Raw genomic sequence first — 57671 nt, 5'->3', positions numbered from 1 at the left:
GTCATTACGCGTACAACGCCATGTAGACAATGCCCTTGAGTTAGCCAAATGGCTGGAAGCACAACCGCAGGTACAAAAAGTGAATTACCCGGGCTTGACTTCATCACCATATCATGCATTAGCAAAAAAATATTTAAAGAATGGTTTTGGTGGAGTATTGTCTTTTGAGATAAAAGGCGATAAAGAAAATGCATCCCATTTTATTGATAGCCTGCAGTTAACAAGTCACCTGGCTAATGTGGGTGATGCTAAGACATTAATTATTCAACCAGCAGCAACTACTCATCAACAGCTTAGCGACGAACAGCAATTGGCTGCCGGTGTTACACCGAGTTTATTGCGTGTATCGGTTGGGATTGAGCATATAGATGATATTAAGGCCGATTTTGAGCAGGCCTTTGTTAAAATAGAGGAATTAACAACAGAGTTAATATAGTTTTTTTAGTGATAATAGCGTTGTTGCCGGATGCGGTTGCTTATTAAAGCAGCTGCACCTGTAACGGCAAACAGAAACATGAATACACAGATATTTAAAACTTCACAAACATTTGAGTTTGAATCGGGGCAAAAAGTACAAAACCTTGAAATAGGTTTTCACACCTACGGTAAGCTAAATGCCAATAAAGATAATGTAGTTTGGGTTTGCCACGCGCTTACTGCTAACTCGGATGTATTGGATTGGTGGAAAGGTCTTTTTGGTACCAATGACTACTTCAATCCGGAAGAGCATTTCATCGTTTGTGCCAATATTTTAGGTTCGCCTTATGGCACTACTAATCCATTAAGTGAAAACCCTGTAACCGGGCAACCGTATTATTTGGCTTATCCTCAATATACCGTACGCGATATTGTTAATGGCCACCGTTTATTGGCCGAACATCTTAAAATAAACGATATTGAAATATTGATTGGTGGCTCTTTGGGTGGTCAGCAAGCTATGGAATGGGGTATTATTGAACCGGACCGCATTAAAAACCTGATTCTGATTGCTACCAATGCCCGCCATTCTCCTTGGGGAATCGCCTTTAATGAATCTCAGCGTTTAGCTTTAACAGCCGACCGCACATTTTACTCCAACACTCCTGATGGTGGACAAAAGGGTTTGAAAGCTGCGCGCAGCATAGCGCTTCTATCCTACCGTGGTTATAAAACTTATACTGTAAGTCAGCAGGACGATGATGATAACATTAGCGATGATCACCGTGCATCATCCTACCAAAATTACCAGGGCCAAAAACTGGTGAACAGGTTTAACGCTTACAGCTATTGGTATTTAAGCAAAGCCATGGATTCGCACAATGTAGGTCGCAATCGTAAAGGCGTTGAAAAAGCACTTAGCCTCATCAAAGCAAAAACGTTGGTAATCGGTATTAAATCTGACGTATTATTCCCAGTTGAAGAGCAACAATACTTGTTTAGGCATATCCCTAAATCAGCCTTTGCCGAATTGGATTCTTTTTACGGGCATGATGGATTTTTAATTGAAACAGAAGCATTAACAAATATTATCACCTCCTTTTTTAAAACAGACGTTAAAGGAAAAATTATAGAACTGCAAAGAATAGCGTAATGAGTAAAAAATTAAATATAGGTTTATTTGGATTTGGTGTAGTTGGCCAGGGATTGAATGACATTATCAGAACAAAAAACCTTAATCTGGAAATAGTTAAAATCGCCATCAAAAATCCGGACAAAAAACGTTCATTGTCGGCTGAGTTATTTACTACCGACAGAGACGAAATATTAAACAACCCGGAAATAAATACCATTGTTGAGCTGATCAATGATACCGAAGCCGCGTTCGAGATTGTATCCCGCGCATTAAGCTCAGGTAAAAACGTAGTATCAGCCAGCAAAAAAATGATAGCCTTGCATTTAGAGGAATTGATTGCCTTGCAAGAAGAGTATGGTACATCTTTGTTATATGAAGGCGCGGTTTGCGGTAGTATTCCCATCATCCGTAACCTGGAAGAATATTATGATAACGAATTACTGCATTCAATAAGCGGTATATTCAACGGATCATCCAATTATATCCTTTCTAAAGGATTTTTAGAGAATATGGATTATGATACCGCGTTAAAACAAGCCCAAGACCTTGGCTTTGCTGAAACCGACCCTACCATGGATGTTGGTGGTTATGATGCTAAATTTAAACTGGTAATAGCCGCTTCACACGCTTATGGCGTAATTGTTAACCCTGAAGAGATCCTGAATATTGGTATCCAAACTCTTGCAGCAAGCGATATACAATACGCCCGCGAGAAAAATTTGAAAATAAAACTGGTTCCTGTTGCTAAGGAGTTAGATGATCGTCATATTGCTATGTTCGTTCTACCAAAATTCGTGAACGAAACCGAGTTTTTATATAATGTAGAGTACGAATACAACGGCGTAACAGTACAAGCCGCATTTGCCGATCAGCAATTCTTCTTCGGTAAAGGCGCGGGAGGCCACCCAACAGGTTCAGCTGTATTATCTGATATCGCAGCCCTGCGTTACGACTATCAATACGAATACAAAAAAGCCAAAGCCAAAAAAGATCTAGCCTTCACCAATAATATCGAACTAAACATCTATTTACGTTATGAAGATGAAGATTTGGTAGAAGCGCTTCAATTTAAACACATACAGGAGCGCTATTATTCTGATAGCTACAAATTTGTTATCGGAAAGATCAATCTTCAAAGTTTGATCGATAATCAGCACCGCATTGCAAATAACAAAGCATTTGTGGCATTTGCCGATCAATTAGCTGGAGTTACTTTGGCCGAAGAAGTTAAGTTTGCTGCTGAAGTACTTAACTAGAATAATACCTTGTCATTCTGAGTAGCAACGAAGAATGACAATTAAGAATAATAAAATGTCATTGCGAGGAACGAAGCAATCGCACGGAAGGCAAGCGAATATGTAAAGTTCGCGATTGCTTCGTTCCTCGCAATGACATTGATTGTTAAACAACTTTTCATCAGCTCATAAAGTCCATTGTTTTTTTAATTATTTGTCATAAAAATCAGGAACGTTACCATTTTGATTTTTAATTTCAGATATTTAAAGCCTATGCGGGTATCTGAAAATTTGTTAAAATGGGCTATGCGAATTTACCCGCCGCTATTTTTCCAGCGTATCTGGGTTAAAAAGTTTGATAAAGACTTTCGTGGTGTCGAGATAGTGATCAGGAAAAGTATCTGGAACAGGAACTATAATAACTCCATTTTTGGTGGGACAATTTTCGCTGCTGCCGATGCCTTCTACCCCATCCTGTTTTATAAAATATTCACCAATAAAGGTTACAAACTGCGCGCCTGGTCAAAATCACTGGAGATTCAATATATAAAACCTGGATTCACCGATTTGTATTATACTATATCAATTACAGATGACCAGATAGCAGAGGCTGAAGAAATATTAAATACGGTTGGGAAATACTCGATCTCTCACCCCATCTTGATTTTTGATAAAAATGGCGTTAATGTAGCTTCGGTTATGAACGAGGTGTACATGCGCAATTTAGATTTTATGGAGACTAACAATGCACACAATAATTAACGACGAAACGCTTATAAAAAAGGGCTACAAAATAAGTACAGATCAGGAATTGCTAGATTTAGATTTGATTCATGATTATTTATGCAATGAATCATACTGGTCTAAAGGAATAACCAAAGAAAAGGTACAACGCTCAATAGAAAATTCCATGTGCTTTGGTGTTTATAAAGATGGTAAACAAGTTGGGCTGGCACGTGTTGTTACCGACAAAGCCATATTCGCTTATTTATGCGATGTATTTATATTGGATGAATACCGGGGGCATGGATTGTCAAAATGGCTATTGCAAACCATTTTGGCGCATCCCGAACTGCAAGGATTAAAACGATGGACTTTAGCTACGCTTGATGCGCATAGCTTGTATAAACAGTTTGGATTTGCTCCCCTAGGCAATCCCGACAGATGGATGGATATTTTTACACCTATAAAAAACGATTGAGAGGAAATCAGGGAAAATGAATATTAAGAGGCTGATTTTTGAAGGTGAAGGGGTATCGCTCGACTTTAAAAAAACCATTTCCAGCTGCGAAAAGATCGCACGCACTATGTCGTCATATGCTAACAACAAAGGCGGTCGCCTATTAATTGGTGTAGCTGATGACGGCACTATCAAAGGCGTAAAATCCGAGGACGAAGAACGCTATATGATCACCAAAGCGGCGCACATGTTTTGCAAACCTGCCCTGGAACCAACCTTTGAAGAAGTTTACGTAGATGACAAACTGGTTTTGGTTGTTACCATTGATGAAAGCAACCTGAAACCCCATTATGCCCTGGCCGAAGACGGCAAATGGTGGGTATACGTGCGTGTAAAGGATAAAAGTGTATTGGCAAGTAAAATTGTGGTTGATGTACTTAAACGTTCAGCAAATGAAAACGGTGTGTTGATTGAATATTCAGCCAACGAAAAAAACTTGCTGGAGTACCTGGAGAAAAGCAACAGGATAACCGTAAGGGAATTTTGTGAACTATTAAAACTCACCCGCAAACGCGCGCAGCGAATTTTAGTTGATCTGATCCTCTCGGGCGTTATCCGTATCCATACTACTGAAAAAGAAGAATACTATACAGCGGTATAACTAAGCCATCCCGGCCAAAAAATCTACCTTTGCCTTACTGACCACATGAAAGCCGTATACAAAAAATACAAACACCACTATCGTGATAATCTTAAACTAGCAACGCCAGTAATGATATCACAGCTCGGGCATACGCTTGTTCAGGCTTCGGATAGTGTGATTGTAGGGCATTTTGCCGGTACGGTTTGTTTGGCAGCGGTATCGTTAGTTAATAGCATTTTTGTTATACCGATGATTATCGGCTTGGGCATATCCTATGGCGTTACCCCACTCATCGCGCAAAATAATGGCCGTAAAGATTATGCTGAATGCGGTCGATTGCTTTCAAATAGCTTATTCATCAACCTCATTTGTGGGGCTATACTTTTCGGTGTTTTATTTTTAGGTTCGATATATGCCTTAAATCATTTGCATCAATCGCCGGAGGTGGTCGAGCAGGCAAAACCATTTTTAACCTTGCTAGGGTTGTCACTTATCCCAATGTTAATCTTCAACACCTTTAAGCAGTTTGCCGAAGGTTTGGGATTCACTAAGCAAGCCATGGTGATCTCTGTAATTGGAAATATCCTCAATATCTGCGTCGGCATTATTCTTGTAAAAGGGTTATTTGGCATTAAACCCATGGGCGTTCGTGGTGTTGGTTACAGCACTTTAATTGACCGTTGTTTAATGGCTATAGTAATGAGCGCTTATGTATTCCGCTCAGAAAACTTCAAAGTGTACTTAAAAACCTTTGCCATTAAAAACATTAACTATTTGCGCAGCATCCAAATTTTACGCATCGGTACACCCATCGCATTACAATACACTTTTGAACTAAGCGCCTTCAGCGGAGCAGCCATTATGATCGGCAGCATCAGCCTCGTACAACAAGCCGCCCACCAGGTCGCCATTAATCTGGCCTCCATGACTTATATGATCTCAAGTGGAATAGCCGCTGCTGCCACGATAAAAACCGGCAATTATTTTGGTGTAAAAGATCATAAAGGATTAAGATCATCTGCTATATCAAATTATCACATTGTGATTGCATTTATGGTATTTACCGCATTGCTATTTAGCTTAGGCAGCCCTTACTTGCCTTATATTTATACTACAGATAAAGCAGTTATAATTGTTGCATCACAGCTACTTATCATCGCAGCGGTATTTCAGATATTCGATGGAACGCAGGTTGTCGGCCTTGGGATTCTACGTGGCATGGGCGATGTAAACATTCCTACCATTAGTACATTTTTAGCTTATTGGGTAGTTGGTTTACCTGTCGGTTATTACTTAGGGATAGAATTAAGCTGGGGGGTTAAAGGTATTTGGTACGGCTTGGTTTTGGGGTTGATGGTATCCTCTGCGCTAATGTTTTTCCGTTTCCAATCCATCAGTCGTCGGCATGAAGTAAAAGCAACAAGCTAAAAATAAAGCTGGTTGGCCACACGATAAGTATTGCAATGCGCCTCCACAATATCTTTGATCTTGGGTGAATAACCACCACCCATACTTACCTGTACCGGTATGTTGTGTTTTATGCATTGTTCAAAAACAAACTGATCGCGCATCTTGCATTCTTCGCGGGTTAAACCAAGCTTACCCAATTTATCAGATGCAAGCACATCCACCCCTGATAAATAAAATATAAAGTCAGGCTTTTGTTGGGCGATGAGTTTTGGCAATGCATCATACAAAAGAGTCAGATAATCATCTCCGTTTATGCCATCTGTCAAAGGAATATCCAGATCAGATTTCTCTTTCCTAAAAGGGAAATTATTCGCAGCATGCATCGAAAACGTAAACACTCCGGGCTCATTTTCAAAGATCTCTGCAGTGCCATTACCCTGATGTACATCTAAATCAATAATTAATATAGACGTAGCTAATCCTTTATTTAACAAATAATTAGTTGCCATAGCCTGGTCATTCAACATACAGAAACCCTCGCCCCAATTGGAGCCCGCATGATGCGTACCTCCTGCTACATTAAAAGCGATACCATTCTCAAACGCGAAGCGGCAACCATCGATAGTTCCCTGTCCAATCCGCACTTCGCGTTCCACCAAACGGGCAGATAGTGGGAAACCTATACGACGTTGTTCTCTGGCCGGTAACGTCAAATCACGCAATTGTTGCCAGTAAGCGGCATCGTGCGTCCACAAAATTATTTCTTCCGATATTGGTTTTGGAGAAAATAAGTTCTCTTTAGTAATGAGCCCTTCATGCAACAATTGTTCAGGTATCAGCTCATATTTCAGCATCGGGAAACGATGTCCTTCAGGCAAAGGATGAGCATATATCGGATCGAAAGCAATTTGAAGCATAAATAAAGCCCTACAATCAAATATTTTCCACAGAACCAACAAGCAATTGCCCGGCATAAAAAACATCCGTAAATGAGCTATAAAGCGGCACAGGGCTCAAGCGAATTACATTAGGCTCCCGCCAATCACCGATAACACCATTTTGGGTTAGATAATTGAAAATCCCTTTAGCATCACCTGCGCAAACCACGGAAAGTTGACCACCGCGCTTACCAGGTTCTTTTGGTGTGATAATCTTAAACAACTCTTTACCTTTTTTAAGATTGATCTCATTTATTAGAAACTCCAGGTAACCCGTTAACACCTCGCTCTTCGCTCTTAACACTGACACCCCTCCGGCTTCTTCAAATATATCCAGCGAAGCCTTGTGCAGCGCCATTAGCATAATGGGCGGCGTACTCACCTGCCATCCTTCCGCGCCCGGTTCAGCTTCAAAGCCAGGGGCCATTAAAAATTGTTTATCCTTACGGTATCCCCACCAACCCGCAAAACGATTATGATCCTCGTTAAAATGTTTCTCATGTACAAATATCCCACTTATGCCGCCGGGGCCTGAATTCATGTATTTATAAGAACACCAGCAGGCAAAATCAACACCCCAATCATGCAACTTCAATGGCACATTACCGGCAGCATGCGCTAAATCAAATCCTGCGATAACGCCAACGTCATGTGCAGCCTTAGTGATTGCCTCTATATCAAAAAACTGCCCGGTGTAATAATTAATCCCGCTGAATAATACCAAAGCCAATTCATCCGCATTATTCTTTATCGCGTCAAGTATATCCTCCGTGCGTAAAGTATATTCTCCGCTGCGCGGAAAGATCTCAATAATGGCATCTTTAGGGTCAAAGCCATGAAACCTAACCTGACTATCCAAAGCATATTGATCGGATGGAAAAGCGCCACCTTCTATTAATATTTTATATCGTTTAGTAGTTGGTTTATAAAAGCTTACCATCAGTAAATGAAGATTTACTGTAAGTGAATTCATTACACTAACTTCCTTCTCATGTGCACCCACAATAGCCGAAAGTATCGGTGTAAGCTTCTTATGATAACTCAACCATGGGTCATTACCTTCAAACCATCCCTCTACACCTAATTTCTGCCAATTAGTAAGTTGATCACTCAGGTAATCTTTCGCTGCAACAGGCTGCAATCCCAAAGAATTACCGCATAAATAAATAGCATCCCTACCATTGTACTGTGGGATAAGAAATTTATTTCTGAATGCTTTTAACGTATCCTGTTCATCAAGCTGCTGGGCGAAATCTAGTCTATTTTGGTACTGCATAACGCAATATTACTATTTATTAGGTTTACTTACATAGGGATTACCCTTAACATAAAAGCGATATGGCAACAAAGCATCCACGCCTGCATAATCAACACCGACACGTGGCACAGCGGCAATTTCCGCATCAGTAAATGTTAATCCCCTGTCTTCAATCCACAAAGTATCACTTTGTAAGCTAATAGCATTTATTGCGCGTGAAATCCCTAAAGCCTTAGCCACCGATCCCGGACCTTTGGTGATGTTTGGTTTTAGCGCGACCATATTGCGTCGATATAACATGGCCTCTATCCCTTCGATTGGTTGTATAGCGCGGATTAGAATTGCATGTGGTTGCCCCTCTACAGATGTAACTATATTAAACATTTCGTGAATGCCATAACACAGATAAACATAAGCAACACCGCCCTGCATAAACATGGTTTTAGTGCGTGGTGTTATTCGGTTACCATAGGAATGCGAAGCTTTGTCAATTATACCATTATAAGCTTCTGTTTCAATAATATACCCACCAGTAGTTACACCATCAATGTAAGTAAGTAAATAAATACTTACCTAAGAGGTTTTTAGACAGATGAACAACATCCGTATTTAAATAAAATGATTCCGGTAATTTCACTTTTTAAGAATTGGTTTTAACCATTTATTTACTTGTTTGGCTTTGTCAAATATCATGATATGTGAGCCGCCTTTTACAATAGTGGCGTCCCTGATATTTTTAACCGGGAATACACGATCCTTGTCGCCATGTATATGGTAAACATTTGGCGGTATGGTCAAATTATCCCATTTCAACACAGCTCCCATCGCCCATTTCATGAATTTTGGAGAATTTTTGGAAAGCATATCATTAAAAAGCCAGGCATCACTATCCTTTAAATGCCCAAACAGGGGCTTTATCAAAAAGCCCAATTTATTTAACACTCTGCCAGGTAAGAATTTATAAATTGGTAATATCCTAAACACCGAAAAGTAACCCGGAGCTTCCCTAACTGTTTTGATACTAGAAATGAGTATAGCCTTTTTGAGGTTAACTTTTTTGGCGATCTCTATCGCAAGCATACCGCCCAGCGAAGTACCGATCACAATAGAACTTGGCCTTATATCATATTGATAAATAATCTTTTGCGCATAATTTGATAAAGTATCTGTTTCATGTGGTTCTATCCAATCAACCGGCACTACTTCATCATCTTCGGGTATATCAACGTTATTATAAAGCCGCGTATCAGCTCCCAGGCCTGAGATCAGAAAGACTTTACTCATGCCAAATTAACCAGCGTAACAAGCTGCTCCAGAAAGTTTTTATCAGTCTCATCAAAGTGCGCCAAATGCTCGCTATCTACATCCAAAACTCCTGCAACCTCACCATTATGAAATAACGGCACAACTATTTCTGATCTCGACAATGAGCTGCAAGCAATATGCCCTGGAAATTCATCCACATCAGCCACTATAAGCGTACTTGCTTGCTCCCAGCCCCCCCCGCATACACCTTTACCCTTTTTAATGCGCGTACAGGCTACAGGCCCCTGAAAAGGCCCTAGAACCAATTCGTCATTTTTTACCATGTAAAACCCAACCCAAAACCAGTTAAATTGTTCTTTTAGCGCTGCGCTGATATTTGCAAGGTTGGCAATTAAATCTTCCTCCCCGCTTATCAAGGCCTCTATTTGAGGGATTAATGATTGATACTGGGTCGCTTTGTCTGTTGTTTGTATGATGGTTAAATCCTCTGCCATGATGCAAAAATAAGTATGAACTATTACATTTAAATAAGACAAATATCATATTTAATGTTTTAATTAGTCGCGATGATTGTTAGTCTTACTATAGTTCGCTACCGTAAATCCTTAATACCTTTTGCTTTATTGGCTATGGCTGTGCATCGCCTACCCTTAACGCTTAACAGAAAATGTACTTTTTGGAAACTATTGGGCAGCGGCCGCAACGGCACTTTTGACTTGCAACCCGATTGGCAGCAATGGGGCCTATTAGCTGTATGGGACAACCGGGGGGCATTTGATGAGTTTTATAATAAATCATTCATTCATAGCTGGTGGAATGCCTTCACCACTGAAAAATGGACGATATTATGTGAACCATTACAAAGCCATGGCAAATGGGATAGTAAAGACCCCTTTGGCAAACCCGATACTAAAGTAATTAACGGCCCGGTAGCGGTGCTCACCCGAGCAACTATTAGACTTAACAAAATAAAAAGTTTTTGGGCCAATGTTGATAGCGTGGCTAATATTATGGCTGACGCGCCGGGATTCATCACCTCATTTGGTATTGGCGAAGCTCCTGTATATCGACAGGCTACATTTTCTATATGGAAAAGCATTGATGATGTAAAAGCTTTTGCCTACACATCAAAAGAGCACGCCGAAGTCATCAAAAAAACAAGAAACGAAAATTGGTATAGTGAAGAGCTTTTCGCAAGATTTAAAATTGTGAATAGCCTTGGCACAATAAATGGTAAAAATCCCCTAAAGGGAATAGAATTATAAATTATGAGAATTATTGCAGAATTACCCCATCCGGACTTTAAGATTTCAATCCTTAACATGAACCAGAAATTCATTATTAAGATTGAGAAGGGGAGCATTGAACAGAGTTACAAAATACCGGAGATGGATTTAACCGACGGCGTAAATAGTGTATTTGAAATACTTGACGAAACATTTTTAAAAGCCGTATCGCTTCGTTTTGAAGAAATGAAGAAAGATTTTAAAGAAACATACTTCAGGTATAACTATTAGATGATATAATTCACACAAATTGCTGTACAAAAGTAATTTAAGTATCAAAACAGAATTTAATTTGGAGGCAATTAACGATTGTCTTGTTAAATTTAACCATTGGTAAATATATTCCTAAAATGTTTACAACCTTTATTCAGCAAATCATTTAATCCATCTGATTTACTTTACTTTATAATTCATAAAAAATTATATTTGGTTAACTTATAGAACATATTTCAGGAGGTTTTTAATTATTAAACAGTAACCCACTTAAAAAAACACTATTTTTAAAATTGTAAAATATACACTTATGATTAGCAGCAAACAGTTTTACAATTTACATACTACCCAGGGTATGAAATTGATCAACATCAGAAACATTGCATGTATTGAAGAAGTAAACACATACCCACAGATCACCCTGAATGTAAAACGTGCAGATGGGAATTACATTGAATTTATTACCAGCGATGTGTATGATAAATTAGTAGAAAGCATTTTGAAAATGGACGCTGAATTGTAGAGATTTTTAAATAGGAAGTAAATCACAATACCAAAACCCGGATATTTTAACCCGGTCACTTCCTGCGCAATCGTCACCCGCTTTGCTGGGGGCTTTGTACTCTTTAAATATCTTTTCGCCGGTTTTATATTTTATTTCTTCTTTGAATATCGGCCCCTTAAAGGCATAGGTATGAAACTCTCCGTTTTCACCGCACACATCTACTGCTGCAGGTAGATCATTTATAAGCTGCTGGGTAATCTCCTGCCCTGCCAGTCCACCCAATTCTTCCCGGGTGCAGGCTATAACTGTACCAAATCCTAAATGTAAAAACTCATCAATTAATTCTCGAGTATCACGTTTCCATAGAGGATAAATCCCTTTCATATTTACTTCAGCTAGTCGGGCATCCCTATAATTTCGTAAATCCTCCAAAAAAATATCGCCGAATATAGAATGCGTAATTCCCTCCGCACCCAATCGGCTTAAATGACCACGCATTACGTCATTATATTCTGTCATACCCGGCATTTCAGGCAAACGAATTTGATATAGAGGGATTCCGATACTCTGTGCTTGTTTAATCAGCAACTCCGTCCTGACACCATGCATCGAAATTCTATCCACGGCATCATTTATGGTAGTTACAAGATATTTGATATCCAATTCAGGATTTTTCAGGCAATGATATAACGCCAAAGCGCTATCCTTGCCACCACTCCAATTAAATATACACTTGACTTTATCAGACATTACTATTATTTAATACTTATTCAACATTAATTCTTCTACCAGGTCTGGGATACCAATTGTAGCCTTAGTCTGTATCTCAACCACATTCGTTAACCGGCGTACAGCAGGTATATTAGGATCAACGATATACTTTTTAACCCCTGATCTTACATAATGAATAAGCCCAGCAGCTGGATAAACCGCTAATGATGTACCGCTCAAAATAAACAACTCCGCATCAGCGCAAATTTTAGCGGCGTATTCTATCATCGGTACATCCTCGCCAAACCAAACAACATGTGCTCTTAACGGCGATCCTAACTCGCAAACCTCATTCATTTTTAATTCCCATCCCTCAATCGGGTAAGTTAATTCCGGGTTTATACTGGATTGCGATCTAGTAATAATACCATGAAGATGAACAACATTAGTTGACCCTGCCCTTTCATGCAGATCATCTATATTTTGCGTAATGATGGTTACATTGAATTGTTCTTCCAGCTTTGCTAAAGCATAATGAGCTGCATTGGGCTGCGCCGCTAATACATCCTTCCGGCGCATATTATAGAAATCCTGCACCAATTGCGGATTGCGTTGCCAGGCTTGTGGTGTGGCTACATCTTCAATATTATAACCCTCCCACAAGCCATCGCTATCTCTAAACGTTTTTAAGCCGCTCTCAGCGCTTATTCCCGCACCTGTCAGTATAACTATCCTTTTCATTATTTAGTACTATATCATTAAATCTACCCCATAAAAAAAGCGATGTGAATCTCACATCGCTTTAATCAAAAAAGTATTTAAATTAAACAGCGAGTTGTTTTTTACTGCGTAGTATGGTATACTTGCTTTGAGCGAACTCAAACCCACCAAATAATACCGCGCAATAAAATACATCTGCAAGCAACATATTTTTCTCAAACGGTATAGCCGCAACCAATGATTGCCCATATCCCGACAGGTTATGCGCATAAAAAGTACCATATATCCATGGCAAATCAATAATTAGCCAATGCACGCAAACCGAAACAAGTGAGGCTATAGCTACATTAGTTACATTTACCTTTTTAATTAGTGTACCGATAAACACCATAAGCGCAAAAGTTAAATAAACCCAGGCCGAACCGCTGTACCAGAACACTAATTTCGAGGTATATAGATAGTTAATACCAATATCGCTTATAAACAACGTTAACAATACTACCAAGTAAGCTTTCCACTTATCAGTAAAGTAAGCCCCGCCAAACAAGGCAACTGCACCAACCGGGGTAAAATTACTTAAGGTTTTGTACTCATAACTCACAAACCGCAAGGCAATTGCGGCCAGTATCATTAAAACGAGTACAATATTACGTGCGTTTATTTTTTGTTGTGACATAATTTAATCTGTATCGTAAAATTAAGAATTTTTATATCAAATCTTAAAATTACTTATTTACTAATATAATGCTCCCCGGATTGATACCTGTAGTTAAGCTATACTCTTTCTTACCTGTTTTGTCAAAGGCGTATATCAAGCCGTTTGATGAATAGTTTTTGGCATCCGTTACAAATACTTCACCACTTAAGGGGTCGGTAGCTATAGCGAAAGGAGCTACAAACGTTGTTCCATCGGATATAAAGTTTGTAGTAGTTGCTGTGAATGTTTTAACATTGAAAATTTTAATGGTACCATCGCCATCAATATAAAAAGCATTATTACCATTAATTGCAAATGGGCCACCGGTGTAACTATTATTTCTTGATGTAACTGCATCTGTACCACTGTTAATAATAGTTAATGACGCGTTTGAACTACCATAAACACCATAAGCCGCAACATAAACATTCCCATAGCTATCTACACTTACCGCATAAGGATCAGGCCCTACAGTTATTGTTTTAGTAACTGTTGAGGTAGAAAGGTTAATAACCGATACGGTACTATCAACAGCCGGATAATTTAAACCACCACTATTAGCTACGTATAGTTTCCCATTTGCTACCGCCAATTGCTCTGGGTCGTTTCCTACCGGAATATATTTACTTACAGTATAAGTTATGGTATCCATTACAGCCACAGTACCATTGTACAAAGAGATATAAGCGTTGCCATTATAAAAAGCTATACTACGAGGTTCTTTTGACGTGCTATCTTTATCTCCATTTAAAAACTTCACTTGTTTAATAGATTTTGCAGTTTTGGCATTCAATACCTCTACCGTTCCTGATTTATCAACAGTAATGTACATTTTAGATCCATAAATTTCCACGTCATTCGCAGTATTACCTAAACTACGACCATTAACTGATGAAAAAATATCAGGTGTTAAGGTTTTTGTTGTGTAATCATAATAGGTAAGCGCACTAAGTTGGCTCGAGTATCCTTGATCAAGTATATAAATGCCAGCCCTTTGAGCGGTTGGTGTAGTCTGATTATTTACAATTTTATCTTTGTGGCAAGATGTTATTGCGGTTAAAAGCGCTATTGAGCCGAGTAAATAACTGAGTTGAATTGATTTCATATTGATTTATTATTAAATGGTGATTTGAAATGTGAATCTGAACGATCGCCCTGGCATTGGGAAACCGTTAACAATGACGTAGTTTTTATTATATAGATTGTTTACCTCTACAGAAGCCAAAACCGGAATTGAATTAAGCTTGAAATTATAAGCCGCTGAAGCATAGCTCACCGAATATCCGGGTAAATAATATTGCGGGTCGTTATCGCTTTCAGAGTAACGGTGCGAAGCCAATATCTGGTTATAATAAACGCCAAATTGCTTATACATAATACCCGCATTTAAAGCCAATGTATTTTTAGGTGTATATGGTATCTGCTCCAGGTAATAAGAATCCGTCGGATCGGTAATATCTATCGCGTTTTGATAGGTATAGTTTGCACTCAATGTCGCTTTCCAATTATAAAATGGCTTAAACTGGCTTTTCAGCACCACATCCAGCCCTCTGATGTCAACCTTGCCTAAATTAACAACTGATGGGGTTTCAGGCGAACGTGCTGGTATATAGATAATCTTGTTTTTTACATTGTTATAGTACGCATCGGCGCTTACGGTCAGGTATTCCAGCACACCATCGGTAGTTTTGGTATAAGCTATACCCGCATCATACTGCGAGGTATATTCAGGCTTCAAAGGTCGAGGCGCTATGGCATAATAATATTGTTCGGAAAATGTAGGATTACGGAATGTGCTTTTATAAAATGCCCTGAACTCGAGCTCTTTTGTGGTGAGTGGATGATAACTTGCAATGACAGTGGGTGTATAAGCCGATTTTGACGAAGCAGCGGTACCGGATTTCACACGATCATCAATATAAGTGTTTAATATATTCCCCTGGAATAACCATCTGCCTAGTGATAAATTGGTAGCTAATACATTAAATAAGCTCAGCCTTGTTGGAAAAGCGTAATTATAGGCGTTTGATTGAAGATTGCTAAGGTCAGCATCAGAAGAATAAGACAATTTCCAGTTTGGCAAAATGTGATAAGCAATAGCCGCCGATTGATAGGCCTCACGCTGCATGTAATTCTCATTGATCATGCCTGTTGCATTATATATCCCTCCGGTATCGGTATAACGAACGAAGCTTTGCGACAATTTGGTATTCAGCAATAATTCAAAGCTATTTTTGGCTATATGATGATACCCGGATTGAATAATATAATCTCTATTATATAACCGTTGTGTGGAGGGTGCAGCATAAAGCACAACAGCTGATGGCAGCCCTCTATTAGAATTGTAAAAATTGAACTGCAGATTAAATTTATCACTATCCGACTTTGCCCAGTACAACTCAGCATCTATCTGTTGTGTGTGCACATCTGTATTTTTCCGGGTAGCTAAGGTATCTGAGCCGTCAGCATTTTCCTTGTATTTGTATTGCCCATTAGCATTTTCATCATAACCATTTATAATAAACGACCAGTATTTATTTATGCGCTGCTGCCATTGCAGATACGGGTTAACCAAACCAAATGATCCGCCTTTGACCCCGGCGACAATTTTAAATGGCTTCTCAAAACTTAATTTAGGTTGGATTGTTTGTATGGATAGCACATTCGCCGCCGCAAAAGCCCTTGCTGTTTGGCAGATATCCAGCGGCTGCGCGTTAAATAACGTTATTTGCTGAATATTGATCAGATTAAATTTACTTAGATCGATCTCGCCGTTTTGAGCATCGTTCATCTGAACACCATTATATAACACCTCTACATTATCAGCACCCAAACTGCGTACAGATACGGTTTGCATGCCACCTATGCCCCCATAATCCTGAATGTTTACACCGGCGAAATTCCGGATGGCATCAGCAACAGTAAAAGCGCTATACTTAACAAAATCGGAATTGGTAACTGTTTGAGATGGGGTTACCGTTTGTATTTGCGGCACCACTGGCGAAGATACTTTTACTTCTTTAAGCTTTTTAACAGTATCCAACTGTGCAAATACATGATAAGGCATCAACCCCAAAACAAAAAACGGCACATAGCATCTCGATTTGCGCCATAAATGCCTATAATCGTATTGTAGCGTTTTTTGCATGTTGATTGAATTTACAACAAACAGGAAATGGTTGAAATGAAAACACTTTAGAAGAGCATTCACATCCAAGCTTCAATCCCCGAAAGCTGTGAACAATTATAATGCCTTGGCAGGTCTTCTGACTTGCTCCCCTCTGCCCGGTCTTCCCTACCTAATACTGTGGGTAAGTGACCAATTGAATGAACGTTGGTTATAGAGCTTACAGCTGCGGGACAGTTATGGATTTACACCATATTCCCTTTTAATTCTTTATAATAAATTTATAAAGAAACCTAAAGCGATGCAAATGTAATAATTACAGATAGGAATTATTAGTAAAATCTCACAAAATGATATAAAACAAAAAAGGCCTGCATAAATGCAAGCCTTTCTAATATCTGTTATGCTATATTATTTTACAGCGTCAACAACTGCTTTAAAAGCATCAGGATGATTCATTGCTAAATCAGCTAATACTTTACGGTTTAAACCAATTTCACTTTTAATTAATTTACCCATTAATTGTGAGTAAGAAATTCCGTGTTGGCGTGCACCTGCGTTGATACGTTGTATCCATAAAGCCCTGAATTCTCTTTTCTTGGTCTTACGGTCACGGTAAGCATACTGTAAACCTTTTTCTACTGTGTTTTTAGCAACGGTATAAACCTTGCTTCTTGAACCCCAATAACCTTTGGCGAGGTTCATGATCTTTTTCCGGCGTCTTCTCGACGCGACTGCGTTAACTGAACGTGGCATTTCGTGTTGTTTTTGGTAGTGAGTGCCGTTTAAAGGACTTTAATACTCTAATACCTGGTTAAAAAATTTGTTTAATTACTTCCCGATACAAAGCATACGTTTAACATTACCCATATCAGCATTAGAAACTAAGCTTGTGTGAGTAAGGTTACGCTTGCGTTTAGTCGACATCTTAGTTAAGATGTGACTTTTGTATGCGTTCTTTCTTGCAATTTTACCGGTTCCAGTAAGCTTAAAACGCTTTTTTGCACTGGAATTGGTTTTCATTTTTGGCATATCCGTTATTTATTTGTGTTTTATATCTACGTTTTCGCAACGTATTATCTTTAATCAGACTTAGGAGTTCAAGAGTTGTTTTACCTAATCTCTAGCCTCCAGTCTCTAATCTCTATTTCTTAGCTGCTTTTGGGGCTACGGTTAAAAACATCCGTTTTCCTTCAAGCTTTGGCAGTTGTTCAACTTTACCTACTTCTTCTAATGCCTGTGCAAAACGCAGCAATAATATCTCGCCTTGTTCTTTGTAAACAATTGCACGGCCTTTAAAGTGTACATAAGCCCTTACCTTTTCGCCAGATTCCAAAAACTTTTGCGCATGCTTTAATTTAAATTCAAAGTCATGGTCATCAGTATTCGGCCCAAACCTTATTTCTTTAATAACGGTTTGCTTGGCATTGCTTTTTATTTCTTTTAGCTTCTTCTTTTGTTCGTAAACAAACTTATTATAGTCTGTTACTTTACAAACAGGAGGAACAGCATTAGGCGAAATCTCTACAAGGTCCAGTTCCTGCTCCTGTGCAATGGCTAACGCATCACGCAGTGAAAAAACACCCTGCTCCACATTATCACCAACAAGGCGAACTTCAGGAGCTTTTATAAATTGATTAATGTTGTGTTCAGCTTCTTTCTTCTTGAAAGGAAGCCTTGGTCCTCTATTGAAAGGTTTGTTTAATGCCAAGTTATACTGTTATTTCTTTAATTATTTGTTTCTTAAATTCTTCTATGCTCATACTTCCCAAATCTCCCTGACCGTGTTTGCGTACAGAAACCATCCCTTCGGCAGCCTCTTTTTCGCCCACAATCAGCATATATGGGATCTTTTTAACTTCAGCGTCACGTATCTTTCGACCGATTTTCTCATCCCTGAAATCAATAAGCCCGCAAATATCCGAATCTTTTAACGATTCTGAAAGTTTTTTTGCATAATCTTCATATTTTTCAGAGATAGGTAATATCACAAACTGCTCAGGCGATAACCATAACGGGAAATTACCAGCGCAATGCTCTATCAGCACAGCCACAAAACGCTCCAGTGAACCAAAAGGTGCACGGTGGATCATTACCGGGCGGTGTTTTTGATTATCGCGGCCAGTGTACTCCAGCTCGAAACGCTCCGGCAGGTTATAATCAACCTGAATAGTACCTAACTGCCATTTACGACCTAAAGCATCCTTCACCATAAAATCAAGCTTAGGGCCATAAAATGCCGCTTCGCCTAATTCAACTACAGTGTTTAAGCCTTTTTCTGCCGCTGCTTCAATTATCGCTGATTCAGCCAAAGCCCAATTTTCATCAGTACCGATATATTTTGCTTTGTTCTCCGGATCGCGAAGTGAAATTTGCGCGGTATAATCATTAAATCCTAATGCTTTAAATACATAAAGCACCAGGTCAATTACCTTTTTAAATTCCTCTTTAACCTGATCGGGGCGGCAAAATAAGTGCGCGTCATCCTGAGTGAACCCACGAACACGTGTTAGGCCATGCAGTTCGCCGCTTTGCTCATAACGATATACAGTACCAAACTCAGCCAAACGAACCGGAAGATCCTTATATGAGCGTGGTTTTGTTTTATAAATTTCGCAGTGATGCGGGCAGTTCATTGGTTTTAAGAAGAACTCCTCACCTTCCTGCGGTGTTTTTATAGGCTGAAAAGAATCAGCACCATATTTTTCGTAGTGACCCGATGTTACATACAGGTTTTTATGCCCGATATGCGGCGTAATAACTTGCTCATAACCAGCTTTAACCTGTGCTTTTTCAAGAAAATTAGTTAAGCGCTGGCGCAAAGCGGTACCTTTTGGTAGCCACAATGGTAAGCCCATGCCCACTTTTTCAGAGAAAGCAAATAACTCCAATTCTTTACCCAATTTACGGTGATCGCGTTTTTTAGCTTCCTCTATCATGTGCAGATAGTCAGTTAGCTCGCTCGCCTTAGGGAAAGTTACACCGTAGATACGGGTTAACTGCTTGCGGCTCTCATCACCACGCCAGTACGCACCGGCAACACTCATCAGCTTTACAGCTTTGATGAAACCACTGTTAGGGATATGCGGCCCGCGGCACAGATCGGTAAAAGCACCTTGTGAATAAAAGGTAATTGAACCATCAGGCAGGTCTTTTATTAAGTCGAGCTTATACTCGTCGTCTTTCTCGGTAAAATATTCAATCGCATCGGCTTTAGTAACCGGTTTGCGAATAAATTCTTCTTTGGCTTTAGCTAATTCAATGATTTTGTCTTCGATCTTTTTGAATTCATCTGAAGAAAATTCACGATCGCCAAAATCAACATCGTAATAAAAGCCGGTTTCAATAGCAGGGCCTATACCGAATTTTGTACCCGGATAAAGTGTTTCTAAAGCCTCGGCCATAATGTGTGCCGATGAATGCCAGAAAGTTGATTTACCTGCGGTATCATTCCAGGTTAATAGTTTAACCTTGGCATCCTGCTCAATCGGGCGTGTTGAGTCCCAAACCTGACCGTCAACCTCGGCTGCTAATACGTTTCTTGCTAAACCTTCAGAAATTGATAAGGCTATTTGCGCGGAAGTGATGCCCTTGTCGTATTCACGAACAGAGCCATCTGGAAGTGTAATGTTAATCATCTACAACTATGATTTATGTTTTATAAAAAATGTAATTTATTAAATCACCTACAAAGTGATCTGTTATTTATGGATGCGAATTTATGATTATTTAGCGAAATATTAGTCAGCCAAATGACTAATTTATTTGATTCTAGCCTCGTAACGGTCTTTTACATGCTGATTGATATAGGTGGTGAGCCCCGCTCCTGCCTTAGCTAGTTTTTTCATTTGGCTGATAGAGTCCCTACCTGCACTTTTGTTGGTGTATAAATACATCGTTCCATCTTTAAACTGAACAGCGATGTGATCCGGTCCATTTTGATAGGCGATGACGCCGGTGTCGTGATTTAAACTTTGGTAAGGATGCATATTAAATATGCGCAACAATTATACCGCAGAATCATTATTATATTCAAACCGGCTTTTTATACAGCTTGCTTATCCCGACTAATAATAAAGAAATAGCGATAAAGAATAAGGTGATACCACAAGCATTGATTATAGTAGTCTTAAGCCCCAATTGAGCGAGATCAATAAAATGATATGGATAAAAGCCAGTGATCGCACCAAAAATGAATACATAAATAGTATATATGATTGGATATAATAACCACGGCCATACACTATTCCATTTTAGTTCATCTTTCCTAACAAAAATCAGCCAGTAGATTAAAAAAAGAATCGGAATAACAGCATGCAGTAATTCATTCACAATTAATTGCAGGCCTTCTGGCTTCCATATAATACGCAGTAAAACATTGTAGATGATTCCTACAACCAGTATATAAGATGTTGTCGCGGTCAGTGTTTTTTGTCGACCAAGAAATTCACCTAAACGAGAGTTAGGCGCAAGCAAAAGCATAACACTGATTATGGTTACAAGTATATTGGTAGTTATGGTAAAGTAAGCAAAGTATCTAAAAAACACAATATGCGGCGGGGCCAAACCACTCTCAATACTTAAATAAAATTGTGTTAATAATGAGAAGCAGCCTAAAACAGCTATGAGCAATAAATAGAGTTTGGCGATGGTTAGGTTAGATTTTGTCATTGTTTAATAGCCTTTTACGTAAAGCTATCTAAAACAATTGATAAAATGGGAAGAAATATTTACACGTTACCCCAACCATGTGCCAATACATCTGCCAAATGCATCGTTTTTATTGGGAGCGCGTTTTTATCGATATAGCCCTGTAATTGTAACAGGCAGGAAGCATCAGTACTGATAATATATTCAGCGCCCACAGCTAAGGCATTATCCACTTTTTGCTGTGCCATCGCGGTTGAAATGGCTTCAAACTTAACGGCAAAAGTACCGCCAAAACCACAACAGGTATCATTATCCTTTAGCTCAACTAATTCAAGACCTAAAACTTTTGACAATAATTGTCTTGGCTCTTCTTTGATCTTGCACTCACGCAATGCACTACAGCTATCGTGATACACCGCGCGTCCTTCCAGCTCCGCTCCGAAATAATCAAACTGCAATATATTCACCAGGAAATCCGACAACTCATATATGTTACCCTGTATTGCCCTACATTTATTGTGCAGAACCGTATTAGTGAATAAATCATTATAATAGCTCTTCACCATACCTGTACACGAGGCCGACGGCGTTACGATAACGCTCTCCTCTGGAAAATCATTTAGAAATTTGCTGCCTATCGTTTTAGCCTCATCCCAAAAACCGGCATTAAATGCAGGCTGACCGCAGCAAGTTTGGTTGGGGTTATAATTCACCTTGCAACCTGCTTTTTCCAATACTTTGACAGTATTAAATGCGGTTTCAGGGTAAAGTTGATCAACAAAACAGGGAATAAACAATTCTAAATTCATCGGCAGCTAATTTCAGAAAAAGTTTGGGTAATATGATATATTGATAACCTAATAAGATTTATATTTTTGAGTAATTAATAACAGATACTGTTTTGACAAATAAAATCATTGACAGATATAAAGGAGAAATAAATATCTCTGAGCGTTTTAGAATATCCAAATTCACTACAAAAGAGCAATTAATCAGTTTTTTTGGCAAAGAGAATATTTCAATTAATGATATGGAAAATGGCTATACGCATTATTACATTAAAAATATTGATATCGGAGATTCCAGCTTTAATTTTATTTTAATTTTCAATCATGAACAACTCCATTCAATAATATTTGGATTTGATTACTCACCTGATGATAACTGGGACAATTGGTCACAAGAAAAAGAATTGAAAAGATTGGATAAATATAACAACTGGTTAACCCAACAAATAGGTACAAAAAGAAAGTACCCATGGGGCGAGATTGGAGCCTTCTTCAATCCAAAAGGGGGCTCAACAAGTATCACATTGCGATATATCTATAACTAAATCTCTATCAGCTCCGCCTGCGGTGCAGTTGGCAAATTCTTCTTTTTCTTTTCAGCATAAAATAATGAAATTAATAAGCCGAAACCTATCAGGAAGAATAGATCAAGCGTAAGTGCAGCTATACGCATTTCGTGGCTAATGGCTTCAACAAGAGAAAAACAAAGCAAACCTACTACTATCGCACTTTTTTCTGTAACATCATAAAAACTGAAGTATGATGCCGTGTCGGGAATATTTTGCGGCAGGTATTTTGAGTAAGTTGATCTCGATATAGCTTGCACACCGCCCATTACCGCACCAACTATTACCGCGGCAACAAAAAACTCAGGAATACTGGTAATAAAATAAACGGAAAGGCATAATATCGTCCAAACACCTACTACCCAAACCAACGTACGCACATTACCATATTTTTCTGATAGTTTGGAAATACCTGCAGCCCCGACAACGCCTACCACATAAATAATAAGAATAATAATGATTAGTGTATCATCAGGCATATGCAATTCTTTTGATGCAAACTGTGCGGCTACCAGCATAATAGTTTGAACTCCGACAGAGTAAAAAAAGAATGATGATAAAAACCGGCGAAGCAGTGGCATAGTTTTTACCTTTTGGAATACTTTTATTAATTCTTTAAAACCGCCTGTTAATACGTTATAATTATGTTTACCGGGATTGGGTTCACCTTTAGGTAATAACCTGAATGGAATAATAGAAAAACCCATCCACCAAACAAATACGATAATAAAAGTAATACGCGCGGGTAAAGAATCATTTTTAGGGTCGATACCAAACCATTCAGGTTTCTCTACAATGGCTAAACAGCACATTTGAACAACAAGGCTCCCTACGTAGCCATATATAAATCCCTTTGCACTCACACTATCTTGTTTAGCTTCTGAAGCAATTTGCGGCAAATAAGAATTATAAAAAACAAAACCACCGCAATAACCTATACATGCAAGTGCAAAAAATATTAGCGGCATTTCAAGTGATGGGATCCCATGCTCAACGGGTTTAAAAAAGAACAGTCCTGCACACGATAATGCACCAAGCCAGGTAAAAAATTGCAGATAGCTTTTTTTATTCCCTTTGTAATCGGCAATTGAGGTAAGTATCGGCAGCATTAACACAATGATCAAATAAGCAATCCCCAATACAAAATTTGATAATACAGTGTTAACGAACTTATGCCCAAAAAAAGTAACAACGTCACCATTAGGGTTGTGCCATGTGGTGTAGTACACGTAATAAAAAGGGAATATGGTTGTTGTGATCACCATATTATAAGATTGATTTGCCCAATCGAACATGCACCATGCCCAGATGGTTTTTTTATTGTCTTTAACGATTTCCATTATGGCTTAAAAATATACAAAATATGGTACTTACAAAGAATGAAGATATTTATATTGTTAACAGTACCTCCAAACCAGGATTGTAATCTAAATTATAATCTGCATAAAATAAATCGCAATTTAGTATCCTGAATTATGCAGGATATTTTACGAACTGTTAATGTAACCCGGTATGTAACGCCTCTACGCGAAGGAGGCTCCCTACCCGCTATTGCCGAAGCAGACGATGGCTTTTTATACGTACTGAAATTTCGAGGTGCCGGTCAGGGGACTAAAGCACTGATAGCGGAATTTATCGGCTGCGAAATCGCACGCAAGCTTGGCTTTAAAGTACCTGAAGTTGTCTTCGCTTATTTAGATGAGGCCTTCGGACGTACCGAACCTGATGAGGAAATACAAGACTTGTTAAAAGCTAGTGTAGGGTTAAACCTTGCCCTGCATTATTTGCAAGGTGCAATCACTTTCGATGCTACAGTTACCAAAGTAGATACCAAACTAGCTTCCCAAATTGTGTGGATGGATTGTTTGTTAACTAATGTCGACCGCACAGCCCGAAATACTAATATGTTGGTATGGCATAAAGAATTATGGCTGATAGATCATGGCGCGGCATTATATTTCCACCACTCTTGGCATAACTGGGAAGAACAGGCAAAACGCCCCTTTGTACAGGTAAAGGATCATGTATTGTTATCTCAAGCTACCGAAATGAATGAAGTTGATGCCGAATTCCGCACCATTCTTACCGATAGTGTTATTAATGATATTGTAGATTTAATACCCGATGAATGGCTGGTTGATGAGTTTGAATCAGTGGCAGAACATCGTGCAGCCTATGCGCATTTTTTAATAACAAGGATAGCAAACTCAGCTGTTTTTGTAAACGAAGCTCAACATGCACAACAGAACCCTATTTGAGTACGCCGTAATACGCGTGATGCCAAGGGTTGAACGCGAGGAATTCCTGAACATCGGGATTATCCTGTATTGTGCCAAACAGAAATATTTGAAGATGTTGTACATATTAGATGTACAACGTTTACAAGCCTTCTCTGATTACCTGGACATGGACGAATTGAAGGAACATATGTGTTCTTTTGAGCGCATTTGTTCCGCCGATGCGCATGGCGGTCCTATTGCTAAATTAGATATGCCGTCGCGTTTCCGTTGGTTAACGGCTACACGCAGTACGGTGTTACAAACATCAAAAGTACACCCGGGTTTATGTGTTGATGCGGAAGAAACTACAAATAGGTTATTTAGCCAGTTAGTCCTCTGATATTCTTTGAGGTTTTAAGTTTATTTTAAGCAACGATATTAGCGGCACTGCCTTTGATAGTTTATTGTAAATAAATTTAACTACCATGAGCAAGCAAGCAAATATTGAAGCACAAAAAAAGTTTGGAGAAGCTATTAATAGCGGTAAACTTGAAAAATTAAAAGACCTGGTTTCTGAAGATGTAATTGAAAATGATCCGGCTCCGGGTCAGGCAAAAGGTCCGCAAGGATATATCGATTTTTTCACCATGCTGCATACTGCTTTCCCTGATATGAAAATAGAGGTTGAACAATTGGTGGCTGATGAAGATAACGTAGCCTTTGCCTACACCCTGACCGGCACGCATAAAGGCGACTTCAATGGCATATCCGCAACAGGTAAAAAAATAAAAGCACGCGGCTTACAAATAAGTAAGTTTAAAAACGGCAAAATGATTGAACGCTGGGGAAGCTCAGACGAATTAGGCATCCTAAAGCAAATAGGTGCTGAAATAGAGGCGTAATTATAGAATAGAGATTTATAATTAGAGATTAGTTGATTATCTCATAAACCGCAAGGCATTCAATTGGCTTGCGGTTTTTTTACGGTGGTAAAAGTTTAATTAATTAAAGGAAAATCAATAAATTCCGATATTCAATTAAACAACATGGCCGAACCCTCAACAAAAAACAAACTTGGACTATGGACAAGCACCTCATTGGTTGTAGGCAATATGATTGGTGCGGGGGTGTTTTTAATGCCAGCAGCCATGGCATCGTTCGGCAGCGTGGGATTGTTAGGCTGGTTGTTTTCGGGTATCGGATCATTCTTTTTGGCAAAGGTTTTTGCCAACCTGAGTAAGTTGTTACCTCACGGTACAGGTGGCCCTTACGCCTACTCACAAAGCGGCCTTGGTGATTTCGCGGGTTTCCTGATGGCATGGGGATATTTTATATCCAATTGCGGTGGGCTAACGGCTATCACAATTTCATTTATTGGTGCAATGAGTACCTTCTTCCCTATTTTAATCACAAACGGCTTTGTTGCGGTCGGTACTGGCTTGTGTACTGTTTGGTTACTTACTTATATCAATAGTCTTGGGGTTGTCACCACCGGAAAAGTGCAATTAACCACCACTATTTTAAAAATTACGCCGTTGTTACTTGTTGCCGTAGGTGGTTTATTTTTTATAAAATTTAAATATTTCCTTCCATTTAACACCAGTGGCGGTTCTGTATTAAGCGCTATTGGTATAACCGGCGCTATGACTATGTTTTCGTACATGGGTATAGAGAGCGCTACCATCCCCGCAGGTAGTGTGGAAGATCCGGGGAAGATTATTTCTAAAGCAACAATCTTAGGGTTATTTATTGCCGCAGCGGTTTACATTTTAGGCAGCTTTAGTGTTATGGGCCTTATCCCCGCAAAAGTATTAGAGCATTCGGTTACTCCATATGCTGATGCTGCGGTAATCATCTACGGTAATAGCGCCCGGTACTGGGTAAGTGCAGGTGTTGCTATTTCAGCTTTTGGTGCTTTAAACGGATGGATATTAGTACAAGGGCAAGTGCCTTACGCCACTGCAAAAGATAAATTATTTCCTATTCCATTCGGTAAACTCAATAAAAAAGGCGTACCCTATTTTGGTATCCTGATAAACGCCCTCATGATCTCCATTTTCATCTGCATGAATTATACAAAAGGTTTGGTTGAGCAGTTTAAATTCTTCTTATTGTTCGCCGTATTAACCTCGCTCATACCCTTTCTTTTTTCAGTAGCCGCCTACCCTATTATCCGCGCCAGAAAAAAGATAACCGGTGGATGGACAGCCGCTCTTATCCTTACTTTTTTGGCTTTCGCTTATACCATGTGGATGATTGCCGGAACCGGTAAGGATGCCGTATACTATGGCTTTTTAATGCTGATGCTGGGTGTACCGCTTTATATGTGGTTAGCGTACAAAAAAGAAAATGCATAAAAAAGACTGTATCATTTGTTTTATGATACAGCCTCTTTTACTAAATTTTATCCCAAAGATGTATTTATCGAATTTCCGTGATCTTCACTTTTGGCGTTAATACCTGTTTTACTTTCTCAACAACAACGTCCTTAGCTAATTTAAAGGCAACTGTTTGTTTAATTTGTAACGATGACGCACCTATTTTAATAGTGTAATTTCCGGAATCGGCAATCCAGGATGATTTATTGGTATTGAACGACGCCAGATCCTCCGGAGCGATGGTAAATGTTAGGGTCTGTGTTTTACCTGGCTGTAATAGCGCGGTTTTGGCAAATGCTTTCAATTCGTAGGTTGGTTTATCCATTTGCTTTACAGGCGCGCTTATGTATAATTGAACGACCTCTTTGCCCGCAACTTTACCTGTATTTGTAATATCCACAGTAACGGTTAGAGGTTTAATTGCCATCGCATTCCCGCTTATTTTTATATTATGATATTTAAATTTAGTGTATGAAAGGCCATAACCAAACTCATAAGCTGGTTTAATATTAAAGGTATTATAATACCGGTAACCTACATAAATCCCTTCATCATAAGTAACCTCGGCAGGCTGCCCCATTAACGGGTTACCCGGCGTTTTGCCAGTAGAATCAAGCAATTTACCGGGGAACGTTTTTGCAGAAGGCACATCGCTGTATTTAACCGGGAATGTGGTGGCGAGTTTACCTGATGGGTTCACCTTACCACTTAGTACATCAGTAATCGCGTTACCGCCTTCCTCGCCTGGCTGCCAGGCTAATAAAATGGCATCTGCTTCATCGCGCCAGCTGGCTATTTCGGTTACACCACCAATATTAAGTACCACAACAACCTTTTTATGGTTAGCATGAAATACATCAGTAACCATATTTAGATTTTGACGCTCAATGTCAGTTAAGGTAAAATCATTAGCCTCAGCGCGATCATTTCCCTCACCCGCATTCCGGCCAATAGTAATAATGGCAATATCAGTTTTATTACATTCTTGTTTCAAGAATTCCTCAGTAAGTGGCATCTCGCTGATTGGTGTCGGTGTAAAGAAAGCCACTTTTGCTTTTGGGCGATTTAGCTTTGCGGTTATGATATAGTGCTTATATTCTTTTTGTAAACCTTGATCGATAACGTAACCAGTATTGGTTAAACCCTGGTTTAAAGAAATTACATAAGGCTTATTTACATCGCCACTACCAGTACCACCGGGAATCAAATCATACGAAGTATTACCAAATAAGGCCACCTTTTTCTTGTTCGCCATAGGCAAAATAGCTTCATCATTCTTTAACAAAACCATACTCTCATCAGCAGCCATGCGGCTTACCTGAGCATGCTTAACCAGGTTTGGTTTATCCGAATATTTATAATGTCTGAACGAAGGCGATTTTAAAATGATATTCAATATTCGTTCCACATTTAAATCCAGCTGTTGCTGGCTTATTCTGCCATCCTTTACACTCTCTAGTATTTCGGTCGTTTGGGCATATATTCCCGGCATTAACATATCGTTTCCGGCATTTACCTGGGCCGTGGCACTTTTACCTCCAAACCAATCGGTCATTACCAAACCTTTAAAATTCCATTCGTTACGTAAAATATCCGTAAGTAATCCCCTACTTTCTGAAGTATAAGTCCCGTTGATTAGGTTGTAGGACGACATTACCGTCCACGGATTTGATTTTTTTACTGCGATTTCAAATCCTTTCAAATAAATCTCGCGCAGTGCCCTTTCACTTAAATTGGTATTTAACTGCATACGGTTAAACTCCTGGTTATTGGCGGCGAAGTGTTTTATTGAAGTGCCCACGCCATTAACCTGAATACCTTTTACAAAGTAAGCGGCCATATTACCCGCAATAACGGGGTCTTCAGAATAATACTCAAAATTACGTCCGCCAAGCGGATTGCGCTGTATATTCATGGCTGGTGCCAATAATACATCTATCCCATATTCCAGCACCTCATTACCAAATGCAAGCCCTACCCTTCTAACCAACGAAGTATCCCAGCTTGAAGCCAATAAAGTGGCAACAGGAAATGCTGTTGCATAATAAGTTCTTTTATCACCTTTACGCTTCGGTTCTATGCGAACGCCTGCCGGGCCGTCAGACAGTGTCATGGACGGAATACCTAACCGGGGAATAGCATGAGTGCGACCGGCGGCACCCGGAACCTTTTCCGGAATCTTGGCATCGGCCGGATCTTTGGGCGGTAATATTCCATCAGGGATGTTATCATAGTTCATCCCCATGCCTACAATCAATTTAACTTTTTCTTCAACAGTCATGGCTGCTATAACCTTTTTTAAGGGGGCCTTACCCAACTGGGGAACGCGTGTTTTAATTTGTTGTGATAGCCCTACTAATGGAAACACACATAACCATAGCGGTGAAGTGAGTAGTTTTTTCATAAAGTTACAATTGGTTAAAAAGCAATAGCAATCTATTGCTTCAATAAGAAGCAATAATAAATTATTTTTATTATATTTCCTAATCATTACTTTAGCCCAATAATCAAAAGCGCTGATGATATCTGAACGTGTGTTGAAAAATAGTGAAGAGCTTTGGGCTACATGTATACCACATCTATCTGTAGATAATGTGGTTTTTGGCTTTCATGATACTCAATTAAAAGTATTACTGTTGCAAATCAATGAGGGTAAAGACTGGATATTACCCGGTGGATATGTCCGTAAAAATGAAAACGTAAATGACGCGGTTAAACGGGTACTAAAAGAGCGCACCGGTGCCGATAACATCTTTCTACAGCAGTTTGCTACGTTTGGTGATGTTAACAGGTCTGAAGCTTTTTTTACAGACTATCCTGATGACCTGTGGCATAAACAGCGTTTTATTTCAACCAGTTATTATGCATTGGTTGATTATACTGCGGTTGTGCCCGTAACCGATGAATTTTCCGATGCATGCAAGTGGGTTAATGTTGAGGAAATCCCTAATTTGGTAATGGATCATACATCGATATTAAAAAAAGCTTTAGAGGTATTACGCGAGCAGTTAATATATAAACCAATAGGTTATAGTTTATTACCCGAAGAGTTTACACTAACAGAATTACAACGCTTATATGAAGCCATATTGGGTATCAAATTAAATCGTGGTAATTTTTATAGGCGGGTAATGAAGTTTGGGATATTGATAAAATCAGATAACGTGCGAAGAGGCGGGGCTCATAAAGCACCCGATCTGTACAGATTTGACCAAACTAAATATCACGAATCATTAAAAAGTTATAGCTGGTAAAAAAACAAGGGTTAATCAAGTTTATCTATTTCTTCCTGAATTCCCTGTTTCTCGGTTTGTGTTTTGGCTAAGGCTTTAGCTCTTTCGTAATTACTTTTAGCCTTCGCATTGTCAATGGTTTTATATAATTCGCCCAATAACAGGTAATAAAAATGGTTATTCGCCAGCTTTAATTTCTCAGCTTCTATTAAAGCTGCATGCCGGCCATTGGCTTTGTATAAAGCGTAAGTACGGTTCAGTGCCACTATGGGCGAATAGTTAATCAACAAAAGCTGATTATATAACTGCAAAATATTTTCCCACTTTTCGTGCGTATCCTCTTTCTGACTATGCCAGTAAGCAATCCGGGCTTCCAGGTGATATGATGTGATCTCGTTTCCCTGAGTAGATAAATTCAAGAAATCTATGCCTTGATCGATTAATGACCGATCCCATAGCGTCACATCTTGTTGTTCGTAAAGTATTGGGGCTTCCTGCCCAGTTTGGCGGGCATTAAATCGCGAAGCGTGGAAACACATGAGCGCTATCAGAGCGTTAGTTTTAGGCAGATTGGTTTTGGCATATTCAGTCAGCATTAATCCTAACCGCATGGCTTCAATACATAAATCTTTACGCAGTATCTCATTTTGAGTTTTGGAATAATAGCCTTCGCTGAAAAGCAGGTAAATGATGTGTAGCACATTATCCAGTCGCCGGGGGATTTCACTTTCAGGCGGGAGTTCTAATTGTATCTTTTCATTCCTTAATTTTTCCTTGGCACGGAATAAACGTTTATTAATGGTTTCCTTATTAGATAAAAATGCCTCGGCAATTTCATCAATACCAAAACCACACAGGATACGCAATGCTAGGCCTATCTGGGCCTCGCTGGCAATAGCCGGTGTACAGATGGCAAAAAGCATCTGTAATTGGCTATCCTTAATATTTTGGTGCGAGAAATTCAATTCGGCCATCTCTTCGGACTCATTTTGCTGTAAGCTTAACTGGGGCATCACCTTTTCGGCGTAAATTTTATTACGCCTGAAATGCTGTAGCGTTTTTTGTTTGGCCACAGTATAAAGCCAGGCTGGCGGATTAAGCGGAATGCCTTTATGTCCCCATGTTTCGGTAGCTAATAAAAAAGTTTCGGTTACAATATCTTCGGCAATTTCAATATGCTGCAAGCCATATAGCTTGCTTATTACCGCTACCATTTTGGTAAATTCTTGCTTAAATAAATGTTTTAATGCTGCCTGATGCTGTTCCATTTGCTAACTAAACCCCGACCGGATAAGCCAGCCGGGGTTTCTAAAAAAAAAGGTGTTATGCGAATGCGGTTCTGATTTCAACACTGCCGCCTACATCAATGCCTGGGCAGCCGTGAGCCAGGGTAATGGCATCATCCATGGTATCAGCTTTAACTACTATAAAGCCGCCCAATATCTCCCTGATCTCTACAAAGGGGCCATCGGTAACTACACCGCCGGCTTTTAATACACTACCTTCTGCTGCTAAGTGGATGCCGTTGCTGGCTAATTTTCCCTGCGCGGCAATGCCACCAACCCAATCCATCCACTTTTTTTGGAGTTCTCTCTGTCCTTCCGGGCTTAGATTTAAAGCCGGTTGACGGAATAAAAAAACGAACTCATTTACTTGATTCTTGTTCATGATTTTTAATTGATATGTGAATTTATATTAATTATGTTAGATAAAGCTGGTTATTACGACTTAAATTGCACGGGTTTATAACTGCCTCCCGGAGTTTGGAAAGCAATATTAACGCGGTTATAGCTGTTAATAGTTATAATACCCACAGTTAAGTCTATCAGTTCCTGTTCTGTAAATTCGGTAGCGGCGGTGGCATATACCTCATCCGATACATGAGTTTTGGTAACACCTTCGGCAAAAGCAAGGGCAGCGCGTTCCCGATTGGTATATACGGTTCCCTCGCGCCAGGCATCAAGCATATACAGGCGTTGTTCTGTTTCGCCTGCCGCGCGTAAATCCTTTGAGTGCATATCCAGACAATAGGCGCAGCCGTTAATTTGAGATACACGGAAGTAAAGCAGGTGCAATAACTTTTGTTCAATTGGCGATTTAGCCAGGTAAGCGCCTAAACCATACATTGCTTTCATTGCGTCTGCTCCTTTTGCGAAAAAGTTGATTCTTGGTTCCATTTTTGTCGATCTTTAATGTTATTTTTTGTTTTATACCTCAATAATGATTGAGATAGGACGAATTGGACATCGCACAAAAAATATTTTTTGTAAAAGATATTAAATGGAATTTTTATTAAAACGTAAATTTAAATTTCAAATAATTGTGCGGAACCTGTACAGGAGTTAGAACAGCTTAGAGACATTTTATTAATTGTCAAAATATACTTAACAAATAGAACATGAGCGGAAAAACCAAACGACTGAAACCGTCCACCGTAGAAGAACAAATACTTGAAGCACTGAATGCACACTGGCACGCATCGGCAGTTGGCGATGCAAACGCGGAACATGATATTTATGATGACGATGCGATATGTGATTACCCCCAGTCTGGCGAGCAAATCCTGGGACGAGGCAATTTGCAGGCCTTGCGGAGCCATCATCCGGGTAAACCGTCAGGCTTCAATGTCAAGCGTATTCTCGGAAAAGGCGATCTATGGATCACGGAATATATAATCACCTATCAGGAACGGCGAGCATACACAGTGAGCATTATGGAGTTTCGCAATGGCAAGGTGGTGCACGAAACACAGTATTTCGCAGATCCCTTCGAGGCGCCGGCCTGGCGAAGTCAATGGGTTCAGCAGATCGTTTGACACAGGATTGAGGCAATTTTGATGAATGTCTGCGACTACGCTGATTTCTACCCATCCCCATGAATAAAGGGGTGATATCGGATTTTGAAGAAATAAAAATACCGGAATCAACTTTAAGCAAAAATCTCCAAGTGTACCAACTGTTCCACTTGTATTATGGTACAGTGCGGGCAGAAAAGCATTAAAAATATCAAATAGGGAGATAAGTGAAATATACCTCCCTAATTTGAACCGATCAATCCGCCGTTAATGCAACAGGAGCCAGTTGCCTGGGCGTACCATCAGGACCTACCGCAATTATATTATCGAATATTACGCGTGAACCGGGTTTTATGTTTTCTAATGAGGCATGCATTTCTGAATTTAAGCTATTGCCCGATGTTACCTGTACGGATGCTGTTTCGCGAGGATTGGCGACGATCATGCTGAACCGGGTGATCTTGAACTTGGCATCAAAATCAAAATTATCCAGCGAAGCGAAAATGGCATCCTGTGCTTTTAATGCCACTGTAGGTACATTACCGCCGGTTCTTCCTGAGAATTTTGCAATAGGATCGGGTATTCGTTTAGCACGGAACTGGGTGCTGCTCAATAATTCGGTATGGCCCTTGTTTATTTCTGCTGATACCGATACGGTAACCGTGCCGGGGTTATTCACCTTAACCATATACCTGCCGTTGCTTCCGTTTAATGAACCTGCTGATATACTTATCCTGATGTCCCTTGATGGAATACCCGGAACGGATACTGACACAGGGTTATCAACCCCGATATAAAAAACATTCATTTTATCAGGAGATACCACTGCCGACGGGCGTGACACAATATACTGCTGCTCGGGTGTGGTATAGGTTTTAATGGTGCCATCGGTTTGCCGGATTCGGATTGTCCCTGTCCAGTTAAAAACACCCTCGCGTGATGTGGACACATTATAAACGCCCCGTCCGTCTGAAACATTTATTGGGGTACCACTAACTTCAATATCAGGTTTTGATCTTGAATCATATGCGGTTAAAAACACCTGCGCGGTGTAAGGCTGGCCTTGTATCAAATAAGAAGTTGGGGCTACTGCAACAGCCTCGAACTTGTCGAGATTAACAACAGCCTGATCCATTTTACCCAATATCTTTTTTACCACTTCGGCTTCGGCATTTTTGTTATCTGCCTGTATGCGCGACAGGATAGTAAATTCAGCCGTTAATGGTACTCCTTCGCCAAAGTTCAATTCTTCCCAGTTGCGGGCATCTACCCCTTTTTTCGGCGGGTCATCGGCGTTAAGCGTAAATGAAACACTGCGACTATCGTTGGGCCCAAGTACAGCCATCAATTGCTCTCGTGTATCATTTATCTTTTGTTTAAGTGCATATGCCCTTCTTTTATTGATCATAACATCAAAACCAATATCGAGATTATCACGTTGTTTTAAATCGCCGGTTTTGCTGTCATAACCATCACTCTGGTTTACCAGTTCGGTTTTTATGCCTTTTATAAAATCGTCCAGATCCTGGGTTATTCTTTGGGCTTGTTTAGCCTTATCGTAAATAGGCTTTGCCCGCTCGGGCGATTCTTTAAGCCTTGTTTGTTCAAAGGCTTTAAATTGCTGCTGTATTGAATTATCAACGTTGCCTGCGGAGGCAGTAAGACTATCGTTAATTGTTTTAAACGCGTCTAATATTGTTTCAGAGATATTCAGGGCCAGCATAGCCAATAGAATCAGGTACATGAAATTTATCATTTTTTGCCTGGTAGTTTCTTTTCCTGCAGCTGCCATTTTCTTAATTATTAAAATGTGAATACTAAATTTTGTCCATAACATTCCCCTCCTGCCTAAGTAGGTGGGTTGTTATGGTAGTTCTATAGTGGGATTATCGGCCGCTAAATACGTGGCTGCGTCATGGCTGAAAGCATATTGGCATAGAATACATTCAGCGATGAAATATTCTTAGCCAGCTTATTTACCTCATCCTTAAACAACCTGCTATCATCGGCAGATTCATTCAGATTTCTGAGGGTATCATTTAACCCGATATAAAAATGGTTGATCTGTTTTAAACTGGTATCGGCCCCTTTTAATTCTACCTCATAAAGTGAATTTAGCTGAGATAAATTGGATGTTAATCGTGCAACCTGCTGATGGTAGGCTTCACCGTCGGATTTGTTATCAGCCATACTAGCCAACCCCAGTGTGGCGCGCTCGAATGCTGCACCCAATACATCAAACTTTGAAGATGCCTGCTTCAGTTTATTTGAAAACGCGTCAGTGTCTAATGATATATCGGTAATAGTGTTAATGCTGCCGATCTTGTCAGCAAACTTTTTCAGTCCCTCACCAAGGTTGTTAAGTGCCTCCGGACTAACATCCGCATCATGCAATAATTTATCCAGTGCTGCAACATTACCTTTTGCTGGAGCGGCATGATGATGAACACCGGGCAAGCCGTCATAATCCACTGCCAGCTCGGGATAAACCTTTTCCCATGCAGGATCTTGCGGTGGCGGGAAAAATCCCAGTGTAAAGAATAGTATAGCTTCCACGCAAAGGCCCAACCCTATCATATAGGTACCGGCTACACCGCCCCAGTGATTGATTTTAAACATTGCCCCTAATATTACTATACTGGCTCCCCATGAGATTGCTACATGTAGCCAGTTGAATTTTTTTGTACTTTTCATGATGTTATTTTTTAAATGTTCTTAGATTAAAATTTAATATAAATAGTTCCGGCAGTGTTTAAACCGGGCAAAAAACCTGCTTTATCTGCATTAGCCGGGATGGTTGAGGTTGGGGCGGTTAGTGGTATATAATACCCCATATCCAGCCGTAGCCCTAAACTGTTTGTTAGGTGTATATTACCCAACCCAGTACCTATATAAGGCCGGAACTTGGCAAGATAGATAGTATAGTCAGCCAGTGGGTTCGGCTTTTGGCGAAATACTGAATTATTAAAATAATTAGCTACCCCGGCAGATAAAAACCACTTGCTTGCAAACCAGGTGCTACCACCATATTCAGGCTGCCAGTCAACTATGGCATATACAGAATTTCTATTGAAGGTGACATCCCTGCCTTTATATTGCCAGTTGCCAAACATGCTGGTAAAACCAACCCTTATGTTAAATGCATTGGCAAAACTGTAACTTCCCTGTAACCCCAATCCTTGTGTACCTAATTGTGCACCTATAGATGATGAGGGAAATGCGCTGTATTCAGGCAGCACCTGCGCGCTTGCCTTACCGCAGATGAATAGAATTGTTGACATTAGGAGCATCCAAAGGAACTCTCTAATTAGTTTTACTGGCTTTATCATTGCTATCCTCCTTTTTAATTTTAATGTCTGATGGTTGTACTAGGTTCTTGTTATTAACTCCTTTTGGGCTTTGCCAAATGGTTTTCTTTAAATCAGCTATTTTCTGTTCTAACTTTAATGCTTCGGGGCTGCCAGGGTCAAGTTGTTCAGTTTGCGTACCGCCGGGTGAAAACTCTTTTACCAGGTAAGCGGTGAATTTGTGCTGCATAAACACGTCATCCATGGTTACATCAAACATATTCTTATCGGGGTCACTCAAATCCTGCTTAATAAGCGCGTAACGCAACTGCGGGAAATATATCCAGAAGGCGGGTGTTGTCGACATATTATCCGGCAGATCAACCGACGCAGAAATGGTCATCATGGGCGCTATAGCAATTATGCGCGTATCAACACGGCCGCGTTGCTTATCGAAAAACACATCTTCCTCTATCCTGAACTTTTTAACCTTGTCAGGATTAAATTCATTAAGTACCATTTTTGATGATATCTGGTTACCGTCGTTGTCAAACTTTGGTACTAATACAGAGTCTGCAAAACGTTGCTCACCTTGCCTTACGGTTAGTTTGGTTTTAAAGTCATCCTTTTGGTAAGGGGTTAACTTACCATCGTCCAAACCTTTCATAATGGTTTCCATTAGTGATTTACCGGGTATGGTAAGTATTGCATTAGCCGTATCATTCAGGTCAATCACCCGCCATATCCTTGCGTACAGCCTGATGTTTGCCTGGGTGGTTTTAGGGTACGGAAATGGCCTTACTTGTCCCGGGTCTAACTTTTGCAGGTAACTGTCATAAGCTGGCAATGTATCAGTAAGTGTACTATCCTTTGCAATTGTTTGGGCAATAGAAGCCTCCGAGCCTATCCACATTAGCAGTGGAATGGCTATAATTATTTTTAATATGTTCATGATTTTATTTTTTAGCGATGTACTTTCTTGTTTTAACCTGTTCACCTGTGAGTTCAAAGGCTGCCATCACGCAGCGGAAGCCGATGTAGGAATGCGCCGCGTCCTGATCTTCAAAACTGCGGGTATCGGTATTCAGCATGTCGCCATTGTCTTTCCACGATCCGCCGCGGACTACCTTACGCCTCATCAACGGTGCGTCTTTATCAGTAGCATCGTAAAGCAGTGCAGGATTAAGGTCATTCACCAGTTCTGATGCCGACGGGCTAAAGGCATCCAGTGTCCATTCAGACACATTACCTGCCATGTTATAAATACCAAAGGCATTTGGTGTGTAAGATGTAACCGGTAGCGTAAATGTAGAGCCATCGCTCGAATACATACCTTCACCCTGTTTATAATTAATTGAGAGCTGCTCCTTGCCTGTGGCTTTATCAATAGTGGTTAACACAGTTCGGGATACACTATCTTCAGGATTCAATTTAGCTTCGGCAGCATATTGCCACTGTGCCTCAGTTGGCAGACTAAAGCTGAGTTTGAAATTCTTAAGATTCGGATTGTTTTTTATCATCAACATTAGCTGGGTGCCGCGCCAATCGGCATAAGCGCGGGCCTGTTTCCAGGTTACCCCAACAACCGGATTGTACTCATAAATCTTGTTGGTGAAATAATTGGCATCCATTACCGTCATCTGCGCGTTTGGAAAATCCGCAGACCATACTGATTCATGTGGGTAGATGCCTACTGAATCGGCAACGTATTCGCTATTCTTTATGCCGTCCATCCGCACATAATAAAACCGGTAAACTAATAACGCAGGGTTAGGTACACGGGCGCCGTTAACCATCGTCATCATGGGTGCAAGTTTTTCTTTTATATCCTGCGGGGCTTTCTTCCACAGCGGCGATATTTTGTTCACTTTGCTCCAGTCAATAAGCCTGATTTCCTTATTATCCGCGCCAACAGTTGCCCCTGTTGCGGGCAGATAGAAAGAATCGTCGTGCAAATAATCCGTAATAGCTACTGAATCGGCAACCCAGTTTACAAACGCCTGATATTGTTTGTTGTTAACCTCGGTTTTATCTATAAAAAACGCACTTACACTAACCCTTCTTTGCTCGGATTTATCATCATTCAGCATTTTGTACAAAAAGGTACCTGAGGGTATATATACCATCCCTTCGGGTGGAATAAGCTTCTTTGTAGATACCGCTCTTGTTTTAGGGGTGTTGTAGAGACTGGTTTTGCAGGAGGCTACCAATAATAGTAGTAGTCCTGTCATTTTGATTAATGATTTCATATGACTCCTTGTTTACTTGTTTATTAATAAGTCGATATGAATTCATAATCATTTATTTTTTACGGTTGAAATATTGAGTCAAATATGATCGTCAAATTAATGTACTACATTCATTTATCGCTAAATGAGCAGAATTTATCGACAAACGATTGATTATAAGTACAAGGTTTAATTTATAGAGACAGATAATGTGCAGCCGAATAAACCGATAGAATATAACTCACCAGCTAAATTCCGCTAAGCCAATATCACTATTATCCGTTCGTCTATACATAGGCGTTATTCGCCGATTTATTTTTGTTAGCCCACAGCTACGTACTGATTTTTACCGACGCTTTTAATAGAGGGTTATTGTAAGGCCTGTTGTTGTTCTGTTTTCATGAATGAGCACCTGCTACTATATCTGCAACTTATTCAGTTTCTGACATGTATGGTTACATGATCAGCGGCGAGATAAGTGAAGATCTATTATTGTAAAATATGCAAAGCAAAGTCTATTTTTGATTACTTAACCAATATGATACGTTCAAAATTCATTGCTTTTTTTATTCATGCTGTAGGATGGGTGATCTTTCTGGGTTTCCCGCTGCTATTTATGAATAAAACCCAGGAGAGCATACATAACAGCTATTTTATATTGCTTTCACCATTTTACTGGCTGTTTTGCTTTACTTACATATTCATGTTTTATTTAAATGCATGGTACCTGGTACCGAAGTTAGTATTTAGAAAGAAATATGTTAGCTACGGTTTTATCGTATTACTGTTGTCTGGCTGTGTATATTTTTTGCAACCTTTTGATAATTTACTTGGACATAATCTACTGAAAAACCCGAAATATAATGCTGCTCAATCTGCACCGCTATTGGTTGATAGTTCGATCCCGAATGCAGGTATGAATTCATCAGAAGCAAAGAATCTTCCATTTGGCCCCTTGCCGAATCAGAATTTGCGTATGGAAGACCCGAGGGATAAGCCCACTAATCAGATCATATTTATACACCAGTCAGGGAATATTGATATGGTAGGTTTATTTATATTTATTTTAGTAATAGGCTTGAGCATTGCGGTAAGTACTGTACAAAAGTGGCAGCTTACAGAGCAAATGGTCGCCCAAACACAAGCAGAGAAAGCGCATGCTGAATTATCATTTTTAAAAGCGCAGATTAACCCGCATTTCTTATTTAATACTTTAAATAATATTTACGCGCTATCGGTTACAGATAATAAGAACACTTCTGAAAGCATTATGAAGCTTTCTAATATTATGCGTTACGTTACCGATGAAGTAAGCGAGGATGTTGTGCTGTTGCAAAGCGAGATAGATTGCATCAAGGATTATATAGACCTGCAAAAGCTGCGATTGGGTAAGAAAACTAAGCTCGATTTTGTATGTACTGGTGAAATTGTGAACCAAAAAATCGCTCCCTTATTATTAATGACCTTTATTGAAAATGTCTTTAAATATGGTATAAGCAAACATAATAGTGCAGTAATCAGTATTAGGATAACGGCAGATGAACAAAAAATAAGTTTTTTTTGCCAGAACAGTATTTTTGAAAAGCCACAAAACGATAAAAGGAAAGGCATTGGAATTAACAATACCAAACAAAGATTGGAGCACATGTATCCGGGAAAATATAACCTGGATATAGATACAAGCAACAACTTGTTTACAGTCAAATTAGAGATTTTCGGTTAAATAAAACAGAAGTATGCAATTAAAATGTATCGCTATTGATGATGAGCCGTTAGCGCTTGAGGTAATTAAAAAACATGTGAATGATTTCCCTGAATTAAAATTGCTACAAACTTTTGATGATGCTATTTCAGGTGCAGAGTTTTTGAAAAAAACTGCGGTTGATTTGCTTTTTATAGATATTGACATGCCCGATATCTCGGGTATTGATCTTGTACGGACATTGCAAAATAAACCGTTGGTAATATTTACGACCGCCTATAAAAATTATGCTTATGAAGGTTTTGAGCTCGAGGCAATAGATTATCTGTTAAAGCCAATTGACCTCAAGCGATTTACCTCGGCAGTTCAAAAAGCCTTAGATTATGCTAAATACAAAACCCAGGATAAAGATGAAGAAGGTGAATCGATATACGTGCACTCTGAATATCGAATGCTTAAAATAAATTTAAAAGATGTTGAATACATTGAAAGCATGCAGGATTATATCAAAATTCACTTGGTTGGCTTGGAAAAGCCGATACTAACGCTTATGCCTATGAAAGCTGTGCTCGAAAAATTGCCCCCAACGCAATTCGCCCGGATTCATCGCAGCTATGCTGTAGCGATAAAGAGAGTAAAATCAATCTATAACCGTAAAGTTAAAATAGGCGTTGTAGAGCTTCCTGTTGGTAATAGCTATGCGGATTTCATAAAAGAATGGTCAAAATAGATCGGGTTTTTGTTGTTTGTCGGTAGATATGTCCTGTTCAGCGACAATTGCTTTTTTGTAAAATTTTAATATGCCAATTTTATATAAAGCATTTAAAACTATTGGATTATGGAACTAATGAGCAAACCAAAAAAGATCCTGGTATTGGATAACGGGGGACGGATGTTACCAGTTGTTGATGAAATTTTAACTTACAGCGATTTCGATATACATATTATATACGACGCTGGAGCCATTTGTGAAAGAGCCAAATCAATCCGGCCGGATCTGATCATACTAGATTACTTGTTGCTGAACAATGAGTGCGAATTGATATGCGGTGACCTAAAACAGGAGGCTATGGTGAAAGATATACCTGTAATTATTGTGACCGGTTATAGAACTAAAAAATTAAAATCAGATATTTACCACTGCGACGCGTTGTTCTTAAAGCCGATAGATATGGAAGTGCTGGCATCACGTATTGACTATTTAATAGCCTCCTGATATACCTAAAATCGCTACATTTATATCCTTATTTACCATCTTTTCGTATAATGAAGATCAAAAAGAATATTGCTACCAGCGAGAACGGGTTTGTTTTTAACCCGGCTACCGGCGATTCGTTTTCCGGCAATGCAATGGCATCAGTCATATTGCTTGCCATGAAGAACGGCGTTAACACAACGGAGATAAAAGCAGATATTTTAAAAAAATACGATGTTAGTGTAGCGCAGCTTGATCGGGATTGGGAGGATTGGGTAATTCAGTTAAAAGAGGCTAATCTGTTGGAATTAGAATTGAATCATGGCAACTAAATACACCGGCTTATGTATTGGTGTAACGGGCCTCAATGCTAATGACAATCCGGGCCCGGGAATAGCGGTGATCAGAGCGCTAAAAGAAGGATTAGGTGATGATATCAGAATTATAGGCTTCGCTTATGAATCATTAGAACCCGGTATATATATGCCGGGATTGGTTGACAAAACGTATCAGCTACCTTATCCGACTGCGGGAACCGGCGCACTACTTGAAAGGCTAACTTATATTAATAACCAGGAGAACTTAACGGCAATCATCCCAAACTTTGATGCCGAGCTGCATAACTTTATAATAATAGCTCCATCGTTATTAAAAATCGGTATCCGCACGTTTCTTCCTTCGCTGGCACAATTACAGGTTAGGGACAAAGCGAATCTTTTTGAATTTGGCAATAAAAACAAACTTCGGGTGCCGCCGCATTATAAATTGTTTTCAGCGGCTGATTTACCACATGCTACTGAGGAATTAGGCTTTCCATTGGTTATAAAAGGCAAGTTTTATGATGCATATATCGCAGTCAATATGGATTCCGCTCTGAAGGCATTTAAACAATTGGAAGCGGCCTGGGGATACCCTGTGATAGCGCAAAAGTATATTAAAGGAACTGAAATAAATGTTGCCGCGTTAGGTAGCGGAAACGGTGGCAACCTTAGTATTGTGCCTATGCGTAAACTTTATATCACCGAAAAAGGGAAAGCCTGGGCTGGTGTTACTATTGAAGATAATGCATTGGTTGAACTGGCAGATCAATTTGCAAAAGCAACCCAGTGGAGAGGCGCATATGAACTGGAAATTATACGGGATGCGGATGATCAACTTTTTATAATAGAAATTAATCCCCGCTTTCCCGCATGGATATACCTGGCAGCGGCAGCGGGCCAAAATCAACCGGCTACATTGATTAAAATGAGTATGGGTGAAAACGTTGACCCATTTAACAGTCATGAGTCGGGTAAATTGTTTATCCGGCACTCCTGGGATCAGGTGGTTGATATTGCGGAGTTTCAAAAAATGTCTGCCTTCGGCGAATTATAATTATGACTTAATCATGGAAAAACTTCCTTACGAAAGGCCCTACATAAAAAAACTCACCCCGGGTGTCATGAATAAATTTGGCAGCCACAGTGGTGCACAGCCTTTTAAATATATTGATGGTATACAGGTAACTAAACTTATCGAGGCTTATGGATCGCCACTTTTTGTGGTTTCAGAGAGCCAGATACGTCGTAACTATCGCTCAGCTTATCGTGCTTTTAGCACCCGGTATCCCAAAGTGCAATTTGCCTGGAGTTATAAAACCAATTACCTTAATGCTGTTTGCCAGATATTTCACAGTGAAGGCAGCTGGGCTGAGGTCGTTTCAGGTTTCGAATACCGTAAGGCATTGGGCAACGGCGTAGTTGGTAACAAGATTATATTTAACGGCCCGAGCAAGTCAAAAGAAGATCTGATGCTTGCAATAGAAAATGATTCGCTAATCCATATTGATAATTTAGAGGAATTAAATCTTTTAATTGCCCTGAGTGAAAATTTAACGGATAAACCTCGTGTAGCTATCAGGGTGAATATGGATACCGGCATATTTCCGGCATGGGACAGGTTTGGTTTTAATTACGAAAACGGCGAAGCATGGAATGCGCTTACTAAGGTGGTTAGTTCAGGTAAATTGCAATTGACGGGTCTTCATTGCCACATCGGTACTTATATACAATCAACATCCGCATTCGGTATTGCGGCTACTAAATTAGCAGATCTGGCTTTGCGTTGTAAGACTATACTAAATCAAACCATAGAATATCTTGATCTCGGCGGTGGGTTTCCTTCAATGAATACCTTAAAAGGTGCGTATTTACCCGGTACAGACACCTTACCATCAATAGATGACTTTGCAGAAGAAATATGCAATAAACTGATTAATTCGGATTTTGCGCCTAATGAATTACCATTGCTGATACTGGAAAGTGGGCGGGCGTTGATTGACGATGCAGGATATTTATTGGGCACAGTATTAGCCAATAAACGTTTGGCAGATGGCAAACGGGCGACTGTTGTAGATTTTGGGGTCAATATACTCTTTACTTCGTTTTGGTATGATCATCAAATAAGTCCTGCACAGGATTTCTTGCCGCATACTGAAAATATGGCGATTTATGGCCCGCTATGCATGAATATAGACGTGATCAGGGAAAACATAAATCTACCTTTATTAAATCCGGGTGACCATTTGGTGGTACATAAAGTGGGTGCTTACAACATGACGCAATGGATGCAGTTCATAACCCTTAGACCTGCAGTTGTCCTAATTGATGAGCAACGAAACATCCATTTAATAAAAGCCGCCGAAACATTGGATTACATTGAGGAAAATGAAAATGTCCCCGGGCATTTAAAAGCAAAATAGATGAAAAGCAGGTTTTTATTTTTTATTAAAACCATACTTAATAGCTACGCCATACTGTTCTTTTCACAAAACAGCGTATTGGGTGGAATTTTGCTTTTGGTATCCTTCTTAAATCCCCTTGCCGGTATGAGTGGGTTATGCTGCGTTATGTTCACTGCTGCACTCATCAAGACGTCGGGCTACCAGCGTGAGCATATTCAAACGGGTATTTACAGCTTTAATAATTTACTCCTCGGCCTCGCCTTTGGTACATTTTACCAATTTAACATGTACTATGTAATTTGGCTGATATTTACTGCCTTATTATTGCTCATGATAACGGTTGTTCTCGCCGAAAGGCTTGGCAAATTAGGGCTGCCTATTTTATCCATACCGTTTATCCTGTGTTTTTGGATTTTGTTATTGAGCGCTGACAGTTTGTTTAAAATCGGGCTTGTATCCAAAAGTAGCGTTGTTATGCAAGAGGTTTACGGGGCGACCGCAAATTTGTCTTACCTGCATAATTATCTATCATTCAACCTTCCCGATTTGCTTTGCTTGTTTTTTCGCTCGTTCAGCGCTATTTTATTTCAGGATAATATTATAACAGGTGCATGTATTGCTATTGGCCTGTTGATTCATTCCCGTATTGCCTTTAGCTTAGCCGTACTTGGTTTCTTAGTCGCTCATGGTCTTAACGCCAGCCTGAATATTTATCCGGATGATATCAGCTATTATCATTTGGGCGCTAACTTTATGCTGGCCACTATTGCTATTGGTAGTTTTTTTACCATTCCTTCTATACGGTCTTATTTATGGGCAATCGCTTGTATCCCGGTAATATTTATCCTGATAAATGCCTTTTCAGTTATATTGGCGGCTTATAATTTACCGGTATTTTCTTTGCCGTTTTGTGTGATAAGCTTCACGCTGCTTTATTTCCTGTTACTACGGAAAGATGTAGCGCATTTGCAACTGGTTAAGTTGCAGCATTATTCGCCGGAACGAAATTTATATCAGTTCATCAACCAACAAAACCGGTTAAATAATCTGCAATATTTTAGGCTTAGGCTGCCTTTTATGGGTAGTTGGACAGTTTCACAGGGGTACGATGGCAATATCACTCATATTAACGATTGGGGTAAAGCGCTTGATTTTGTGATTGAAGATGAGGATAAAAAAACCTTTAAATTTCCAGGCACATTGCCTGAGCACTTTTATTCCTTTAATAAACCTGTTTTATCCTGTGGCGATGGTGTTGTAGCCAATGTTGTTGATAATGTGGAAGACAATGCTATAGGTATCGAAAACCTGCTGGAGAATTGGGGAAATACCGTAGTAATTAAACACATTGACGGCCTATATAGCAAAGTATCACATCTTAAAAAACAATCAATTAAAGTAAAAATCGGAGATACCGTTAAACAGGGAGAACTGATTGGTTTATGTGGTAATTCTGGTCGCTCTCCTGAACCGCATTTGCATTTTCAGCTCCAGATTACGCCGTATATCGATGCAAAAACACTGAGTTATCCTTTTTCATATTACGTTAGCAGAAAGAACGAACAGGAAAGAATGGCAAGTTTTACGATTCCTAAACAAGGCGACGTTGTAAATCCTGTTGCAATTGTTAACGCTACTGCAAAGGCATTTGATTTTCAGCCAGGCTATACTGCCACACTTGTTGGTGAACCAGGCGTTAACGAGCAATTAGAGGTTTTCAAGGACGAGTTTGGTCAAACCTATTTTTACAGTATAACAAGCGGAGCAACAGCCTATTTTATAAACGATGGTACACAGTTTTACTTTACCAGCTTTTATGGTAGCCATCAATCTTTATTATTTCTTTTTTACCTGGCTGCGTATAAAATTACATTTACCGATAATGACCATGTTGTTGTGCACGATGTATTCCCTTTACATCTATTAAATAATAAACCATTGCTTTGGTTGCAGGACTTTGTTTCACCTTTTTTTAGATTTATCAATTTAACGTATCGTGCGGTAAATCCCCCCCCTAAAAGCGGGGCTATCCAGTCAACACAAGTAAAACAAGTATTTGGTAAACAAAAGATATTAATGGAGGCGACTATCAGCCTGGCAAATGATAATATTCAGGGGTATTGTATCACGGTAAACGGTAACCACAAAAATATTGAATGGGTAAAATCAAATACGTATTAACTATCGTTTTTATTTTATTAGCGGGCGGTATAAAGGCACAGGTTAGCACCATGCAGGTGGTGGATAGTACTTCGACCGGCCTCTATAACAGTGGCGACTGGAAGGAATTAATCGTGTTTGGAAATCAATCTGTCAAAAACGGCATTGATTTTCCGGGCCTAAGATTAAAGATTGCCTACGCCTATATGATGAGCGGTAATTTTAAGCTGGCGCTGAAGAACTATGACGATATTCTTGCTAATGACGGCTATAACCCAACCGCCCGTTTTTACGCATATTTATGTAACAGCTATTTAAATAATAACCTTGCAGCATCTTACAATGCCGGATATATCCAAAACAAAAATGGTTTAAGACCTTTTACCTTTATAGATGCAGGTACCGAATTTAGCACGAAATTAAATAATGACATCAACCGGGGAGATGCGTCCTATTCGCGAATTTCATTGAGTAACCGCTTGTCATGGTGCTGGCAGCTGGAGCAATCGTTAGTTTACTACAACCAAACTATTTTCAGGTTAAGCGATAATGATAATTCGATAGACGCGAGAGACCAGCAAAAAGAATACTATGCTAAATTAAGTTATGCCGCAAGCGCCCATTTTAGTATCTTAGGTGCTTATCATTACGTTAATACTAGCTTTGAAACCTCTGTCGGCAATAGTAATTTGGGTTTTGTAGGAGCGCGGTTTACAGCCCCATATTTTGATCTGCAAGTAGACATGAACTTTGGAAGTCTTGATGAAAAGCCGGTAGAACAATATGATGGCAAATTTACCTTCTATCCGATGGGAAACTTTAATTTCTATACAATTAGCCGTGCATCCGACCAGCATTTAAACGCATCCGACCATATAATATTGAGCCAGGCTATAGGCTTTAAACTTATTAAAAACACATGGCTCGAATCTGCTGTTACCATTGGCGACCAGGATGATTATTTAGATGCCGATGGATTGTATATTTACAACGCGATTGACAAAACAACTTTTAAATGCGGAGAGACTTTATTTTACCAGTTAAGCAAGCACATGCAATTGCAATTAGATTATGTTTATGAAAAAAAGGATGACACCTACCAGTCTTTAAACTATGAACAAAATTCTATTACTTTAGGTTTAATATGGAAGTTTTAAAAAAGGTTCTTTCGGTTTGTTTTTTTAGTTTATGGGCAGCCGGCACATTTGCACAAAGCAATGGAGTATTACAGAAGGCTTTTCATAACAGCTATACTGACGAGCTGAATAAAAACTATACTGCTGCCATCAATGATATATCTGCTTATTACAGCAATAATAACTATGAGATAAATATCCGGCTTGGCTGGCTATATTACCTCAACCAAAATTACAATGCGTCTCAAAGCTACTATCAAAAAGCGGTTAATATTAAACCGGGATCAATCGAAGCCAAATTTGGTTATGTAAAACCCTTGTCGTTCCTTCAAAACTGGGATAAAGTTTTGCAGCAATATATTGATATTTTAAAGATCGACCCGCAAAACACGCAGGCTTGTTATTGGGCCGGTGTTATTTATTACAACCGTAAACAGTTTGATGTATCAACCAAATACTTTAAGGTTGTAGCAACGCTATATCCGTATGATTATGATGGGAATCATATGCTTGCCTGGTCGTTACTGATGGCGGATAACAAGACTGAAGCTATTGGTTATTTTGAAAAAGCGCTCATCATAAAGCCTGCCGATGCCTCAAGTACAGATGGCCTTGCCAGGTGCAGGTAAATGACTCAAATTTACTTAGTCGGTAAATAATATCCATTCATCGACAAATAGTTCTTCGCTGCAGATTTCGATCATACATTTAATTCATACAAAGGCATAGTGCCTTGGCTTTAAATTTATGAATCAAAATTTACAAAAATGAAAACCAAAGTTATTTACCCCTCGCTAATTTTGCTGAGCATTTTTAGTGTCGTGTCTTCATGTAAAAAAGACGTAAAGACATCTTCATCTTCAACAACCACCTCCTCTTTAACAACTGCCACACTCACAGCTGACGGAGCAATAGCATTGGCCTCAGTTGACACTGCAGGTGTCAAAGACAGCATCTACATGGTTAATTGTTTCCCGCCGAATGGCAACAAACCAGATTCAGTAGCTTTTAGTGCATTACCGGCTGCTATAGGCACCTATTTAACTGCAAATTACTCCGGATACACTTTTACAAAAGCTTACAAAGTTGATAGTGCAAAAGTGCTTGTGAGCTATTTGGTGGTTATTAAGTACAATGGTTTGTTTGTAGGTTTAAAATTCACCTCGACAGGTACTTTTGTCAATGTTTTAGAACAAAAGGATGGTGCCAACATGGGTGGTGGCGGCAAAGGCTGGCATCCCGGTGGCCCCTTCTGCGACCGTGGCGGTATACAACATGATACCATTGCGATTGCATCGGTACCGGCGGCTGTGTTAACATATTTTACCACAACTTATCCCACAGATACTTTACTGCATGCTTATAAAACGCCGGATACAACGTACATCTTAATCAGTAAAGATACTGTCTTATATGCAACCAATATTTCTGCAACCGGAACTCTGATAAAACGTCTGAAAATAGAACCGCATGGTGGCAGAAATACAGAGATAACTGCTGCAAAACTGTTGTCTGCGATTACTACTTATTTAACCGCAACCTACCCTGGTTACGTATTTGACAAAGCCTATGTTGAAAGCAACCAAACAGGAATAACCGGATACCATGTGTTTATTACGGTTAACAATACTAATTACGAAGTAGGCTTTGATGCAACCGGCACATTTGTTAAAGCGGTTACCATACATTAACAATTAGTTTTTTCATAATGCTGATTACCCGGTTCCATTTAGATGGGCCGGGTTTTTTGCTTGAAATAGTTTGAACGTTATATCCCGTTAGTCGACTCAATTCTAATATTCGTCGATAAACTCTCGACGTTTTTTTTCGTCCTCTCATGATCTCCAATAGGGCCCTGCGAAATGAGGATGTATTTAACGAAATGCCGGTATTTACAGCGTTTGTTGATAGCTAATTTTGTGCGTTTCGCCGTTCCATCTTAAATTGGAACGCCTGCACTGTTCAATTCGCCCCCTGAACTGTGGTTAAATACAAATAAAAATCCGCTCTACTTTAGTAAAGCTGCTTCGTAGCCCATTAGAACGCCCTACATCAACCCGGCATTCAAACATAACTTGCAGATAATCAACAAACACCCCCCCACCAAAGGTAGGGGCTTTATCTATCACCTGGATAATATCGCAAAAACAAATTAGGACTTACCCAAACACTGAATAGCGGTTTCTGGCGTAGCCTCCACCCCTAACCTACCGCCTTAGGCGGTGGTTTAGCTATTAGAATTAAAAAGGGCTGCTCTTTTTGGAGCAACCCTTTTCGGGATTTACTAGAATCCCATGTGGTGCGGAAGAAGGGACTCGAACCCCCACGCCTCGCGGCGCCAGATCCTAAGTCTGGTGCGGCTACCAATTACGCCACTTCCGCATTAGGATTTTGTGAGGTGCAAAGATAGCTTAAATTAATAAACAATAAAATTTATTTAACTATTTGTGATAACCACCTGTACGCTAGTCTAATTAATTTTAGACTATAGATCCAATCACCGATGAAAAGTATTCAGGTGCCAATAATAGCCTATTGCCATACCACGAAAACATTTCGCCATCAACCAAAATAACCTTTGCATTTGGCAAAATTGCTTTGAATTCCTCGATATGCTTTTCAGTAAAAGGGAATGGCTCCGACGATAAAAAAACTAAATCAGGATTAGCATTTATAAGTATAGTAGCATCTACATGCGGGTATCTATTCAATTCAAAAGCATTAATAAAGCCGCACAATTGCAACATGCTGTTAATAAACGTGTCAATCCCTGCTACCATATAAGGTTTACGCCATATTAAATAGGCTACAGTCAATGGTTTCTTAACTTTAATTAAGGCATTGAATTGATTTGAAATAGCTTTTACAAGTGCATTTGCTTCAGCTTCCCGATTAACTATCGCCCCTACGCTTTCAATCATTGCAAGCGCTTGTGGTAAATCATTTATATCACTTATCCAAACCGGAGAAATATTCATTAAATCATCAACCTGGCTTTGTTCATTTTCTTCTTTATTAGCAATGATCAGATCTGGTTGTAATTCACGTATCAATTCAATATTTAATTGTTTGGTGCCGCCTATTTTGGTTGTATGTTTAGTTTGATGATGTGGGTGGGTGCAAAATTTTGTAACCCCTATAATATTATTACCCAAACCTAAATAGAACAAAAGTTCGGTTTGCGATGGTACAATGGAGATAATTCGTTTAGGTATTTTATCGAGTAATACTTTTCGCTTGAGCTGATCGTAAACAACAGGCATCAGAATGCATTTTTATCACCTCTAAGAGTACCAAAGAATGTCAGGAAAACGATTTTAAGATCAAGCAGGAACGACCAATTTTCAAGATACCATACATCAGCTTCTACTCTCGCCAGCATATCTTCGGTATTCTTGGTTTCACCCCTTAAGCCCCGTATCTGTGCCCAACCGGTAATACCAGGTTTAAGAAAATGCCTTACCATAAAAGTATCAATAAGTTGGGAATACTGTTCGGTATGGCTTATCATGTGCGGACGTGGCCCAACAACAGACATATTTCCACGCAGTACATTAAAAAACTGTGGAAGTTCATCAATACTTGTACGGCGCATAATAGCACCTATTAATGTAATACGTTTATCGCCACGCGTGGCTTGCTTTTTATCCGATTCATCATTAACCCTCATGCTCCTAAATTTATAGCATTTAAAAGGCTTATTATCTCGTCCGGAGCGTATCTGCACAAAAAATACCGGCCCTTTTGATTGTAGCTTAATAAGTATGGCCACTATTGGAAACAGCCAACTAAATATAAACACAATAATAAGTATGGAAAAAATAGTATCGAATGATCGCTTTAAAAACCTGTTCAACATATTTTCAAGTGGTTCTGGCCTTACAGATATAATCGGAATATGGCCAAAGCTTTGTATATAAGTTGGCTTTTTCGCGTAATCGTAATATTCAGGTACAAACTTAAAACGTATTAGGTTTTTATCAGCATCAAGCATTAATTTCTCAATAGTATCAGCTTTGGAGTTTGGCAGGGTGCAAAAAATCTCGTCGACATTATTGGCAATTACATAATCAATACACTCATCTGTTCTGCCTAAGTATAAATTTTTCTCTTTAACCCGTTCGGGTGCATCGTCAAAAAAACCTATCAAGTTATAACCACGTTCGGCATTGTTACTAAAAAATTGATAAAGATCATATCCTATCCTCCCACCACCTATTATAACCACATTCCTGGTATCAAATAATGAACGGCGATTGCTTTTGCGTATACCAAGAAATATAAGTTTCCATAGTCCGAGTAAAAACCCAAACAGCGCAAGAGAATAAAAAAGATATTCGCGGGTTACAAAATATGGTTTCGTACCTATAAGTATTATAATAGTAAAACATATAAAGCTTACAAAAATGAAATAGGTTTTAATAACCCCCCGATAAGTATTAATGGAATCCTTATTTAATACCTGTTCATACAAACCGCTTATATTGGCCGCCAGCAGCCAAATAAGGTTGAATACAAGTACTATTGGAAGGTAGTTTTTATTATTGATCCATATGTATGATGATTTATCAATTACAACATATGAAATCACCATACTGATATTTAGAATTAAATAATCAGTAGTGAGGTTAACAGCCTTAATAAACGTTGCGTATCTGTGGATCATACTTTTTCTTCTTCTTATCGTAGAATAGTTAAACCCAGCATTTGTTAAAAATTTGCAATATCAAAAAATTAAACAACAGGTATTTGTATATGTGTAACAAAATTAGAAATTTATGGTTTAGATTTTAATAATATTGCAAACTTATCAAAGTTTACAGATTATATATCATCAATTAAATATTTGATATACGCCGATAATACTTCTTTCTACTTCAGAGCCAACTAATATAGTTGTTATCTTTTTTTCAATCATCTGGCTTTCAGCTTGCTTAATAAACTCATCGCCGGCAACTATTACCGGGTTGCGTGTCATCATATCAACAATGCTTAACTTTGATGTATCGGCATTTTTCAATAAAGCCCTTCGCAAATCGCCATCCGTGATAATTCCTTCAAAAAAATCCTTACTACCAACGATTACCATCCCCAAACGACCTTCGGACATCGAAAGCAGTAATTCGGTAAATGAAGCATCTTTTGAGATGTATGGAAGGTTATCCGAGCGCATCAAATCTTTCACCTTAGCCAATAACTTATGCCCTAGCCTTCCACCTGGGTGAAAACGAGCAAAATCCTCTTCCTGAAACTGGCGCGATTCCATCAAAGCAACCGCCAGCGCATCGCCCATTACCAACGTAGCCGTTGTTGATGATGTTGGCGCCAATGCCAACGGGCAAGCCTCGCGGGTTATGCTGATATTAAGGTGATAGTCGCTGTTTTTCGCTATAGTTGAGTTCGGATTACCCGTGATACTAATGATCTGATTTTTATTCCATTTTAAAAATGGAATAATTTTCAAAACCTCCTCTGTTTCGCCGGAGTACGAAATAAGCGTTATAATATCATTCACACCTACCATTCCTAAATCACCATGAAAAGCTTCGCCGGGATGAAGGAAAAAACTTGGCGTGCCCGTGCTTGATAATGTAGCAGCGATTTTTCTGCCGATATGCCCGGATTTACCAATGCCGATAACAACCAGTTTGCCTTTGGTGTTCAAAATAGCTTCAACTGCTTGTGTGAACTTTTCATCAAGCAAACCCGCCACATGCTGTAATGATTCTATTTCGATATCAAAAACCCGTTTGGCAATATCCCTCATAGCCATATTATTATCCTAATAATGGTTTTATTACTTCTTCAAGGTTGTGCAATTTCACCATATTAGGGCCATCGCTCAAAGCATTGTCCGGATCAGGGTGGGTTTCCATAAAGTAACCATCAGCACCAAAAGCTTTAGCAGCAAGGGCCATCATGGGTACAAATGTGCGGTCGCCACCGGTTTTACCACCAGCAGCGCCGGGGCGTTGTACCGAGTGTGTGCAATCCATGCAAACAGGGTGGCCAAATGATTTCAGATCATGAATATTTCTAAAATCAACTACCAAATTATTATAGCCATACATATTACCGCGCTCGGTTAATATAACCTGGTTATTGCCTGCTTCAATTACTTTTTGTGCCGGATAAAACATATCCGCGCCTGATAAAAACTGTGCTTTCTTAATATTCACAATTTTACCTGTTTTTGCTGCTGCTACCAAAAGATCCGTTTGGCGACATAAAAAGGCAGGTATCTGCAAAATATCAACCACCTCACCTACTAAGGCTGCCTGATAACTTTCATGTATATCGGTAATCAATGGTAGTCCAAAACGTTCTTTTACTTTTAATAACATCTCCATACCTTTTTCCAATCCCGGCCCGCGATATGAATGAATGGATGTACGGTTCGCTTTATCAAATGATGATTTAAATACAACAGGAATATTGTATTTGTGGCCAATTTCGGCAACTTTTTCAGCAACGGTATATAGTAATTCCTGGTTTTCCATTACACATGGGCCAAGTATAAAGAACGGCTTCTGCCGCATTTTTTCAAAAAGCATAGTAGTTTGTATTATTAAGCAAAGATGTAAAATTTTATGATCAGACACTAATTGCGCGATTTGGTTTAATACTGATTAGTATAATTGGACATGTTACTTAACTTTGCAACATGAATTATTTTGATTTTTATGGATTGCCTGAAACATTCAATTTGAATGATGCGGATGTAAAAAAGAAATTTTACCAATTAAGCAAGCAATACCATCCTGACTTTTATGCGAATGAAGACGAAGCAAAACAGCAGGAAATATTAGAATTATCTACGCTAAATAATAGGGCTTACCAAACCCTTGCCAACCCGGCAAAGCGCCTGGAATACATTTTAAGGCTCCATAATTTGGTTTCGGACGGTGCAAAACCACAATTACCTGCAGATTTTTTAATGGAGATGATGGACATTAATGAACGAATAATGGAGGTTGATAGTGCAACGGAGTTAGGATCAATAACAGCGGAAGTACTTGCCATTGAGGGTGATATGAACGAAGAATTATTAGCATTAACTACTGATTATGTGACTTTGGATGACACAGCCAAGGAAAGCCGACTGAATGATATTGCAAATATTTATTTTAGACAAAAATATCTATTGCGAATTAAAGAGAGTTTAGATACATTTGCAGCCCGCTACTGAGAAATTAATCCACTCTCAGCATGCAAGCCCAGCTGGCGGAATTGGTAGACGCGCTGGTCTCAAACACCTGTGGGAAACCGTGCCGGTTCGACTCCGGCGCTGGGTACAAAGCCTTTCTGAGCAATCAGGAGGGCTTTGTTATTTTAGGATGTTTGTGGCAAGCGCATGCAGTGAAAACTCTCCGTTGGCCGTAAAAGGCGATTCCACGATTGCCGGTCAGAAAGAATTTGGTTTCAAAAATAAAGATGGCAGAAGTATTAATGTTTTATTAATTCTTTATTATTCGGCGGAGTGTAATTTACACCCGATTCCGCAAGGCAAGATTTCTTTATGCGCTTGTTGGAAAACCAAATTATCAAACTAATATTTGCATGCAAAACTTTTTTTTAAAAAACACACCAACACATTCTTTGAAGACAACCATTATTCTTGCATTTGCTGTTGCAGCTATATTTTCAGGTTGCAAGGCACGAAAATCGCTTACTGCTTCCAAGTTGGCACAGAACCCATTTATCCGGAATATATATACTGCTGATCCATCTGCCAGGGTATTCGATGGCCGTTTATATGTTTATCCATCGCACGATGTGGATCCACCACGTGGATGTGATTTGATGGACAAATACCATGTTTTTTCGACTGATGATATGGTAAATTGGAAAGATCACGGTGAAATATTGCAGGCTAGCCAAGTGTCATGGGGCCGCCAGGAAGGTGGCTTTATGTGGGCTCCGGACTGCGTTTATAAAAATGGCACCTATTATTTTTATTTCCCGCACCCTAGCGGAACAGATTGGAATAAAACATGGAAAGTTGGAATTGCTACCAGTAAAAAACCGGCAAGTGATTTTGTTCCCCAGGGATATTTAGATTTGGGCAACGATAGCAAATCCATGATCGACCCCAATATTTTTATCGACGACGATGGACAGGCTTATTTTTATTACGGCGGAGGCGGCAGATGTGTAGGCGCTAAATTGAAAGACAATATGACTGAACTGGACGGACCTTTAACAGCGATGGAAGGACTAAATGATTTTCATGAAGCTACTTGGGTGTTCAAAAGAAACGGGGTATATTATCTTACTTATGCCGATAATCATACCGAGAATGGAAAGGGTGCTAACCGCCTCAACTATGCTACTAGTAAAAGCCCTTTAGGACCATGGATCTACGGTGGGGTTTATCTCGACCCAACGGGTTGTGATACGAGCCACGGTTCAGTAATAGAATATAAAGGGCAGTGGTACGCGTTTTATCACAGTGATGTCCTTTCGGGACGTGGCAATCTTCGTTCTATTTGTGTAGATAAACTCTTTTTTAATGCAGATGGAACCATTCAAATGGTAGTTCAAACTGGGCTAAAGGCAAATAAATAATAATATTTGCCGCATTACAATTTGATTACGATTATAAATACCAGCCATATACCCATATTTAGCATTTATTAAGAAAAAATTAATATTTCCACATTGATTTGTAGGATATTATATACCAATTAAAACTTAATAAAAATGAATATTCTTCTACGCAAAAGAAAAGCAAGTTCCTTGCTTTTCTTTCTACCCCTGCTGGTTTTGAGTACATATATGCAGGCCCAATCGTTAACAACAAGTTCGCCTCAATCAGTAGTTGACAAGATTAATCAATACAATGAAAATTTACCCGGAGAGCGATTGTATCTCCATTTTGATAAACCCTATTATGCCATTGGTGATACCGTATGGTTTAAAGGATATCTTGTTAACTCAGCTATAGCATACTCCCCTTTAAGCAGCCGGATATATGTTGATCTGATAAGCGATAGCAATAAAGTAGTACAGCACTTTATCTTCTCGGTATCACTGGGTCTGGCTATTGGTAATATTTATCTGGATGAAAAGCTAGTACATGAAGGAGCTTATACCATACGGGCATACACCAACTGGATGCGTAATTTTGGCCCCGACCAGTTTTTTTACAGTAACTTTTATGTAGCCAACTCCGGCAACAAAAACACCTTACTTATTAACTCAAACGCCTCTTTTGCAGCCAACAAAGTTAAGGTTGACTTAAAATTCGGCGGGATTGATAAGCAGCCAATTGGCATCCGTGACTTGCAGTTGAAATTGGTTGACGATAAGAAAACAGTCAATCATAGTAACGCGCAAACATTAGCTAATGGTGGTTTAAATTTAAACTTTGATTTGCCCGACAACGTGCCAGTTAAAAATCTCACACTCATTACGCAGGATAAAAAGGACAACACAATTGAAAGGATCCCTCTCCAGATTAATAGAGCATCTGATGTTGATGTGCAATTTATGCCCGAAAGTGGTCAAATGGTTGAATTATTACCCGCACATATTGGGTTCAAGGCTGTAGGTAATGATGGAAAAGGAATAGCCGTTAAAGGAGTATTGATTGACAAGGAAAATAATGAACAAATAAGCTTTGAATCAGTGCACGATGGCATGGGCGTATTTGATTTTGTTCCGCAACCGGGTGAAACCTATACAGCCAAAATAACCTTGCCTAACGGAGAGATCAAAACAGTAAATATTTCGGAAATAAAAAATTCAGGAACCGTACTAAAGATTAAGAACCCCCTGTCGGATTCTCTCGAAGTTTCTATTTTTTCAAGCAAAGACATACAAAGCGCGACTAATGATTATACCATTATGGGGCAATCACGAGGAGCCAT

The 57671-nt window shown here is 39.4% G+C and carries 61 protein-coding genes, 2 tRNA genes and 1 riboswitch (2 of these 64 cut by a window edge); of the genes, 31 read left to right on the top strand and 32 right to left on the bottom strand.

The genetic code is table 11. The features are described 5' to 3' along the window. The 7 genes from GSQ74_RS21035 to GSQ74_RS21005 form a co-directional block, all read left to right on the top strand. On the top strand, nt 1-436 hold the final stretch of the coding sequence (locus tag GSQ74_RS21035) for an O-acetylhomoserine aminocarboxypropyltransferase/cysteine synthase family protein (RefSeq protein WP_158996168.1). Its footprint begins 884 nt before the window's first position; the window shows 436 of its 1320 coding nt (coding positions 885-1320); the start codon falls outside the window, past its left edge; the stop codon is at nt 434-436. Nucleotides 437-514: 78 nt separating this feature from the next. Continuing rightward, on the top strand, nt 515-1570 hold the full coding sequence (metX, locus tag GSQ74_RS21030; protein WP_158996167.1) for a homoserine O-acetyltransferase: 1056 nt from the start codon (nt 515-517) through the stop codon (nt 1568-1570). Continuing rightward, the gene (locus GSQ74_RS21025) at nt 1570-2808 is read left to right on the top strand and encodes a homoserine dehydrogenase (protein ID WP_158996166.1); all 1239 of its coding nucleotides are present in this window, start codon (nt 1570-1572) and stop codon (nt 2806-2808) included. Before metX ends, GSQ74_RS21025 begins: the two co-directional genes overlap by 1 nt. Before the next feature lie 285 nt (nt 2809-3093). After that, entirely contained in the window at nt 3094-3549 is a 456-nt protein-coding gene (locus GSQ74_RS21020; RefSeq protein WP_254060941.1) for a DUF4442 domain-containing protein, read from the top strand. After that, nucleotides 3533-3988, top strand: coding sequence for a GNAT family N-acetyltransferase (locus GSQ74_RS21015; RefSeq protein ID WP_158996164.1), 456 nt, complete (start codon nt 3533-3535; stop codon nt 3986-3988). Before GSQ74_RS21020 ends, GSQ74_RS21015 begins: the two co-directional genes overlap by 17 nt. A 16-nt stretch (nt 3989-4004) precedes the next feature. Further along, a complete protein-coding gene (locus GSQ74_RS21010) occupies nt 4005-4628 on the top strand; it encodes an RNA-binding domain-containing protein (RefSeq protein ID WP_158996163.1) in 624 nt (207 codons plus the stop codon). A gap of 45 nt (nt 4629-4673) precedes the next feature. Then, nucleotides 4674-6038 carry an MATE family efflux transporter gene (locus tag GSQ74_RS21005; protein WP_158996162.1) on the top strand — a complete coding sequence of 455 codons (1365 nt, stop codon included), beginning with the start codon at nt 4674-4676 and terminating at the stop codon, nt 6036-6038. Here the strand turns inward: GSQ74_RS21005 and GSQ74_RS21000 are convergent. From GSQ74_RS21000 to GSQ74_RS20980, 5 genes are all read right to left on the bottom strand, one after another. Then, the gene (locus GSQ74_RS21000) at nt 6035-6937 is read right to left on the bottom strand and encodes a histone deacetylase (protein WP_158996161.1); all 903 of its coding nucleotides are present in this window, start codon (nt 6935-6937) and stop codon (nt 6035-6037) included. The genes GSQ74_RS21005 and GSQ74_RS21000 overlap by 4 nt on opposite strands. A gap of 16 nt (nt 6938-6953) precedes the next feature. Further along, nucleotides 6954-8234, bottom strand: a complete 1281-nt coding sequence (kynU, locus tag GSQ74_RS20995) for a kynureninase (protein ID WP_158996160.1) — start codon at nt 8232-8234, stop codon at nt 6954-6956. A 12-nt stretch (nt 8235-8246) separates the two neighbouring features. Further along, nucleotides 8247-8735 (bottom strand): DNA-3-methyladenine glycosylase, encoded by a 489-nt coding sequence (locus GSQ74_RS20990; RefSeq protein WP_371724831.1) that lies wholly within the window; start codon nt 8733-8735, stop codon nt 8247-8249. Nucleotides 8736-8849: 114 nt separating this feature from the next. Further along, nucleotides 8850-9500, bottom strand: a complete 651-nt coding sequence (locus GSQ74_RS20985; RefSeq protein ID WP_158996159.1) for an alpha/beta fold hydrolase — start codon at nt 9498-9500, stop codon at nt 8850-8852. Then, nucleotides 9497-9976 carry a GAF domain-containing protein gene (locus tag GSQ74_RS20980; RefSeq protein ID WP_158996158.1) on the bottom strand — a complete coding sequence of 160 codons (480 nt, stop codon included), beginning with the start codon at nt 9974-9976 and terminating at the stop codon, nt 9497-9499. Before GSQ74_RS20980 ends, GSQ74_RS20985 begins: the two co-directional genes overlap by 4 nt. Before the next feature lie 72 nt (nt 9977-10048). Between GSQ74_RS20980 and GSQ74_RS20975 the strand changes: the two genes are divergently transcribed. The 3 genes from GSQ74_RS20975 (at nt 10049) to GSQ74_RS20965 (ending at nt 11504) form a co-directional block, all read left to right on the top strand. Then, on the top strand, nt 10049-10747 hold the full coding sequence (locus GSQ74_RS20975; RefSeq protein WP_158996157.1) for a DUF3291 domain-containing protein: 699 nt from the start codon (nt 10049-10051) through the stop codon (nt 10745-10747). 3 nt (nt 10748-10750) lie between these two features. Beyond that, nucleotides 10751-10999 (top strand): hypothetical protein, encoded by a 249-nt coding sequence (locus GSQ74_RS20970; RefSeq protein WP_158996156.1) that lies wholly within the window; start codon nt 10751-10753, stop codon nt 10997-10999. Nucleotides 11000-11291: 292 nt separating this feature from the next. Further along, nucleotides 11292-11504, top strand: a complete 213-nt coding sequence (locus GSQ74_RS20965) for a hypothetical protein (protein WP_158996155.1) — start codon at nt 11292-11294, stop codon at nt 11502-11504. A 6-nt stretch (nt 11505-11510) separates the two neighbouring features. On the opposite strand, the gene GSQ74_RS20960 is transcribed toward GSQ74_RS20965, so the two are convergent. From GSQ74_RS20960 to GSQ74_RS20905, 12 genes are all read right to left on the bottom strand, one after another. After that, nucleotides 11511-12236: a diphthine--ammonia ligase gene (locus GSQ74_RS20960; protein ID WP_158996154.1), complete on the bottom strand. Its 726-nt coding sequence runs from the start codon at nt 12234-12236 to the stop codon at nt 11511-11513. Nucleotides 12237-12245: 9 nt separating this feature from the next. Next, nucleotides 12246-12938: an NAD-dependent deacylase gene (locus tag GSQ74_RS20955; protein WP_158996153.1), complete on the bottom strand. Its 693-nt coding sequence runs from the start codon at nt 12936-12938 to the stop codon at nt 12246-12248. 82 nt (nt 12939-13020) lie between these two features. After that, nucleotides 13021-13593, bottom strand: coding sequence for a DUF6580 family putative transport protein (locus GSQ74_RS20950; protein ID WP_158996152.1), 573 nt, complete (start codon nt 13591-13593; stop codon nt 13021-13023). Between the two features lie 49 nt (nt 13594-13642). Further along, on the bottom strand, nt 13643-14719 hold the full coding sequence (locus GSQ74_RS20945; RefSeq protein WP_158996151.1) for a YncE family protein: 1077 nt from the start codon (nt 14717-14719) through the stop codon (nt 13643-13645). 12 nt (nt 14720-14731) lie between these two features. Continuing rightward, nucleotides 14732-16762 carry a TonB-dependent receptor gene (locus tag GSQ74_RS20940; protein WP_158996150.1) on the bottom strand — a complete coding sequence of 677 codons (2031 nt, stop codon included), beginning with the start codon at nt 16760-16762 and terminating at the stop codon, nt 14732-14734. Nucleotides 16763-16852: 90 nt separating this feature from the next. Beyond that, nucleotides 16853-17053, bottom strand: a riboswitch (cobalamin riboswitch). Nucleotides 17054-17152: 99 nt separating this feature from the next. Continuing rightward, complete coding sequence (gene rplT / locus GSQ74_RS20935; RefSeq protein WP_158996149.1) at nt 17153-17497, bottom strand: 50S ribosomal protein L20; 345 nt, start codon at nt 17495-17497, stop codon at nt 17153-17155. 75 nt (nt 17498-17572) lie between these two features. Further along, nucleotides 17573-17773, bottom strand: coding sequence for a 50S ribosomal protein L35 (gene rpmI / locus GSQ74_RS20930; RefSeq protein ID WP_158996148.1), 201 nt, complete (start codon nt 17771-17773; stop codon nt 17573-17575). A 112-nt stretch (nt 17774-17885) separates the two neighbouring features. After that, nucleotides 17886-18452 carry a translation initiation factor IF-3 gene (gene infC, locus GSQ74_RS20925; RefSeq protein WP_158996147.1) on the bottom strand — a complete coding sequence of 189 codons (567 nt, stop codon included), beginning with the start codon at nt 18450-18452 and terminating at the stop codon, nt 17886-17888. 1 nt (nt 18453) lies between these two features. After that, the gene (thrS, locus tag GSQ74_RS20920; protein WP_158996146.1) at nt 18454-20379 is read right to left on the bottom strand and encodes a threonine--tRNA ligase; all 1926 of its coding nucleotides are present in this window, start codon (nt 20377-20379) and stop codon (nt 18454-18456) included. Between the two features lie 123 nt (nt 20380-20502). Further along, a complete protein-coding gene (locus GSQ74_RS20915) occupies nt 20503-20745 on the bottom strand; it encodes a hypothetical protein (RefSeq protein ID WP_254060940.1) in 243 nt (80 codons plus the stop codon). A 28-nt stretch (nt 20746-20773) separates the two neighbouring features. Next, entirely contained in the window at nt 20774-21412 is a 639-nt protein-coding gene (locus tag GSQ74_RS20910; RefSeq protein WP_158996145.1) for a Pr6Pr family membrane protein, read from the bottom strand. A 59-nt stretch (nt 21413-21471) separates the two neighbouring features. After that, nucleotides 21472-22200, bottom strand: coding sequence for a (Fe-S)-binding protein (locus GSQ74_RS20905; protein WP_158996144.1), 729 nt, complete (start codon nt 22198-22200; stop codon nt 21472-21474). Between the two features lie 92 nt (nt 22201-22292). Between GSQ74_RS20905 and GSQ74_RS20900 the strand changes: the two genes are divergently transcribed. Next, nucleotides 22293-22724, top strand: coding sequence for a hypothetical protein (locus GSQ74_RS20900; RefSeq protein WP_158996143.1), 432 nt, complete (start codon nt 22293-22295; stop codon nt 22722-22724). Here GSQ74_RS20900 and GSQ74_RS20895 read toward each other — a convergent pair. Beyond that, a complete protein-coding gene (locus tag GSQ74_RS20895; RefSeq protein WP_174236944.1) occupies nt 22721-24085 on the bottom strand; it encodes an MFS transporter in 1365 nt (454 codons plus the stop codon). The genes GSQ74_RS20900 and GSQ74_RS20895 overlap by 4 nt on opposite strands. A 135-nt stretch (nt 24086-24220) precedes the next feature. Here GSQ74_RS20895 and GSQ74_RS20890 point away from each other — a divergent pair, with 135 nt between their 5' ends. The 4 genes from GSQ74_RS20890 to GSQ74_RS20875 all read left to right on the top strand — a co-directional run bounded on the left by GSQ74_RS20890 (nt 24221) and on the right by GSQ74_RS20875 (nt 27321). Continuing rightward, nucleotides 24221-25003 (top strand): HipA family kinase, encoded by a 783-nt coding sequence (locus tag GSQ74_RS20890; RefSeq protein ID WP_158996142.1) that lies wholly within the window; start codon nt 24221-24223, stop codon nt 25001-25003. After that, entirely contained in the window at nt 24981-25364 is a 384-nt protein-coding gene (locus tag GSQ74_RS20885) for a DUF3037 domain-containing protein (protein ID WP_158996141.1), read from the top strand. Before GSQ74_RS20890 ends, GSQ74_RS20885 begins: the two co-directional genes overlap by 23 nt. A gap of 85 nt (nt 25365-25449) precedes the next feature. Then, nucleotides 25450-25866, top strand: a complete 417-nt coding sequence (locus tag GSQ74_RS20880; protein WP_158996140.1) for an ester cyclase — start codon at nt 25450-25452, stop codon at nt 25864-25866. Nucleotides 25867-26010: 144 nt separating this feature from the next. Then, the gene (locus GSQ74_RS20875; RefSeq protein ID WP_158996139.1) at nt 26011-27321 is read left to right on the top strand and encodes an amino acid permease; all 1311 of its coding nucleotides are present in this window, start codon (nt 26011-26013) and stop codon (nt 27319-27321) included. Nucleotides 27322-27385: 64 nt separating this feature from the next. Here GSQ74_RS20875 and GSQ74_RS20870 read toward each other — a convergent pair whose 3' ends face one another. Beyond that, nucleotides 27386-29746, bottom strand: a complete 2361-nt coding sequence (locus GSQ74_RS20870; RefSeq protein WP_158996138.1) for a glycoside hydrolase family 3 protein — start codon at nt 29744-29746, stop codon at nt 27386-27388. Nucleotides 29747-29861: 115 nt separating this feature from the next. Between GSQ74_RS20870 and GSQ74_RS20865 the strand changes: the two genes are divergently transcribed. After that, a complete protein-coding gene (locus GSQ74_RS20865) occupies nt 29862-30596 on the top strand; it encodes an NUDIX domain-containing protein (protein ID WP_158996137.1) in 735 nt (244 codons plus the stop codon). Nucleotides 30597-30607: 11 nt separating this feature from the next. On the opposite strand, the gene GSQ74_RS20860 is transcribed toward GSQ74_RS20865, so the two are convergent. From GSQ74_RS20860 to GSQ74_RS20850, 3 genes are read right to left on the bottom strand one after another with little or no spacing between them, the layout of a single operon-like run. Then, nucleotides 30608-31843 (bottom strand): RNA polymerase sigma factor, encoded by a 1236-nt coding sequence (locus tag GSQ74_RS20860; RefSeq protein ID WP_158996136.1) that lies wholly within the window; start codon nt 31841-31843, stop codon nt 30608-30610. 55 nt (nt 31844-31898) lie between these two features. Next, nucleotides 31899-32243 (bottom strand): YciI family protein, encoded by a 345-nt coding sequence (locus tag GSQ74_RS20855; RefSeq protein ID WP_158996135.1) that lies wholly within the window; start codon nt 32241-32243, stop codon nt 31899-31901. Between the two features lie 53 nt (nt 32244-32296). After that, nucleotides 32297-32752: a carboxymuconolactone decarboxylase family protein gene (locus GSQ74_RS20850; RefSeq protein WP_158996134.1), complete on the bottom strand. Its 456-nt coding sequence runs from the start codon at nt 32750-32752 to the stop codon at nt 32297-32299. Between the two features lie 221 nt (nt 32753-32973). Here GSQ74_RS20850 and GSQ74_RS20845 point away from each other — a divergent pair, with 221 nt between their 5' ends. Next, the gene (locus GSQ74_RS20845; RefSeq protein ID WP_158996133.1) at nt 32974-33390 is read left to right on the top strand and encodes a nuclear transport factor 2 family protein; all 417 of its coding nucleotides are present in this window, start codon (nt 32974-32976) and stop codon (nt 33388-33390) included. Between the two features lie 235 nt (nt 33391-33625). On the opposite strand, the gene gldM is transcribed toward GSQ74_RS20845, so the two are convergent. From gldM to GSQ74_RS20820, 5 genes are all read right to left on the bottom strand, one after another. Then, nucleotides 33626-35161, bottom strand: a complete 1536-nt coding sequence (gene gldM, locus GSQ74_RS20840) for a gliding motility protein GldM (protein ID WP_158996132.1) — start codon at nt 35159-35161, stop codon at nt 33626-33628. 104 nt (nt 35162-35265) lie between these two features. Then, nucleotides 35266-36063 (bottom strand): gliding motility protein GldL, encoded by a 798-nt coding sequence (gene gldL, locus GSQ74_RS20835; RefSeq protein WP_158996131.1) that lies wholly within the window; start codon nt 36061-36063, stop codon nt 35266-35268. 26 nt (nt 36064-36089) lie between these two features. After that, nucleotides 36090-36650, bottom strand: a complete 561-nt coding sequence (locus GSQ74_RS20830) for a hypothetical protein (RefSeq protein ID WP_158996130.1) — start codon at nt 36648-36650, stop codon at nt 36090-36092. 22 nt (nt 36651-36672) lie between these two features. Beyond that, complete coding sequence (gene gldN / locus GSQ74_RS20825; RefSeq protein ID WP_158996129.1) at nt 36673-37608, bottom strand: gliding motility protein GldN; 936 nt, start codon at nt 37606-37608, stop codon at nt 36673-36675. Nucleotides 37609-37612: 4 nt separating this feature from the next. Continuing rightward, nucleotides 37613-38905 (bottom strand): SUMF1/EgtB/PvdO family nonheme iron enzyme, encoded by a 1293-nt coding sequence (locus GSQ74_RS20820; RefSeq protein ID WP_158996128.1) that lies wholly within the window; start codon nt 38903-38905, stop codon nt 37613-37615. Nucleotides 38906-39422: 517 nt separating this feature from the next. On the opposite strand from GSQ74_RS20820, the gene GSQ74_RS20815 reads away from it, so the two are divergent. The 10 genes from GSQ74_RS20815 to GSQ74_RS20770 all read left to right on the top strand — a co-directional run bounded on the left by GSQ74_RS20815 (nt 39423) and on the right by GSQ74_RS20770 (nt 49490). Continuing rightward, the gene (locus GSQ74_RS20815; RefSeq protein ID WP_158996127.1) at nt 39423-40607 is read left to right on the top strand and encodes a sensor histidine kinase; all 1185 of its coding nucleotides are present in this window, start codon (nt 39423-39425) and stop codon (nt 40605-40607) included. A gap of 13 nt (nt 40608-40620) precedes the next feature. Next, the gene (locus GSQ74_RS20810; RefSeq protein ID WP_158996126.1) at nt 40621-41316 is read left to right on the top strand and encodes a LytTR family DNA-binding domain-containing protein; all 696 of its coding nucleotides are present in this window, start codon (nt 40621-40623) and stop codon (nt 41314-41316) included. Between the two features lie 108 nt (nt 41317-41424). Further along, entirely contained in the window at nt 41425-41802 is a 378-nt protein-coding gene (locus GSQ74_RS20805) for a response regulator (RefSeq protein WP_158996125.1), read from the top strand. A gap of 50 nt (nt 41803-41852) precedes the next feature. Further along, nucleotides 41853-42113 carry a PqqD family protein gene (locus GSQ74_RS20800; protein WP_158996124.1) on the top strand — a complete coding sequence of 87 codons (261 nt, stop codon included), beginning with the start codon at nt 41853-41855 and terminating at the stop codon, nt 42111-42113. Continuing rightward, nucleotides 42103-43155, top strand: a complete 1053-nt coding sequence (locus tag GSQ74_RS20795; protein ID WP_158996123.1) for an ATP-grasp domain-containing protein — start codon at nt 42103-42105, stop codon at nt 43153-43155. Before GSQ74_RS20800 ends, GSQ74_RS20795 begins: the two co-directional genes overlap by 11 nt. Before the next feature lie 13 nt (nt 43156-43168). Beyond that, a complete protein-coding gene (locus GSQ74_RS20790) occupies nt 43169-44521 on the top strand; it encodes a diaminopimelate decarboxylase (protein ID WP_158996122.1) in 1353 nt (450 codons plus the stop codon). Continuing rightward, nucleotides 44522-46684, top strand: coding sequence for an urea transporter (locus tag GSQ74_RS20785; protein WP_158996121.1), 2163 nt, complete (start codon nt 44522-44524; stop codon nt 46682-46684). Next, the gene (locus GSQ74_RS20780) at nt 46660-47820 is read left to right on the top strand and encodes a tetratricopeptide repeat protein (RefSeq protein ID WP_158996120.1); all 1161 of its coding nucleotides are present in this window, start codon (nt 46660-46662) and stop codon (nt 47818-47820) included. The genes GSQ74_RS20785 and GSQ74_RS20780 overlap by 25 nt, the downstream gene beginning before the upstream one ends. After that, the gene (locus GSQ74_RS20775; protein ID WP_158996119.1) at nt 47808-48428 is read left to right on the top strand and encodes a tetratricopeptide repeat protein; all 621 of its coding nucleotides are present in this window, start codon (nt 47808-47810) and stop codon (nt 48426-48428) included. Before GSQ74_RS20780 ends, GSQ74_RS20775 begins: the two co-directional genes overlap by 13 nt. A gap of 138 nt (nt 48429-48566) precedes the next feature. After that, complete coding sequence (locus GSQ74_RS20770; protein ID WP_158996118.1) at nt 48567-49490, top strand: PepSY-like domain-containing protein; 924 nt, start codon at nt 48567-48569, stop codon at nt 49488-49490. A gap of 606 nt (nt 49491-50096) precedes the next feature. Here the strand turns inward: GSQ74_RS20770 and GSQ74_RS20765 are convergent. From GSQ74_RS20765 to kdsA, 5 genes are all read right to left on the bottom strand, one after another. Further along, a tRNA-Leu gene (locus GSQ74_RS20765) sits at nt 50097-50181 on the bottom strand. Between the two features lie 98 nt (nt 50182-50279). Beyond that, on the bottom strand, nt 50280-51062 hold the full coding sequence (locus tag GSQ74_RS20760; RefSeq protein WP_158996117.1) for a helical backbone metal receptor: 783 nt from the start codon (nt 51060-51062) through the stop codon (nt 50280-50282). Next, nucleotides 51062-52465 (bottom strand): undecaprenyl-phosphate glucose phosphotransferase, encoded by a 1404-nt coding sequence (locus GSQ74_RS20755; RefSeq protein ID WP_158996116.1) that lies wholly within the window; start codon nt 52463-52465, stop codon nt 51062-51064. The genes GSQ74_RS20760 and GSQ74_RS20755 overlap by 1 nt, the downstream gene beginning before the upstream one ends. A gap of 168 nt (nt 52466-52633) precedes the next feature. Next, a complete protein-coding gene (locus GSQ74_RS20750) occupies nt 52634-53572 on the bottom strand; it encodes an SIS domain-containing protein (protein ID WP_254060939.1) in 939 nt (312 codons plus the stop codon). 4 nt (nt 53573-53576) lie between these two features. Next, nucleotides 53577-54353, bottom strand: coding sequence for a 3-deoxy-8-phosphooctulonate synthase (kdsA, locus tag GSQ74_RS20745; protein WP_158996115.1), 777 nt, complete (start codon nt 54351-54353; stop codon nt 53577-53579). A gap of 110 nt (nt 54354-54463) precedes the next feature. On the opposite strand from kdsA, the gene hscB reads away from it, so the two are divergent. From hscB to GSQ74_RS20725, 4 genes are all read left to right on the top strand, one after another. After that, on the top strand, nt 54464-54988 hold the full coding sequence (gene hscB / locus GSQ74_RS20740; protein WP_158996114.1) for a Fe-S protein assembly co-chaperone HscB: 525 nt from the start codon (nt 54464-54466) through the stop codon (nt 54986-54988). Between the two features lie 26 nt (nt 54989-55014). Next, nucleotides 55015-55094, top strand: a tRNA-Leu gene (locus GSQ74_RS20735). Between the two features lie 265 nt (nt 55095-55359). Then, nucleotides 55360-56367, top strand: a complete 1008-nt coding sequence (locus GSQ74_RS20730) for a family 43 glycosylhydrolase (RefSeq protein WP_158996113.1) — start codon at nt 55360-55362, stop codon at nt 56365-56367. Between the two features lie 135 nt (nt 56368-56502). Further along, nucleotides 56503-57671, top strand: the 5' end (the start) of a protein-coding gene (locus tag GSQ74_RS20725) for a hypothetical protein (protein WP_158996112.1). The gene runs 1681 nt beyond the window's last position; only the first 1169 of its 2850 coding nucleotides appear in the window; the start codon lies at nt 56503-56505; its stop codon lies off the right edge, out of view.

The organism is Mucilaginibacter sp. L196, assembly GCF_009765905.1.
GTDB lineage: Bacteria > Bacteroidota > Bacteroidia > Sphingobacteriales > Sphingobacteriaceae > Mucilaginibacter.
This window is presented reverse-complemented; position numbering and strand designations above follow the sequence as displayed.

Bases quoted from the DNA above. Each gene is read 5' to 3' on its own strand.
- metX (WP_158996167.1), top strand. From the start codon at position 515: ATGAATACACAGATATTTAAAACTTCACAAACATTTGAGTTTGAATCG.
- GSQ74_RS21025 (WP_158996166.1), top strand. From the start codon at position 1,570: ATGAGTAAAAAATTAAATATAGGTTTATTTGGATTTGGTGTAGTTGGC.
- GSQ74_RS21020 (WP_254060941.1), top strand. From the start codon at position 3,094: ATGCGAATTTACCCGCCGCTATTTTTCCAGCGTATCTGGGTTAAAAAG.
- GSQ74_RS21015 (WP_158996164.1), top strand. From the start codon at position 3,533: ATGCACACAATAATTAACGACGAAACGCTTATAAAAAAGGGCTACAAA.
- GSQ74_RS21010 (WP_158996163.1), top strand. From the start codon at position 4,005: ATGAATATTAAGAGGCTGATTTTTGAAGGTGAAGGGGTATCGCTCGAC.
- GSQ74_RS21005 (WP_158996162.1), top strand. From the start codon at position 4,674: ATGAAAGCCGTATACAAAAAATACAAACACCACTATCGTGATAATCTT.
- GSQ74_RS21000 (WP_158996161.1), bottom strand. From the start codon at position 6,937: ATGCTTCAAATTGCTTTCGATCCGATATATGCTCATCCTTTGCCTGAA.
- kynU (WP_158996160.1), bottom strand. From the start codon at position 8,234: ATGCAGTACCAAAATAGACTAGATTTCGCCCAGCAGCTTGATGAACAG.
- GSQ74_RS20985 (WP_158996159.1), bottom strand. From the start codon at position 9,500: ATGAGTAAAGTCTTTCTGATCTCAGGCCTGGGAGCTGATACGCGGCTT.
- GSQ74_RS20980 (WP_158996158.1), bottom strand. From the start codon at position 9,976: ATGGCAGAGGATTTAACCATCATACAAACAACAGACAAAGCGACCCAG.
- GSQ74_RS20975 (WP_158996157.1), top strand. From the start codon at position 10,049: ATGATTGTTAGTCTTACTATAGTTCGCTACCGTAAATCCTTAATACCT.
- GSQ74_RS20970 (WP_158996156.1), top strand. From the start codon at position 10,751: ATGAGAATTATTGCAGAATTACCCCATCCGGACTTTAAGATTTCAATC.
- GSQ74_RS20965 (WP_158996155.1), top strand. From the start codon at position 11,292: ATGATTAGCAGCAAACAGTTTTACAATTTACATACTACCCAGGGTATG.
- GSQ74_RS20960 (WP_158996154.1), bottom strand. From the start codon at position 12,236: ATGTCTGATAAAGTCAAGTGTATATTTAATTGGAGTGGTGGCAAGGAT.
- GSQ74_RS20955 (WP_158996153.1), bottom strand. From the start codon at position 12,938: ATGAAAAGGATAGTTATACTGACAGGTGCGGGAATAAGCGCTGAGAGC.
- GSQ74_RS20950 (WP_158996152.1), bottom strand. From the start codon at position 13,593: ATGTCACAACAAAAAATAAACGCACGTAATATTGTACTCGTTTTAATG.
- GSQ74_RS20945 (WP_158996151.1), bottom strand. From the start codon at position 14,719: ATGAAATCAATTCAACTCAGTTATTTACTCGGCTCAATAGCGCTTTTA.
- GSQ74_RS20940 (WP_158996150.1), bottom strand. From the start codon at position 16,762: ATGCAAAAAACGCTACAATACGATTATAGGCATTTATGGCGCAAATCG.
- rplT (WP_158996149.1), bottom strand. From the start codon at position 17,497: ATGCCACGTTCAGTTAACGCAGTCGCGTCGAGAAGACGCCGGAAAAAG.
- rpmI (WP_158996148.1), bottom strand. From the start codon at position 17,773: ATGCCAAAAATGAAAACCAATTCCAGTGCAAAAAAGCGTTTTAAGCTT.
- thrS (WP_158996146.1), bottom strand. From the start codon at position 20,379: ATGATTAACATTACACTTCCAGATGGCTCTGTTCGTGAATACGACAAG.
- GSQ74_RS20910 (WP_158996145.1), bottom strand. From the start codon at position 21,412: ATGACAAAATCTAACCTAACCATCGCCAAACTCTATTTATTGCTCATA.
- GSQ74_RS20905 (WP_158996144.1), bottom strand. From the start codon at position 22,200: ATGAATTTAGAATTGTTTATTCCCTGTTTTGTTGATCAACTTTACCCT.
- GSQ74_RS20895 (WP_174236944.1), bottom strand. From the start codon at position 24,085: ATGGAAATCGTTAAAGACAATAAAAAAACCATCTGGGCATGGTGCATG.
- GSQ74_RS20890 (WP_158996142.1), top strand. From the start codon at position 24,221: ATGCAGGATATTTTACGAACTGTTAATGTAACCCGGTATGTAACGCCT.
- GSQ74_RS20885 (WP_158996141.1), top strand. From the start codon at position 24,981: ATGCACAACAGAACCCTATTTGAGTACGCCGTAATACGCGTGATGCCA.
- GSQ74_RS20880 (WP_158996140.1), top strand. From the start codon at position 25,450: ATGAGCAAGCAAGCAAATATTGAAGCACAAAAAAAGTTTGGAGAAGCT.
- GSQ74_RS20875 (WP_158996139.1), top strand. From the start codon at position 26,011: ATGGCCGAACCCTCAACAAAAAACAAACTTGGACTATGGACAAGCACC.
- GSQ74_RS20870 (WP_158996138.1), bottom strand. From the start codon at position 29,746: ATGAAAAAACTACTCACTTCACCGCTATGGTTATGTGTGTTTCCATTA.
- GSQ74_RS20865 (WP_158996137.1), top strand. From the start codon at position 29,862: ATGATATCTGAACGTGTGTTGAAAAATAGTGAAGAGCTTTGGGCTACA.
- GSQ74_RS20860 (WP_158996136.1), bottom strand. From the start codon at position 31,843: ATGGAACAGCATCAGGCAGCATTAAAACATTTATTTAAGCAAGAATTT.
- GSQ74_RS20855 (WP_158996135.1), bottom strand. From the start codon at position 32,243: ATGAACAAGAATCAAGTAAATGAGTTCGTTTTTTTATTCCGTCAACCG.
- GSQ74_RS20850 (WP_158996134.1), bottom strand. From the start codon at position 32,752: ATGGAACCAAGAATCAACTTTTTCGCAAAAGGAGCAGACGCAATGAAA.
- GSQ74_RS20845 (WP_158996133.1), top strand. From the start codon at position 32,974: ATGAGCGGAAAAACCAAACGACTGAAACCGTCCACCGTAGAAGAACAA.
- gldM (WP_158996132.1), bottom strand. From the start codon at position 35,161: ATGGCAGCTGCAGGAAAAGAAACTACCAGGCAAAAAATGATAAATTTC.
- gldL (WP_158996131.1), bottom strand. From the start codon at position 36,063: ATGAAAAGTACAAAAAAATTCAACTGGCTACATGTAGCAATCTCATGG.
- GSQ74_RS20830 (WP_158996130.1), bottom strand. From the start codon at position 36,650: ATGTCAACAATTCTATTCATCTGCGGTAAGGCAAGCGCGCAGGTGCTG.
- gldN (WP_158996129.1), bottom strand. From the start codon at position 37,608: ATGAACATATTAAAAATAATTATAGCCATTCCACTGCTAATGTGGATA.
- GSQ74_RS20820 (WP_158996128.1), bottom strand. From the start codon at position 38,905: ATGAAATCATTAATCAAAATGACAGGACTACTACTATTATTGGTAGCC.
- GSQ74_RS20815 (WP_158996127.1), top strand. From the start codon at position 39,423: ATGATACGTTCAAAATTCATTGCTTTTTTTATTCATGCTGTAGGATGG.
- GSQ74_RS20810 (WP_158996126.1), top strand. From the start codon at position 40,621: ATGCAATTAAAATGTATCGCTATTGATGATGAGCCGTTAGCGCTTGAG.
- GSQ74_RS20805 (WP_158996125.1), top strand. From the start codon at position 41,425: ATGGAACTAATGAGCAAACCAAAAAAGATCCTGGTATTGGATAACGGG.
- GSQ74_RS20800 (WP_158996124.1), top strand. From the start codon at position 41,853: ATGAAGATCAAAAAGAATATTGCTACCAGCGAGAACGGGTTTGTTTTT.
- GSQ74_RS20795 (WP_158996123.1), top strand. From the start codon at position 42,103: ATGGCAACTAAATACACCGGCTTATGTATTGGTGTAACGGGCCTCAAT.
- GSQ74_RS20790 (WP_158996122.1), top strand. From the start codon at position 43,169: ATGGAAAAACTTCCTTACGAAAGGCCCTACATAAAAAAACTCACCCCG.
- GSQ74_RS20785 (WP_158996121.1), top strand. From the start codon at position 44,522: ATGAAAAGCAGGTTTTTATTTTTTATTAAAACCATACTTAATAGCTAC.
- GSQ74_RS20780 (WP_158996120.1), top strand. From the start codon at position 46,660: ATGGGTAAAATCAAATACGTATTAACTATCGTTTTTATTTTATTAGCG.
- GSQ74_RS20775 (WP_158996119.1), top strand. From the start codon at position 47,808: ATGGAAGTTTTAAAAAAGGTTCTTTCGGTTTGTTTTTTTAGTTTATGG.
- GSQ74_RS20770 (WP_158996118.1), top strand. From the start codon at position 48,567: ATGAAAACCAAAGTTATTTACCCCTCGCTAATTTTGCTGAGCATTTTT.
- GSQ74_RS20760 (WP_158996117.1), bottom strand. From the start codon at position 51,062: ATGCCTGTTGTTTACGATCAGCTCAAGCGAAAAGTATTACTCGATAAA.
- GSQ74_RS20755 (WP_158996116.1), bottom strand. From the start codon at position 52,465: ATGATCCACAGATACGCAACGTTTATTAAGGCTGTTAACCTCACTACT.
- GSQ74_RS20750 (WP_254060939.1), bottom strand. From the start codon at position 53,572: ATGGCTATGAGGGATATTGCCAAACGGGTTTTTGATATCGAAATAGAA.
- kdsA (WP_158996115.1), bottom strand. From the start codon at position 54,353: ATGCTTTTTGAAAAAATGCGGCAGAAGCCGTTCTTTATACTTGGCCCA.
- hscB (WP_158996114.1), top strand. From the start codon at position 54,464: ATGAATTATTTTGATTTTTATGGATTGCCTGAAACATTCAATTTGAAT.
- GSQ74_RS20730 (WP_158996113.1), top strand. From the start codon at position 55,360: ATGCAAAACTTTTTTTTAAAAAACACACCAACACATTCTTTGAAGACA.